We start from the raw sequence: 55662 nt of genomic DNA, 5'->3' as shown, positions 1-55662 counted from the left end.
GCGGCCGCATGGCAGCCCTGCGCCTCAACGCCTAGCCCGTCCGGCGCCCCCGCTCCAAGGTCGCGCAGCTTCTCCGACCGGTCAGGCCATGCTCTCCGTCTTCCTGCTCGTCTTGCCGATCTTCGGGCTCATCGCCGTCGGCTTCCTCGCCCGCTTCGTCGGCCTGCTCAACGACCGCACCGGCCAAGGCCTGTCGGATTTCGTCTACGCCCTCGCCATTCCCTGTCTCATCTTCCGCACCCTGGCGAAGGCCACGCTGCCGGAGGTGCAGCCCTGGGGCTACTGGCTAGCCTATTTCGGCGGCGTCGCCGTCGTGTGGGTGCTTGCCACGGTCATCGCGCGGCGCCTGTTCGGCGTCACGGAGACGGAGGGGGCCGTTGCCGGCTTCTCGGCGGCGCAGTCCAACACCGTGCTCGTCGGCATCCCGCTCATCCTCAAGGCCTATGGCGACGAGGGCGCCGTTCCGCTCTTCCTGCTGATCGCTATCCACCTGCCGATCATGATGACGGTGGCCACCATCCTCGTCGAAGGGCGCGGGACCTCGCCGCTGACCATCGCACGGCGGCTGATCACCCATCCCATCGTCATCGCGGTCATCCTCGGCTCGCTGGCGAGGCTCCTGCCGGGCGGGCTGCCCGACGTCGCCTGGGCCCTCATCAATCCCATCGCCGAGGCGGCCGTGCCCTGCGCGCTCATCGCCATGGGCGTCGCGCTGCGACGCTACGGCTTCGGCGAAGGCCTCGGTCTCGCAAGCACGATCACGGTGCTCAAGCTGCTGGTGCACCCTTTCATTGTCTATGTGCTGGCGCTGCACGTGTTCCAGATTCCGCCGACCTGGGCGGGCGTCGCCGTGCTGTTCGCGGCCTCGCCCTCCGGCATCAATGCCTACCTCCTCGCCGAACGGTACCGCTGCGGCATCGCCATCGCCTCCGGCTCCATCGCCATGTCGACGGGCTTCGCGCTGGCGAGCACGATCCTCTGGCTTACGGTGCTCGGGGCCGGCTAAGGCCGGTTTCCCGAGCTCAGAGACGGAAGCCGAGGCGTCGCCTGATCTCCTCCGCGCCGATCCCTGCCGCCCTCAGATCACGCAGGGCCGGCGAGCCGCGACTCTTGGCGAGCTTGAGACCGGCTTCGTCGGCGACGAGGTCGTGGTGGTGATAGCGCGGCACCGGCAGCTCGAGCAGCGCCTGCAGGAGGCGGTGCACGTCGGTCGCCGCCGCGAGGTCGCGTCCGCGCACCACATGAGTGACGCCCTGCAGCGCGTCGTCGACGACCACCGACAGGTGATAGCTCGTCGGCACCTCCTTGCGCGCGAGCACCACGTCGCCCCAGCGCGCCGGATCGGCGGAGACGACTCGCTCGCCATCGTCGGGATCAAAGGCGACGAAGACCAGTTCGCGACCGGATTCCGCAAGGCGGCCGAGAGCGCCCGCCATGTCGAGCCGCAAGGCATGCGGTTCGCCGGCGGCCAGGCGGCGGGCGACCTCATCGACCTGCAGCCGCCGGGCGAGCCCGGGATAGAGCGGCGCGCCGTCGGGATCGCACGGCCACGGTCTACCTTCGGCACGCTCCCATTCGGCAATGGCTGTCCGGATCTCCTGGCGGCTGGCGAAACAGGGATAGACGAGGCCCATCGCACGCAGCTTCCCCAGCGCCGCCCCGTAGTCGGCCATGTGATCCGACTGGCGGCGCACCGGCTCCTCCCATGCGAAACCCAGCCAGGCGAGATCCTCGTAGATGGCCCGTTCGAACTCCGGGCGGCAGCGCGTCGGGTCGATGTCCTCGATGCGCAGCAGCAGCCGCCCGCCGAGCCGGCGGGCGAGCGTCGCATTGAGCAGTGCCGAATAGGCGTGCCCGAGGTGGAGGAAACCATTGGGGCTCGGCGCGAAGCGCAAAACGGGTGTCGTCTTCGCCCCCACTGCCGCATGCGTCATGATGAAACGACCACGTTTCGAATCATGCCGAGGATATCCGATGCCGCGCATCATCGACGGCGAGACGGCGCTCGACCATGCCCTCTCCGGCCTCATCGCCGCCGACCCGCTGATCGGCGAGCTTGTCGAGGCCGGCGCGCGGCCGCCGCTGCGCCTGCGAGATCCGGGCTTTTCCGGGCTCGCCGGCATCATCGTCGCCCAGCAGGTGTCCGTTGCCAGCGCCAATGCGATCTGGGCGCGGGTGACGGCGCGTTTCGACCCGCTCGAGCCCCTCGCCTTCCTCGCCGCGAGCGATGCGGACCTGCGCGCCTGCGGGCTCTCGCTGCCGAAAATGCGCGGGCTGCGCGCCGTCGCCCTCGCGATCGCCGAAGGGCGTCTGCCGACCGAGGCGCTCGGCGCGATGGCGCCGGACGAGGCCATCGCCGCGCTCACCGCCGTGAAGGGCATCGGCCCGTGGACCGCGGAAATCTACCTTCTCTTCTGCCTCGGCCATCCCGACATCTTTCCGGCCGGGGACCTCGCCCTGCAGGAGGCCGCGCGCCTTGCGCTCGCACTCGACGAACGCCCGCGCGAGAAGGAGCTGCGCGCCATCGCCGAGGAACGCTGGCAGCCTTTCCGCGGCGTCGCGGCACGCGTGCTGTGGGCCTATTACCGCATCGCCCGCCACGGTCGCGAAGGTGCACCGGTACTCGGCGCCGACGCTACATGAGCCGACGCGAATCGCTCGACCGTGCCAGCACGATTCGCTAATCAGCGGGAATAGCCATCACGAGCCGCACGGGACGACGACATGGACCAGCGAACGATAGACGGGCCGCGCCTTGCCGCGCGATCGGGCACCGCTCGCCAGCTCGTCGTCTTCCTGCACGGCTACGGCGCGGACGGAAACGACCTCATCGACATTGGCCGCCAGTGGCAGCGCTGGTTGCCGGATGCGGCCTTCGTCTCGCCGCACGCGCCGGAGCCCTGCGGCATGTCGCCCATGGGTCGGCAGTGGTTCGCCCTCACCTTCCGCGATCCGGACGAGCGCTGGCGCGGCGTCAACCATGCCGGGCCCGGGCTCGATGCCTTCCTCGACGCCGAGTTGGCCCGCCATGGGCTGAGCGGGGACCGGCTCGCCCTCGTCGGCTTCAGCCAGGGCACCATGATGGCGCTGCACGTTGGCCTCAGGCGGCGCAGCGCACCAGCGGCGATCGTCGGTTATTCCGGCATGCTGGTGGGGCCGAGCGGTGCTGCACCTGATGCGATGCGGGAAGAGATCCGCGCCCGGCCACCGGTGCTGCTGGTCCATGGCGATGCCGACGAGGTCATCCCGGTCGAGGCGCTGTTCTTTTCGTCGCAGGCCCTGTCGAGCCTCGACGTGCCGACCGAATGGCACCTGTCGCCCGGCATCGGGCATGGCATCGACAGCGAGGGCCTGCGCCAGGGCGGATTGTTCCTCGCACGCGCCTTCGGCCTGCCCTACCCGGCCTGATCAGCGCCCGACAGCCGCGAGCGCCGCCTGCGCGCCCTGGCGCAGGAAGACCGTGTCGCTGCCAATGGCGGAGACGACGATGCCCTTGCGCGCGAAGGCCGCCGCGCGCTCCGGCGGGCCCGCATAGGCCCAGACCGCCTTGCCGGCCGCCTTGGCGCGGGCAAGCACGTGGTCGATCGCTTCGTCGACGGCCGCCGATTCCGGCTCGAGCTCACGTCCGCCGGACAAGGCGATGGACAGGTCGGAGGGGCCGATGAAGACCGCATCAATGCCTTCGACCGCGAGGATGTCGTCGAGCGCGTCAAGCGCCGCTCGCGTCTCGATCATCGCCACAGCGCCAGTGAGGCCGTTGGCGCGGGCGAGATAGTCCTTCGGTGCCAGACCCGACAGGGCGAGCGCCGCATGCGGCCCCCAGCTGCGCTCGCCGAGCGGCGGGAACTTGGCGAAGGCTGCGAAGGCCCGTGCATCGGCTGCTGAATTGACCATCGGCGCAATGACGGCGGCGGCCCCGGCGTCGAGCATGCGCGAGGTCGCCTCGAAATCGCCGACGGGAATGCGGACGACGGCTGGCTTGCCGGCGCCGGCCACCAACTGGATGCCGCGGATGGCGGCGTCGATGTCGACGGCCCCATGCTGCATGTCGAGCGTGACGACGTCGAAGGCCTCACGGGCGAGCACAGCGGCGACGGCCGGCTCGCGGCTGCCAACCCAGGCGGAAAACAGCGGCCCGCCTGATGCGAGCCGGCTGGCGAAATCCCCATGGATCGACATGGCGTCCCCCGACCAATCTGCGGCAGCGACCCTACTGGCCTTTGACTTCCTCGATGGCCTGGGCCATCAGCTCGGTCATGGTGCGGCGGATCTGGTGGTCGGACTGGCCGACACCAGCGGCATCGAAATCGGCCCGCACCTTGCGGAAGACGTCGTCGTCGCCCGCCTCCTCGAAATCGGCCAGAACGACACTCTTGGCATAGGCCTCGGCATCGGGCCCGGACTTGCCGAGTTGCTGCGCCGCCCAGAGCCCGAGCAGCTTGTTGCGCCGGGCCGTCGCCTTAAAGCGCAACTCCTCGTCGTGCGCAAACTTCTTCTCGAAGGCCTCTTCGCGCTTGTCGAAGGTCGTCATCGGGCTCAACTCTCCCTCATGCGGTCGCTCAGGCGGCGATATAGATGGCGGGAGGCTTAAGCGCCAGCCCAAATCGGGCTCGAATCGCGCCTCCTCCCCTTTCCCTCATCAGACACCGGACGGTGCGCGCTTGCAACGCATGCCGCGACACCCCACATCCGGGTCGATGATGGCCAGCGAGCGTCCGCCGCCCGGCGCGGTCGTTGTGCTTCAGCGCGCAATCGGCTAGGTTGCGCCTCGCGGGCGAGGGCTTTGTCCGCAAGCACAAAGAGCCTCGAACCGGTCCCCGCCCGCTTCGAGCCGCGGACCTTTTGTATGGAGCCACGGCACCCCCGATGGACTTTCTCAAAACACGGTATACGCCGATGAACCGTCGCCGTCGTATCTACGAGGGCAAGGCAAAGGTGCTCTACGAGGGCCCCGAGCCGGGCACGCTCATTCAACACTTCAAGGATGATGCGACCGCATTCAACGCCAAGAAGCACGAGATTATCGACGGCAAGGGCGTTCTGAACAACCGCATCTCGGAATACATCTTCCAGAATCTCAACGACATCGGCGTGCCGACGCACTTCATCCGTCGGCTGAACATGCGCGAGCAGCTGATCCGCGAGGTCGAGATCATCCCGCTCGAGGTCGTGGTGCGCAACGTCGCTGCCGGCTCCCTGTCGCAGCGCCTCGGCATCGAGGAAGGCACGCAGCTGCCGCGCTCGATCATCGAGTTCTACTACAAGAACGACGCGCTCAACGACCCGATGGTCTCGGAGGAGCACATCACCGCTTTCGGCTGGGCGACGCCTCAGGAGATCGATGACATCATGGCGCTCGCCATCCGTGTCAACGACTTCCTCTCTGGTCTCTTCCTGGGCGTCGGCATCCGCCTCGTCGACTTCAAGATGGAAACGGGCCGCATGTGGGAAGGCGACATGATGCGCATCGTCGTCGCCGACGAGATCTCGCCCGACTCGTGCCGCCTGTGGGACATCAAGTCGAACGACAAGATGGACAAGGACCGCTTCCGCAAGGACATGGGCGGCCTGATCGAGGCCTATTCGGAGGTCGCCCGCCGCCTCGGCATCCTCACCGAGAACGAGCGGCCCGGCCACGGCGGCCCGCGCCTGGTGCAGTGACGCGCTGGACGTTGCCGCAAGGCGCAATTTTGATTAAGCGGGGGCCGTTGGCCCCCGTTTCCATTTTCTCGTGCCGGAGAGCTGAACCATGAAAGCCCGCGTGACCGTGACCCTCAAGCAAGGCGTGCTCGACCCGCAGGGCAAGGCCATCGAAGGGGGGCTCAAGTCCCTCGGCATCGAGGGCATCGGGGCTGTTCGCCAGGGCAAGGTCTTCGACATCGAGGTGGAAAGCGCGGACAAGGCAAAGGCCGAGAGCGTGCTGCGCGACGCCTGCGAGCGCCTGCTCGCCAACACCGTCATCGAGAACTACCGCATCGAGCTCGCGGAGTAAGCGGCAATGAAAGCGGCGGTCATCACCTTCCCCGGCTCCAACCGTGACGGCGACGTCGCACGCGCCTTGAGACAGGCCGGCGCCACGGTCGTTTCCGCATGGCATGCCGACCACGACTTGCCGGCGGGCACCGATCTTGCCGTGCTGCCGGGCGGCTTCTCCTACGGCGACTATCTGCGCTGCGGCGCCATCGCCAGCCGGGCGCCGATCATGGACGCGGTGCGAGCGCACGCGGCGCGCGGCGGGCTCGTGCTCGGCATCTGCAACGGCTTTCAGATCCTGTGCGAATCCGGCCTCCTGCCGGGCGTTCTGATGCGCAACGCGGACCTGCATTTCATCTGCCGACGCCAGCACCTCAAGGTGGCGCGGGCGGATACCGCCTTCACCAACCGCTACCACGTCGGCCAGGTCATCGACGTCTGCATCGCCCATGGAGAGGGCAACTACGTCTGCGACGAGGCGACGCTCCACGAACTGGAATCGGAGGGGCGCGTCGCCTTCCGCTATTGTGATGCGGCGGGCAACGTTTCGCGCGCGGCCAACCCCAACGGCTCGCTCAACGACATCGCGGGCGTATTTTCCGAAGATCTCAATGTCCTCGGCATGATGCCGCATCCCGAAAACCTCATCGATGAGCTTGTGGGTGGCACGGACGGACGCGGCCTCTTCGAAAGCCTCGCAGCGGCATGACCGGCGGCTTGGGGGTCACTCCGTTGTCCAGGCCTACATGGCCCATGAGACGCGCGTCGCGGCCGCGACCGGCATGGTCTCGTAGCGGAATAGGCCGAGCACGCCCGTCTCGACGCGCCCCGAGGCCGCCACGGTGAGGGTACGTGTCGCCGGATCCTTCTCGACCGTGACCTGTTCCACCCAGGTCACGCCAAGACCGTAGAAATTCGCCCGGAACATCTGGCCGGCCCGACGCTCCAGCGTCAGCTGGTCCAGCTCCTCCGCCTCCCGGGCCAATTGCTGTGCCGTGGCATCGAGAACACTCTGCATGTCGAAGCGCACGTTGGCGGCGCGGGCGTATTCGGCGACGATCCCGCACGGCACGAGCAACAATACGGGCCACAGGATGCGCGCCGCGGCGACCACCGTATCGGCGCGCTTGCGCAGGCCGTCCGAAAAGCTCCGACTCCGTCCCATGGCCGTCCAATCCGCTCCCGACGCGATACTGTTGGTGAACGGATCGCGAATTCCGTGCCGCTGCCGCTGTGCCAAAATGGTGCGCCGGAGGCGACCGCGGACCTTTTCGCCGTCGCCGCGATTGCCTCGGCGAGGCTGAAAGGCTATGGCCGGGCGAGCGCTTTTCGACCGAGCCCAAGCGGAAACCGAGATGATCCCGAACGAGCCAAAGATCACGCCCGAACTCGTCGCCGAGCACGGCCTCAAGCCCGACGAATACGAGCGTTTCGTGGCCCTCATCGGCCGCGAGCCGACGATCACCGAGCTCGGCATCGTCTCGGCGATGTGGAACGAGCACTGCTCCTACAAGTCTTCGCGCCTGCACCTGAAGACGCTGCCGACGCAGGCGCCGTGGGTCATCCAGGGCCCGGGCGAGAACGCCGGCGTCATCGACATCGGCGACGGGCTCGCCTGCGTCTTCAAGATGGAGAGCCACAACCACCCGTCCTATATCGAGCCCTACCAAGGCGCGACGACGGGCGTGGGCGGCATCCTGCGCGACGTCTTCACCATGGGCGCGCGGCCTGTCGCGGCGCTCAACGCCCTGCGCTTCGGCTCGCCCGACCACCCGAAGACCCGCCATCTCGTCGCCGGCGTCGTGGCCGGCATCGGCGGCTACGGCAATTCCTTCGGCGTGCCGACCGTCGGCGGCTCGGTTGGCTTCCACCCGCGCTACGACGGCAACATCCTCGTCAATGCCATGGCGGTCGGCATCGCCAAGGCGGACGAGATCTTCTACGCCAAGGCGACCGGCGTCGGTAACCCGATCGTCTATCTCGGCTCGAAGACGGGCCGCGACGGCATCCACGGCGCCACCATGGCCTCCGCCGAGTTCGACGAGAACTCCGAGGAGAAGCGCCCGACCGTGCAGGTCGGCGATCCCTTCGCCGAGAAGCTGCTGCTCGAGGCCTGTCTCGAACTGATGGCCTCAGGCTCCGTCATCGCCATCCAGGACATGGGCGCGGCCGGCCTCACCTGCTCGGCCGTCGAGATGGGCGCCAAGGGCGACCTCGGCATTGAGCTCGACCTCGACGCCGTGCCCTGCCGCGAGGAAGGCATGAGCGCCTACGAGATGATGCTGTCGGAGAGCCAGGAGCGCATGCTCATGGTGCTCGACCCCGACAAGCACGACATCGCCGAGGCCATCTTCCGCAAATGGGGACTCGATTTCGCCGTCATCGGCAAGACGACCGACACCTTGCGCTTCGTCGTCAGGCACAAGGGCGAGGTTATGGCCGACCTGCCGATCAAGGAGCTCGGCGACGAGGCTCCCGTTTACGACCGACCGCATATCCAGAATGCCATCGAGCCCGTATTGCCGCCGGAGACGGTGGCGGCGCCGATGGCAAACGGCGAGGCGCTGGTCAGGCTCGTCGGCACGCCGGACCTCTCATCCAAGCGCTGGGTGTGGGAGCAGTACGACCATCTCATCCTCGGCAACACGGTGCAGACGCCGGGCGGCGACGCCGCCATCGTGCGCGTCGGCGACGGGCCGAAGGGCCTTGCCATGACGACGGACGTCACGCCGCGCTATTGCGAGGCGGACCCGGTCGAGGGCGGCAAGCAGGCGGTGGCGGAAGCCTGGCGCAACATCACTGCCGTCGGCGGCCTGCCGCTCGCCGTCACCGACAACCTCAACTTCGGCAATCCGGAGAAGCCGGACGTGATGGGCCAGTTCGTCGGCTGCATCCGCGGCATCGGCGAGGCCTGCCGGGCGCTCGACTTCCCGGTCGTCTCCGGCAACGTCTCGCTCTACAACGAAACGCAGGGGCGCTCCATCCTGCCCACCCCGACCATCGGCGGCGTCGGCCTCCTCGACGACGTCAGGGTGCACGCCACCATCGCCTTCAAGGGCGAGGGCGAGAGCCTCATCCTTATCGGCGAGACCAGAGGCTGGCTCGGCCAGTCGCTCTACCTGCGCGATATCTGCGGGCGTGAGGAAGGGGCGCCGCCCCCCGTCGACCTCGCCGTCGAGAAGCGGAATGGTGATTTCGTGCGCCACCTGATCCGCGCCGGGCGCGTCAGGACCGTGCACGACTGCTCGGATGGCGGCCTCGCCGTGGCGCTTGCCGAGATGGCGATGGCAAGCGGCATCGGCTGCGCGGTGGACACGGTGTCGGAGGGACTCTCCGCCCACGCCTTCCTCTTTGGAGAGGACCAGGCGCGCTATGTCCTCGCCGTGCCGGCGCACGAGGCAGAGGCAGTCCTCGCCAGCGCGGCGGAGGCCGGCGTGCCGGCCCTGCGCCTCGGCCTCACCGGCGGCGAGGCGTTGACCCTGCCGGGCGAGGCGCCCATATCTCTGGAACGCCTCAAAACGGCGCATGAATCATGGCTGCCGGACTACATGGCGGGTCAAATCGCCTGAACTGGCACGGCGGGACAAGGGAAGGGGCTGCGGCAATGGCAATGGACGCACGCGAGATCGAAGAGCTCATCAAGGCGCATCTGCCCGATGCGACAGTCGAGATTCGCGATCTCGCCGGCGATGGCGACCACTATGCTGCGACGGTGATCTCGCCGTCGTTCAAGGGCAAGACCCGCGTTCAGCAGCATCAGATGGTCTATGCCGCGCTGCAAGGCCGCATGGGCGGGGCGCTCCACGCCCTTGCATTGACGACGGCCGCGCCCGAGAATTGATGCCGAACCGCGGGTCGATGGACGAGCCCCGCGAACAGGGAAAGATCATGAGCAACGCCCACGCTTTCATCGACAACGAGGTCAAGACGAACGACGTCGTGCTCTTCATGAAGGGCACCCCCCAGTTCCCCATGTGCGGGTTCTCCGGCCAGGTCGTGCAGATTCTCGACTACCTCGGCGTGCCCTACAAGGGCGTCAACGTGCTGGAGGACGACGGCATCCGCCAGGGTATCAAGGACTATTCCAACTGGCCGACCATCCCGCAGCTCTATGTGAAGGGCGAATTCGTCGGCGGCTGCGACATCGTGCGCGAAATGTTCCAGTCGGGTGAGTTGCAGAGCCACCTCAGTAACAAGGGCATCGCGGTGCGCGTGCCCGAGAAGGGCTGACGCGCGGCAATTGCGAAACGCATCGGGGCACGCCGCGCGGGGCGGCGTGCCCTTTTTTCATGGGCCTTTTCCTGGCCGCGACGCAACGGAGGTACACGTGCCGGCAAGTGCAGTGCTTCCCGCGGCCCTTGTGCTGGCCTTGGCCGCCGCACCGGGAAGCCTTGCCCGGGACAAGGGCGAGAGCCCCTTCGCCGCGGCCGATGCGCCGCCGGCGAAGCCGGCCGCGTGCCACGAGATCCGCGGGCTCATCCGCGACGCGCCCGACCCGGACGGAGCGGCCCGCATCGACTTCGGGGCCGCCGGGCCGCTGTCGCTCGTCGAGCACGACGGGGCGCTGGCCTATCTCGGCATCTGCGCCGAGCCGGACGTGCGGGTGCTCTGCGTCACCTATTCCACCAACGGCATGCAGCCGGGTGACGTCGTGGCCGTGACGGGCGGCTACCAGCGAGTGGACGAGAACCTCGTGATCCTCGATCCCTGCCTAGCGGCACGTCCCGGCGAAGGCGGCTAGCGGCCGAGCGCGGCCCTGATGAAGGTCACCGCGTCCTCCGAATGCCACTCGGCCGGGCCGGCAAGTTCGGCGACGGCGCAGCCGTTCGGCCCGACGACGAGCGTCGTCGGCATGCCGAAGGCCTTGCCGGCGGACTTGAGCTCCTGGAAGATCTTCGCCTCCGGGTCCCGGTAGTGGGCGAGGCGCGTGATGCCGGCGTCCTTCAGCCAGACCTGTGGCTTTTCAGGATCGCGCGTATCGATGTTGACGGCGACGACCTCGAAATCGGCGCCGCCGAGGTCAGCCTGAAGGGCGTCGAGCGCCGGCATCTCTTGGCGGCACGGCGCGCACCAGGTGGCCCAGAGATTGAGCAGGACGGTGCGGCCCTCGAAATCGGCGAGCGTCAGGCGCTTTCCGTCCGGCCCGTCGAAAGCGAGCGGCGGCAGGGGCTGTGGCGTCGACGGCACCTTTACGGCCGCCAACTCGCCCTTGGCGAGCGGGCGCAGCCGGTCGAGCGTCGCCTGCGCCATCTCGCACTGGGCGGCCGCAGCATCGTTGCCGCCGACGAGCCGGCCCGCCGTGAGGGCAAGCCCCACCCCGAGGATCGCGGCCCCGAGGACGGCTACGACGAACAGCGGCCGGCGGATGAGCGGCGTGGTCTCGGCCATGGGTCTGTCACCTCTCCTCAATCACCTCATGGGCGCATTAGTGCGCGCCGGCGGCGAAATCCAGACCGTCGCCACTCACGAAGACGTGGCCGATGAGCGCAGGTGGCGGATCGCGGCTTCGGCCACGCGCCTGCACCATCGCCGGCGTTTGGGGCTCGCGCTTCGCGATCCTTCCGCTATAGTGCGCGCCGTTTTCCCGGAGAATGCCTTCGTGCCGTCACCGCTGCCCACCGCCCGTTCCCTTGCCGTCGTCCTCGCCGTCGCGCTCGCGCTCGCCGCCTGCGGCCGACGCGGCGCGCTCGAACTGCCGCCGGACCCGAACGCCCCGGCGCAGGAGGAGAAGACCTCGACCGGCGGCGCGAGCCTGACGCCGTCCCCGGTCGGCACGCCAAAGAAACAGCCGGTCGCGCAGCCGCGCCCCAACGAGCCCTTCTTCCTCGACGCCATCCTCTGAAAGGGCGGCCGCTGCGGCGGTCCATCCGGCCATGCACCACTTCTCCTATCGCGGTGACGTTCTCCATGCCGAGGACGTTGACCTCACCCGTCTCGCCGACGAAGTCGGGACACCGTTCTACTGCTATTCCACCGAGACGCTGAGCCGGCACTACCGCGTCTTCGCGGAAGCCTTCGCCGGCGAGAAGGCGCTCGTCTGCTACGCCGTCAAGGCCAATTCGAATCAGGCCGTGCTCAAGACGCTCGCCGACCTCGGCGCCGGCATGGACATCGTCTCGGCCGGCGAACTCGCCCGCGCGCTCGCGGCCGGCGTGCCCGCGCACAAGATCGTCTTCTCCGGTGTCGCGAAGACGAAGGAGGAGATGGCGACGGCGCTCGACGCCGGCATTCTGTGTTTCAACCTCGAATCGGAGCCGGAGCTCGAGGCCCTGTCCGAGGTGGCGCAGTCGCTCGGGCAGATCGCGCCCGTCTCCGTGCGCGTCAATCCGGACGTCGACGCCAAGACCCACGCCAAGATCTCGACCGGCAAGTCCGAGAACAAGTTCGGCATCCCGATCTCCCGCGCACGGGAAGTCTATGCCCATGCCGCCACCCTGCCCGGCATCGCCGTGCGCGGGGTGGACATGCATATCGGCAGCCAAATTACCGATCTTGCCCCGTTCGACAACGCAGCAGCCCTGCTCGCCGAGCTGGCGCGCGACCTGATGGCGGCCGGCCACAAGCTGCACCACATCGACTTCGGCGGCGGTCTCGGCATCCCATATCGCCACGACGATCCCCCGCCGCCGAACCCGAAGGCCTATGCCGAGGTCATTACCCGCCACACCAAGGGCCTTGGCCTCGAGCTCGTCTTCGAGATCGGCCGCATGATCGCCGGCAACGCCGGCATCCTCGTGACACGCGTGGTCTACGTGAAGCATGGCGAGGGCAAGACCTTCGTCATCGTCGATGCCGGCATGAACGATCTGATCCGGCCGACGCTCTACGAGGCGCACCACGACATCGTCCCGATCGTGCGCGCGGCGCATGCGGGACAGATCAAGGCCGATGTCGTCGGCCCCGTGTGCGAGAGCGGCGACTATCTCGCCCTTGGGCGCCGGATGCCGGAGGTGAAGGCGGGCGACCTCATCGCCGTCATGACGGCCGGGGCATATGGCGCGGTTCAGGCCAACACCTACAATACCCGCCCGCTGGTGCCCGAGGTGCTGGTGCGGGGCAGCGATGCCGCCATCGTGCGGCCGCGCCCGAGCGTCGCGGAGATGATTGCCCTCGACCGCATCCCCGATTGGCTCAACCACAAATCGGCGTGAGACGGGGTTCTCGTCGCGCCCGGGCATGTTAACCTTCGTGTCGGTGGGGGCATTGTGCCGGAGACGGCGCGTGGAGAACCCGCATGAGCGAAAGCCCGGCACGCGTGCCCGCGCGCGTACGGCCCATGATCGACGAGCGGCTCAGCGCGCTCACGGCGCGTGCCCGTCTGGTGCTGTGGTGGGAAGCGCTGTGGCCGGCCCTCTGGTGGCCGCTCGGCACCATCATCGCCTTCCTCATCCTGTCGCTTCTGGGCATCTGGGACATGGTGCCCACAGGCGCGCGGCCCTACGGCGTCGGCCTTGCCGCGCTTGTGCTGCTGGCCTCTCTCGTCCCGCTCGTGCGCGTTCCCCCGCCGACACGACAACGGGTGCTCGCCCGCATCGACCGCGATTCGCCGGCGCCGCATCGGCCCGCGACAGCGCTCGCCGACAGCTTGGCCGGCACGCCGAGTGATCCCGGCACCCTCGCTCTGTGGGAGGCGCACCGGCAGCGCGCCGCCGCGGCGATCGATTCGATGCGCGTCGCGCCGCCGCGGCCGGGCATGGCGGCACGCGACCCCTTTGCCGTGCGTGGCGGCCTCATCATCGTGCTTGCGGCGGCACTCATCGCCGCGGGCCCCGATGCCGTCCCGCGCCTGAAATCCACCTTCGACTGGCAGGCGCCGCAGAGCGCGGGGCTACCCTTCCGCATCGACGGTTGGATCGATCCGCCACACTACACGCGCCTGCCGCCGCTGTTGCTCGACCTGCGCGGCGGCGAGGTGCGCCAGGCCAAGGCGCCCGTCGGCAGCACGGTCGTGGTGCGGGCGGCCGGCAGTGCCGACCTTTCCGTCTCCGCCGGCCGCGGCCTGCCGAGCATCGAGGAACCGACCGGGAATTCCTCGGCCGGGCTCATCGAGCGCCGGTTCACCGTCCGGGCGGACGACGAACTCGTGGTCTCGTCGCAGGCAGGTGCCAGCCGCGTGGTCATCGAAGCCACGCCGGACATGGCGCCGACGATCACCTTCTCCGGCGAGCCGCAGAACAATGCGCGCGGCAGCATTACCCTCACCTATCGCATGGGCGACGACTACGGCATCGACACCGCCGAGGCGCTCGTTGCGCCGCTCGGACAGGAGGGCCGGCGCCCCTTGGTGCCGCCGCCGCGCATCACGCTCGCCCTGCCAATCGATCCGGCGGCGGACGAGGACACACGCACGACGAGCGACCTGTCTGCGAGCCCCTGGGCGGGTGCGACCGTGGCCATGACCCTGGTCGCCCGTGACCACGCGAGCCAGGAGGGACGCAGCGAGACGAAGACCGTCGTGCTGCCGCAGCGGCCCTTCACAAAGCCGCTCGCCAAGGCGCTCGTCGAGCAGCGCCGTAACCTCGTGCTCGCGCCGGACGAGCGCAACCGGGTGCAGACGGCACTCGATGCACTGCTCATCGCTCCGGAAGATTTTACGCCGGAGCTCGGGGTCTATATCGGCCTCGGCCTCGCCTCCGCGCGCCTTGCCGCAGCCAAGAGCGACGAAGAGCTCCTCGACGTCGCCGAACTACTGTGGGCGATGGCGCTGCAAATTGAGGACGGCGGCATGTCTCAGGCCGAGCGCGACCTTCGGGCGGCCCAGGAGGCGCTGCGCCAGGCGCTGGAGCGCGGGGCGGACGAGGAGGAGATCCGGCGCCTGACCGACGAACTGCGACAGGCTATGAACAACTTCCTGCGCGAATTCGCCCAGCGCATGCAGCAGAATCCTGGCCAGCCAAACCAGGCGCGGCCGGACGTCCAGGGGCGCACCATCACGCCGCAGGATCTCGACAACCTCCTGAACCGGCTCGAGGAAATGGCCCGGCAGGGCGCCACGGCAGACGCGCAGCGCCTGCTCGACGAGCTGCGCAACATTCTGGAGAACCTGCAGACCGCCCGCCCCAACCAGGGCGGCGACCAGTTCTCGCAGGAGATGAACCGCTCCCTCAACGAGCTCGACGAGATGATGCGTGACCAGCGCAACCTGCGCGACGACACCTACCGCCAGAGCGCGCCCTGGTCGCAGCAGAACCGGGGCGGACAGCGCCAGCGCGGCCAGCAGGCCCAGCCGGGGCAGGACGGCCAGCAGGATCAGGATGCTCAGGGGCTCGCCGACCGGCAGCAGGCGCTGCGCGAGCGCCTGGAGGAACTGCGCCGCCGGATGCGCGACTTCGGCCTTGAGGACGAGCCTGGCTTCGGCGAGGCCGAGGAGGCGATGCGCGAAGCCGAAGGCCAGCTCGGCCAGGGGCAGAGCGGGGATGCCGTCGACGCTCAGGGACGGGCGCTCGATGCCCTGCAGCGCGGGGCGCAGGGTCTCGCCCAGCAGATGCAGGGCAACGGCCAGCCGCAGCAGGCCGACGGCTCCGACGGGCCGCCCCAGCAGGGCGCCACGGGCCCCGGCGGGCTGCGCAACGAGGACCCTCTCGGACGGCCGACGCGCAACCGCGACTGGTCGGACGGCCGCGTGCGCATTCCAGGCGCGGACGAATCAGCGGCGGTGCGGGCACGGCGCATCCTCGACGAACTGCGCCGGCGGCTCGGCGATCCAACCCGGCCGAGCGAGGAAATCGACTATCTCGAGCGCCTCCTGCGTCGCAATTGACCGACGAAGGCCGATCCCGGACACAGCGGCGAGACGATCGGTCGCTGGACCCAGGTACGCGGCAGGGTTGGAGACGACGCAAGGGAGCTCTAAAGCACGATCATGACCGCCAATACACTTGTCTCCATGGCCGTCGGCGTCGTCGCCGTGGTCCTCGTCCTCGGGCTCTTCAACATGCTGCGCGGCGGCAGCCCCGAGCGCTCGCAACGCCTGATGCGTCTGCGGGTTCTGCTGCAGTTCCTCGCCATCATCCTCATCATGCTCGTCGTGTGGATGCGCGGCTTCTGACAGCAACCGCAGCAGAACTGCAACACTGGCGCAACACTTTGCTAACCATGTGCGGTTCAGGGTTGCCCGGCGATCAGCTCCGCTTTAAGCCTTTTCATCACGATCAGGCATGCCTCTGAGCGGGAGGAGTGCTGGTCCGTTCCTCGCTGGCAGGCCCTCTCTCCCGGATCGCCTGTCATCTCTGGCATTAGCGACGTTGGTGCCGATGAACCTGTTCCGCTCCTTCCGGGCTGCGATCTGCGTGCCGGCCGTTCTTACCTGGGGCCTTCCGGCGCAGGCCGCCGATTTTGCACCGCCTGCTCCGGCCATCTATCAGGCTCCGGCCCCATCCGGCAGCCTTTCCGACTTCGTCTCGCAGTTGCGCCTGGGCGTCCTCGCGCACGATCCCGGCGGCAAGGAGGATGGCTCCGTCGACGTCATTGGTGAGGTCGTCTTTGCCAAGCCGTGGTCGCACGGGAATCCGCTCGTCGACATGCTGCTGCCCACCTTCAATGCCGGCATCAGCGCAAATACCGACGGCAAGACGAGCTATGTCTTCGCCGGTCTCAACTGGCATGCCGACATCACGGACGCGCTGTTCATCGAGCTCGACTTCGGCGGTGCCGTGCACAACGGCAAGGTGGGCGACGTGGTGCCCGACGGGCGCGATGCCCTCGGCTGCCGTGTTCTCTTCCGCGAGGCGGCGTCCATCGGCTATCGGTTCGACGCCAACTGGAGTGTGTTGGCCACTGTGGAGCATCTTTCCAACGGCGGGCTTTGCGACGACAATCGCGGCCTCACCAATGTCGGTGCGAAGCTGAGCTACCATTTCTGAGGGGCCATGGTCCGCCTCAACCGCATCTATACCCGCACCGGCGACGACGGCACGACGGGCCTCGCCACGGGCGCGCGGCGGCCGAAGTACGACCGCAGGGTCGAGGCCTACGGCACGGTGGACGAGGCGAACGCCTGCATCGGGCTCGCCCGTCTGCACACGGGCGCGGATGCCGAGCTCGATGCCATGCTCGCGCGCATCCAGAACGACCTGTTCGATCTCGGGGCCGATCTCTCGACGCCGGACGACGGCAAGCCGCTGCCCTACGAGCCGCTGCGCATCCTCGACGCGCAGGTGGCGCGGCTCGAAGGTGAGATCGACCAGCTGAACGCGCATCTGTCGCCGCTGCGCTCCTTCGTCCTGCCCGGTGGCAGCCCGGCGGCGGCGGCGCTGCACCTGGCCCGCACCGTCTGCCGGCGGGCCGAGCGCCAGGCGACCGCGCTCGCCGCGCGCGCGGACGAGCCGGTGACGCCGGCGGTCGTCAAATATCTCAACCGCCTGTCGGATTTCCTCTTCGTCGCCGCACGCTACGCCAACGACAAGGGCGCGGCGGACGTGCTATGGATACCCGGGCAGAACCGCTGAGCGTACCGGGAGCGGCGCTGCCGCCGATCGTCCCCGGGCCGGAGCGCTCCACATGTTTGTGCCGCTGCACGATGGCGTGCCGATGCGCAATCTCAGGGCGCCTTACGCCACCTATGCGCTCCTCGTCATCTGCATCCTCGGCTACCTGCTGATTCTCGCCGATCCGGACATCCTGCCGGCGGATTGGGCGATCGCCGGGCTCGGCGTCATTCCGGGCGTGCTCTTCGGCGCCCTTTCCCTGCCGGAGGGGCTGCCGCTGGTGCCGGAGCCGGCGACGCTGCTGACGAGCCTCTTCCTGCACGTCTCCTTCCTGCACCTCGCCGGCAACATGCTGTTCCTCTGGGTCTTCGGCGACAATGTCGAGGACGCGATGGGGCACGCCCGCTTCATCCTGTTTTTCCTCCTGTGCGGCACTGCGGCCGGCCTCGCACATGCTTTCGCCGTTCCCGGTTCGGAGCGGCCGCTTGTCGGCGCTTCGGGCGCGGTGTCGGGCGTTGTCGCCGCCTATCTCATCCTCCATCCGCGCGTCCGGCTGTGGGGCCTCTTCTTCGCGCGCATCCCGCTCCGGCTGCGGGCCTACTGGGCCATCGGCCTGTGGCTCGCCTTCCAGATCTTCCAGGCCTTCACCGCCTCGGACGATTCGGTGGGCTGGTACGCGCATATCGGCGGCTTTGCCGCAGGAGCCGTGCTGGTCCTCATGTTGCGCCGCCGCGACCAGCCGCTGCTCGGCATCGCCGATGGGCCACGCGAGACCGGGGACGCCTAGCCGCTCGTCGGCGTTGACAAGCCCGAACGGCGCTCGTTACGGTCCCCCGCCACGCAAGTTGCCTGTTGATGCGGCAGGCGGTCGCTCAGCTTTGCTGCACCGCCACATGACGGCAGGGCGTCCCATGTCGGTCCTCGGTCGAAAGGACTCAAGTCGATGAAGATCCTGGTGCCCGTGAAGCGGGTCGTAGACTACAATGTCAAGATCCGCGTCAAGGCGGACGGCTCGGGTGTCGAGCTCGCCAATGTGAAGATGTCCATGAACCCCTTCGACGAGATCGCCGTCGAGGAGGCCATCCGCCTCAAGGAGGCGGGCAAGGCGAGCGAGATCGTCGTCGTGTCGATCGGCCCGCAGCAGGCGGCCGAGACCATCCGCACCGGCCTTGCCATGGGCGCCGACCGCGGCATCCTCGTGAAGACCGACGTTGCCACCGAGCCGCTCGGCGTCGCCAAGGTGCTCAAGAAGATCATCGAGCAGGAGGCGCCCGGCCTCGTCATCATGGGCAAGCAGGCCATCGACGACGACGCCAACCAGACCGGTCAGATGCTCGCCGCCCTGCTCGGCTGGTCGCAGGGCACTTTCGCCTCCAAGGTCGTGGTCGGCGATGGCTCCGTCGACGTGACGCGCGAGATCGACGGTGGCCTGCAGACGCTGACACTGAAGCTGCCGGCCATCGTGACGACGGATCTGCGCCTCAACGAGCCGCGCTATGCGTCACTGCCCAACATCATGAAGGCGAAGAAGAAGCCGATCGACGAGACAAGCCCCGAGGCGCTCGGCGTCGACGTGTCGCCGCGCCTCAAGGTGCTGAAGACGGCGGAGCCGCCCGTGCGCCAGGCCGGCGTCAAGGTGAGCTCGGTTGCCGAGTTGGTGCAGAAACTCAAGAACGAGGCAGGAGTTCTCTAAGATGACGACGCTGCTTCTCGCCAAGCACGACAACAAGACCCTCAACGAGGCTACTGCCAAGGCGCTCACGGCGGCCAAGGCGCTCGGCGCGCCGGTGCATGTCCTCGTTGCCGGTGCCGGCTGTGGCGCGGTCGCAGAAGCCGCCGCCAAGCTCGACGGCGTCCAGAAGGTGCTTCTCGCCGACGCCCCGCTTTACGAGCACCGCCTCGCCGAGCCGCTGGCCGCTCTTATCGTGTCACTGGCGGATGGCTATGACGCCCTCCTCGCGCCCGGCACGACGACGGGCAAGAACGTCATGCCCCGCGTCGCGGCTCTGCTCGATGTCATGCAGGTGTCGGAAATCACCAAGGTCGTCTCGCCGAACACCTTCGAGCGGCCGATCTACGCCGGCAACGCCATCCAAACGGTCGAGACGAACGAGGCCAAGAAGGTCATCACCGTGCGCACCGCCGCCTTCCAGGCTGCCGGTCAGGGCGGTTCGGCGCCGATCGAGCAGGTCGCCGCCGGGCAGGATCCGGGCCTTTCGTCCTTCAAGGGCGAGGAGCTGTCGAAGTCCGACCGTCCCGAACTCGCCTCCGCCAAGATCATCATCTCCGGCGGCCGTGCGCTCGGCTCTGCCGAGAACTTTACCAAGGTGATCGAGCCCGTTGCCGACAGGCTGGGTGCCGCCATGGGCGCTTCGCGCGCGGCGGTCGATGCCGGCTACGCGCCGAACGACTGGCAGGTGGGCCAGACGGGCAAGGTGGTGGCGCCGGAGCTCTACATCGCCGTCGGCATCTCGGGGGCCATCCAGCACCTCGCCGGCATGAAGGATTCCAAGGTCATCGTCGCCATCAACAAGGACGAGGAGGCTCCCATCTTCCAGGTGGCGGACTATGGCCTCGTTGCCGATCTCTTCACCGCCTTGCCCGAACTTGGCGAGGAACTGGAGAAAATCGGTCGCTGACATGCACGCCACGGCAACCGCCGCGAGCGGTTTCCGTGGCGTTCGCCCGGGAGAGTGATAAAACAGAGCGCGGAACAGCCTCAGGCTGCCGCGCTTGCCGGTTTTGGTGGGCCGCCACGCGCGCCGGCCGGCGAAAGTCGGCGGGTATCGACAGGGATGGATTGGACTTCATGTCTCAGCAGATCCGGACAGTAGGCATCATCGGCGCAGGGCAGATGGGCAACGGCATCGCCCATGTCTGCGCACTCGCCGGTTACGACGTCGCGCTCAATGACCTCAGCGAGGAGCGCATCAACGCCGGGCTTGCGACCATCAACGGCAATCTCTCCCGCCAGGAATCCAAGGGCCAGATCAGCGAAGCCGAGAAGCAGAAGGCGCTCCAGCGCATCACGCCCGCTCTCACCTACGAGGCCCTCGCCCGCTGCGACATCGTCATCGAGGCGGCGACGGAGAACGAGGAGACGAAGCGCAGGATCTTCGAGGCGCTCTGTCCTGCCCTGCCGCCGGAAACCATCATCGGTACCAACACCTCGTCCATCTCCATCACCCGGCTCGCCTCCACGACTGACCGGCCAGAGCGCTTCATCGGCATTCACTTCATGAATCCCGTGCCGGTGATGCAACTCGTCGAGATTATCCGCGGCATCGCCACCGAAGATCCCACCTTCGAGGCCACAAAGGCGTTCGTCGCCAGCCTCGGCAAGACGGCGACGCTTGCCGAGGACTTCCCGGCCTTCATTGTCAACCGCATCCTGCTGCCGATGATCAACGAGGCGATCTACACCCTCTATGAGGGCGTGGGTTCGGTGGAATCGATCGATACGGCCATGCGCCTCGGTGCCAACCATCCGATGGGGCCGCTGCAACTTGCCGACTTCATCGGCCTCGATACCTGCCTGTCGATCATGCAGGTGCTGTACGACGGCCTCGCCGACTCGAAGTATCGCCCCTGCCCGCTGCTCGTGAAATATGTCGAGGCCGGCTGGCTCGGCCGGAAAACGAAGCGTGGCTTCTACGACTATCGGGGCGAACACCCGGTTCCCACTCGCTGAGGGAACCCGCCATGGCGCGGCTGCGGCAAAGACGCAGCCCTCCGCCTCCATCTTGGCGCTTCACAAGCCCGTCACACGGTTTATAGACTATCTCTGCTGACGGATTCGCACGTCACGTGCGAGCCCCCAACCAGCGGAGGCCCCCGTGACGGTGCACGTGCCTCACACGACGGTGTCGCCGGACGCCTGTCCGGCCCTGGTGCTCAATGCCGATTACCGGCCCTTGAGCTACTACCCTCTTTCGCTCTGGGGCTGGCAGGACACGATCAAGGCGGTCTTCCTCGAGCGGGTCAACATCCTCTCGCACTATGACCGAACAGTTCGAAGTCCCAGCTTCGAGATGCGCCTGCCTTCGGTTGTTTGCCTCAAGACCTACGTCAAACCGTCACGACACCCCGCCTTCACCCGGTTCAACGTTTTCCTGCGCGATCGTTTCACCTGCCAGTATTGCGGCTCCCGCGAAGACCTCACGTTCGACCATCTGATTCCCCGGTCGAAGGGCGGGCAAACCACCTGGGACAACGTCGTCACCGCCTGCTCCCCCTGCAACCTGCGCAAGAGCGATCGCCTGCCCGAGGATGTCGGGATGTGGCCCGACCAGTTGCCTTATGCCCCGAGCGTGCAGGACCTGCACCACAACGGCCGACAGTTCCCGCCCAACTACCTGCACGACAGCTGGCTCGACTACCTCTACTGGGATACCGAACTCGAGCCCTGATCAGCCGCGCGTCAGCGCCGCTTTCGCACCGAGAGCCGCCACCGCCGCAATGGCCAGCGAGATCAGCACGTTCCAGCCTGCCAGCGACAACCCCAGGAAACGCCAGGCCGCCTCCGTGCAACTGACGACGCGTGTGCCTTGGAGGCTCTGCAGAAAGTCACCGACCGCCGCGGGGTTCGCTCCACCCGTGCCGGCGCAGTCGCTCGGCCCCAGCCACCACCCCCATTCGACGCCCGCATGATAGGCCCCGAGGCCAGCACTGACCAGGAAGACGCCAGCGAGCAGCAGCAGGCCAACGCCACTTGCCCGCTCGAGCGCCGGCCGTGGCGGCAGGACGGCGAGACCGAAGGCGACGGGCATGGCCACGTAGTAGGGGTTGCGTTGCATGAGGCAGAGCGGGCACGGCCGAAGGCCGAAGCCATGTTCGAAAACGAGGGCGCCCCCGATCGTCGCAACCGCGGCGAGAAGGATGGCCAGCGCGACGCGACGCGGGCTCGCCAAAAACTCGGCCAGAGCGTTCATTCGCCTCGTCCTCCATCGGCGCCGTCCAGGACGCCTTCATTCTTGCACGCGGCGCAGATGGCCACAGGTTCAATCGGGTTGCATCTCACGATCGGCTGAAGCAACCATCGTCAGAAGAGAAGAACCGCTGCGGCAAAGCCACCGACGATGCCCACGATGACGATGGACGCCACCAGTGTCAGGTGCTCGTCGAGCAGGCGCCGGATGGGGCCGCCGAAGCGGTGCATCACCCCGGCAACGAGATAGAAGCGGGCGCCGCGCGTCACGATGGACAGGAGCACGAACCAGAAGAGATCGTAGCCGGCGAAGCCCGAAGTGATAGTGACAAGCTTGTACGGGATTGGCGTCAGGCCCTTCAGCAGGATGACCCAGTGCCCATATTCCGCATAGGCGCTGCGGAAGCTCTCCACCTTGTCGCCATACCCGTAGAGCTGGATGAGCCACAGCCCCAGCGAATCGTAAAGCAAGGCCCCGATCGCATAACCGAGGAGCCCGCCGACCACCGAGGTGACCGTGCAGACCATGGCGTAGAACCAGGCCCGGTCCGGCCGCGCAAGCGCCATCGGTACCAGGACGACGTCCGGCGGCACAGGAAAGAACGAGCTCTCCGAAAAGGAAACCGCACCAAGGGCCCAGGTGGCACGGGGCCTGCCGGCGAGTGAGAGCGTCCAGTCATAGAGGCGTCGGAACATCGGCTTCGCTTACCGGGCGGGCGGGCGCTTGTCCATCGGCCAACGAGCCGCACCGGCACAAGCCCATGTCGAATTCTCGTGGCAATTCTCTCTGCTGCATTGACCGGCGTTGCGCCGCCGTTATGATCCGCCGCGCTCCGGCTCAAGCTGGTGGGCATGTGCGGGCGTGGCGGAATTGGTAGACGCAGCGGACTCAAAATCCGCCGTCCTTACGGATATGTCGGTTCGAGTCCGACCGCCCGCACCATCGCCTCGACGGCCATTTCTACTGGTGGGCTAGCGAAGAGCGTGCCGTTGCACGCCTGAGCTGGCGCACCTCGCCTATCGCCCGGCCCTAGCCTATCAGGCCCTCGGCTTGCGCGGCCTGCGGGCAGCCATGCCATCCGCCGGATGCTTCCGTGGTTCGCGCTTCTTCAGGGTGTCGCTCTCCGCCGGCAGCTTCGCCGCACCCTTGCTCAGCCTATCGATATCCAGCACCGCCGGCTTGACCCATGAGCGGGAAAGGCCTGTGGTGGACCAGAATCCGCCTCCCCGATCCTCTTGCAAAGCAGTCGATCCGGATTACGCGCGCAATCTCGGCGGCTTTGCCGACCTTTGCCGACGAACTCTCCGAAGATGGATTTTCCCGGCCGTCCCGCCTTGGCAGGTCGCGCTGCCACTCGATATAGTCCATCGGATATATCGAAGCGACGTATTCATGACTGCTCATGCTTGGACACGGCGGCCCCTTCTCGCGCTTGGCCTTGTGGCCGGGGCGATGATCGCAGGCCTTGCGATTCCGACGACCGGGGCCGCGGCCCAGCAGGCGCCGGCGCCCGTCATTGCCGCCGCTGCCGATCTCAAATTCGCCGTCACCGAGATTGCCGCAGCCTTCAAGGCCGACACCGGCAAGGAGGTGAAACTCTCCTTCGGCTCGACCGGCAATTTCGCCACCCAGATTCGCGAGGGCGCTCCATTCCAGCTGTTCATGGCCGCCGACGAGAAATTCATCCGCGATCTTCACAAAGATGGCTTCACTAGGGACGAGGGTGACCTCTATGCCGAAGGCCGCATCGTGCTGATGGTGCCGCACGGCTCGTTGTTGAAGCCAGACGCGGCCATGGACGATCTCGCGGCACAACTGGCGGCAGGCCGAATCACTCGCTTCGCCATTGCAAATCCGGAACATGCCCCCTATGGCCTGCGCGCCGAAGAAGCGCTTAAGCATCGCGGCCTGTGGGAGAAGGTGAGACCGCATCTCGTTCTCGGCGAAAACGTGAGCCAGGCGGCGCAATTCGCCCTCTCGGGCAATGCAGAAGGCGGCATCATCGCCTATTCGCTGGCGCTAGCCCCGGAGGTGCGTTCGCAGGGCACATTCGCGCTGATCCCGCATGACTGGCACGAGCCGCTGCTGCAGCGCATGGCGCTCCTGAAGAGCGCCGGTCCCGTCGCCGAGCAATTCTATGCCTACCTCAAGACATCCAAGGCGCGTGACATCATGAAATCCTTCGGCTTCGTGCTGCCGGACGAGGGCTGATCCTTGGACTGGACTGCCCTGTTCCTGTCGCTGCGGCTCGCCGGGTGGACCGTCGCGATCCTGTTGCCCGTGTCCATCGTGACCGGGCGCTGGCTCGCCTACCGGCAGTTCCGCGCCAAGGGACTGGTCGAGGCGGTGGTCATGCTGCCGCTTGTGCTGCCACCGACGGTCTTCGGCTTCTACCTGCTCATGGCCTTCGGACGAAACTCACCCATCGGCGCCTTCTGGCAGGCGAGCTTCGGCCATCAACTGGTGTTCACCTTCGAGGGGCTTCTGGTGGCCTCGGTGATCTTCAACCTGTCATTTGCCATCCAGCCAGCGCAACGTGGCTTCGAGGCGGTTCCCGTCGATGTGCGTGAGGCGGCCGCCTGCTGCGGCATGTCGCCGATGCGCAGCCTGTTGCGTGTCGAGCTGCCGCTGGCCTGGCCCGGTGTGCTGACGGCCATGGTCCTGACCTTCGCACATACCTTGGGCGAATTCGGCATCATCCTGATGATGGGCGGCTCAATCCCGGGCGAGACGAAGACGATCGCGATCGCGATCTACGATCGTGTGCAGGGCTTCGACATGGCCGGCGCCGGCATCATGTCGGCCACGCTGGTGGCGATCTCGCTTTTCACCATCGCAGCAACCTACATGCTCTCGGCACGGGTAGGACGGAGGCTGTCCTGATGGCGCTTGAGGTGATGGCCAAGGCGCAAGCCCCCATTCCGCTCGACGCATCCTTCCGCGCGGAACCCGGCGAGTTGCTCGCGCTGGTCGGTCACTCCGGTTCGGGCAAGACCACGCTGCTGCGGACCATCGCCGGGCTCTGGCGGCCGGAGATGGCGCGGGTCACAGTGGACGGCGAGGTATGGCTCGACACGGCCGCCGGCGTGAACCTGCCGCCGCACCGGCGGCATGTGGGCGTCGTGTTCCAGAACTATGCGCTGTTTCCGCATATGACGGCGGCGCAGAACGTGATCGCGGCGATGGACCGGAGCGCGCCGGACCCGCGGACCGAGGCCGAGCGCCTTCTGGCCCTCGTCAACCTGCCGGGTTTCGCCGACCGCAAGCCCGCCCAGCTTTCGGGAGGGCAGCAGCAGCGCGTCGCGGTGGCGCGCGCGCTTGCCCGCCGCCCCCAGGCCCTTCTGCTCGACGAGCCGTTCTCAGCGGTGGACCGCGCCACGCGCGAGCGGCTCTACGATGAGATTGTCGCTCTGCGCGCGCACCTCAGAATGCCGGTGGTGCTTGTCACCCATGACGTTAACGAGGCCCAGTTGCTGGCCGACCGCGTGGCGGTGATCGAAAAAGGGCGTGCCGTGCGCGAAGGCACCACGGCCGAGGTGATGGCCGATCCCGAAGCCTTGCGCGCCATGGGCATTCGCGAGATCGCGGCAATGTTGCCGGCGATCATTGTCGAACACGCAGACGACGGGCTGACCCGGCTCGACGCCGCCGCGGGTCCCCTGTTCCTGCCCACCATCGATGGGCCGGTTGGCACGCGGGTGCGCGTGCGGATCATGGCGCATGACGTCATTCTTGCTCGCAAGCGGCCCGACGGGCTTTCCGCGCAGAACATCCTTGCCGGAAAAGTCGCCGGCATCGTAACCGGCACCGGGCCGGGCGTGATCGTTCATGTCCAGGTGGGCGAGGATGAGATTCTCGCTCGCATCACCCGCCGGGCGGCCGACCAGCTACGCCTCCAGCCGGGTGATGCGGTCCATGCCATCGTCAAGTCAATGTCGGTCGCCCGCGATCACGTCGCCCGCGCACCCATGCGCAGCGAACCAGCGCAATGATGCGGAACGTCCGCTCTGCGAAGGCTGTCGGCTGGGGCGCGGTCATCGGAACCCTCGGCGGGCTGATCGGCCTTGGCGGGGCGGAGTTTCGACTGCCGGTGCTTATCGGGCTTTTTCGCTTTCCTGCGCTCGAGGCGGTCATCCTCAACAAGGCGATGAGCCTCGTGGTCGTGGCGTCGGCCCTGCCATTCCGCGCTGGCACGGTGCCCTTCGGCGCCATCGCCGATCACTGGTCTGTCGTCGTCAATCTCCTGTCCGGCAGTCTGCTGGGCGCCTGGTTCGGAGCAGGTTGGGCCACGCGGATGCAAGCCCGTGCGCTCTATCGCGTGATCGCGCTGCTGCTGCTCGGCATCGCGGCCGTGCTGCTCTTCGGGCACGACGCGGACGGGGCCGGCGTCCCGCTGACGAGCGGGATCGCGCAGACTATGGCCGGCGTCGCCGCGGGATTCGTTATCGGCGTGGTCGCTTCCCTCCTCGGCGTCGCCGGCGGCGAGTTGCTTATCCCTACACTGGTTCTGCTGTTCGGCTTCGACATCAAGCTTTCCGGCAGCCTGTCGCTCGCGGTCAGTCTGCCGACCATGATCGTGGGTTTTGCTCGCTACAGTCGCGACGACAGCTTCGCGGTGCTCGGCCGCAATCGCCGCTTTGTCCTCCTCATGGCGGCGGGCTCGATCGCCGGCTCCTTCATCGGCGGCCAATTGCTCGGCATCGTGCCGGGCGCGGTGCTGCTCCCGGCGCTCGCCGCGATCCTGCTGGTCTCGGCGGTCAAAGTCTGGCGGCATCGCTAGCCCAGCGCGGTCTGGCCGCACAGCCAGCGTCACTCACATTGTGACGATTGATTTGTGACGGCCGTTACATTAAATGTGGGCGATGGTATCATTCACTTGGCTCCTCCTCACGTACAAGGTCCCGCCCGAACCCGCCTCCAGGCGCGTGGCGCTCTGGCGCCGATTGAAGGGTATGGGCGCCGTCTATCTGCAGAACGGCGTCTGTCTGCTGCCGAAGACCGACGATCATGTTCGACGGCTGAAGATGCTCGAAAACGACATCGCGGAGGCCAAGGGCGAAAGCGTGATCCTGGAGACCATCGCGCTAGACAAGGCACAGGAAGGCAAGGTCATCGCACGGTTCAAGGCGGACCGGGACGAAGCCTATGCGGAATTCATCGACAAGTGCGACGACTTCGAGCGCGAGGTCGCCAAAGAGGTCGACGCGAGCCACTTCACCTATGCCGAACTGGAAGAGAACGACGTCGACCTGAAGAAGCTCAGGGGCTGGCTCGCCAGGATCAGGAAACTCGACTTCTACGGCGCCGCGCGCGCGGCCGAGGCGGAGCAGCGCCTGAAGGGCTGCGAGGCGGTGCTCGACGACTATGCCCGGCGCGTCTTCGACGCCCATGACGAGAATCGATGAGGGGTGCGGCGATGACACAGAAGGCGGAGACGATCGCCGCGACACCCGAGAACGGCCCGCGCAACTGGCTCAACCGGACCGTGGCCGGCGCGGGCCTCACCAGCGCGCTCGGCGACTTCTGCTACGAGACGACGACGGTCATCCTGCCGGGCTTTCTTGCCGTTCTCGGCGTACCGGCGGCGGCACTTGGCCTCATCGAAGGCATTGCCGATGCCGTAGCGAGCTTCACCAAAATGGTCGCGGGTTACATTGCCGACAAGTTCGGCCGTCGCAAGCTGCTTGTGCTCGTCGGCTATGGCCTGACGCCACTCGGCCAGGCGCTGATCGCGCTTGCTGTGGGCTGGCCGCTGATTCTGCTCGGGCGCATCGTGTCCTGGTTCGGCAAGGGCCTGCGCGGCCCCTTGCGCGACGCCATCGTCGCCCAGTCGATCACGCCGGATACGCGCGGACGGGCCTTCGGCTTCCATCGTGCGATGGATACGATCGGCGCGGTCGCCGGGCCGCTGCTCGGGGTCGCCTTGCTCGGCTGGGCGCAGCATCTTCCGTGGGAGACGGCCTCCGGCCCCTTCCGCCTGGTGTTCTGGCTGACGCTCATCCCCGGCGTCCTCGCGGTGCTGGCGTTTCTGATTCTCGTGCGTGACCCCGAGCAGTCGCCGAACCCGGCGCTGAAGTTCTTCTCGACGTTGCGAGGTCTGCCGGCCCGCTTCAAGCGGTACCTCGTCGCCGTTGGCATTTTCGGGATGGGTGATTTCTCACACAGTCTGCTCATTCTGGCAGCGACCCAGTTGCTGACCCCTGCGATGGGCGTTATCGACGCTGCCCAGGCCGCAGGCCTGCTCTATGTCTGGCGCAATGTGGTCCAGGTCGCCACGTCCTACCCGATCGGGATGTTGGCGGATCGCTTTGGCCAGCGCGGCGTGCTGATCGCGGGCTATGGCCTTGGTGTCCTGACCGCGGCGCTCACCGCGTTGGTCTTCGCGACGGGCGCGGGGACCGTCGTTCTGCTTGCCGGGATTTTTTTCGTCGCGGGCCTCTATGTCGCCGTCCAGGAGGCGCTCGAACCGACCGTGACGGCCGAGATGGTCAGCCAGGATACGCTCGCGACGAGCTACGGGGCGCTCGGCACGGTCAACGGTGCCGCGAAATTCGTCTCCAGCGCAGCCGTCGGCGTGTTGTGGACCGCCGTATCCCCCAGCGTCAGCTTCGCTGTTGCGGCTATCCTGATGGCCGCGGGCGCCCTCGCCCTGGTGCGTGTTCGATAGGGGGCGCGCCGCTCGCGCTCGGTGCGTGCCGAGACAATCAACGGCGCGCGAACGTCGCCGCGACGTTGCATGTACTGATCGATCACGTGCAGCGCTTGCGGTAACAGGTCATCAGCGCAGGGGCAGCACGTGGGTGTGCTTGACCTGTTCCAGCGCGAAGCTCGACTCGATGGAGGCAACCCCGTCGAGGCGCGTCAGCTTCTCCTTGAGGAAGCGCTCGTAGGCCGGCAGATCGGCGCAGACCACGCGCATCAGGTAATCGCGCTGGCCGGTCATGAGGTAGCATTCCATCACCTCGGGCCAGCGGGACACGGTGGCGGCGAAACGGTCGAGCTCCTCCTCGCGCTGGCGCTCGAGCTTGATGGAGATGAAGACGCTCACCGGCAGGTCGACCGCCGCCTGGTCGACCACCGCCACATAGCCCCGGATGACGCCGGCCTCCTCGAGCAGGCGCACGCGGCGCAGGCAGGGCGAGGTGGTGAGGCCGACCCGCTCCGCCAGCGCCTGGATGGTCGTGCGCCCGTCCGCCTGCAGGGCGGCGAGGATGCGCCGATCGATGTCATCGAGAACGACGTGGCGTTTTCTCATCGCAGGAACTGGGGCTTCTCTCTATAATTGCCATGATTTGAACGTGCGCTGGCAAATTTGGCAAGTTATGCCACGTTGCGCGCCCTAGCTTAACCCTGTCGCGGCCGCGGCCGCCCAGAACGACAGAGGGACTGCCCATGACGGACGAGCGCCTCGCCCATATCTCCGCGCTGGAGAGGAAGGTGCTGTGGCTGGCCACCTGGACCATCCACAATGCCAACCACCTGCGGAACAACGAGGACGGGCTCAAGATCGGCGGGCATCAGGCCTCCTCGGCCTCGCTCGCCACCATCATGACGGCGCTCTACTTCTCTGCGCTGCGGCCGCAGGACCGGGTCGCGGTGAAGCCGCACGCAAGCCCCATCTTCCATGCTATCCAGTATCTCCTCGGCCATCAGAGCAAGGAGAAGCTCGCGGATTTTCGCGCCTACAGGGGTGCCCAGTCCTATCCTTCGCGCACGAAGGACGTCGACGATGTCGATTTCTCCACGGGCTCGGTCGGGCTCGGCGTGGCGCAGACGTTGTTCGCCTCGCTGGTGCAGGATTACGTCAAGGCGCACGGCTGGGCGAAGGACTGGCCGGAGGGGCGCATGGTCGCCCTCATCGGCGATGCCGAGATGGACGAGGGCAACATTTTCGAGGCCTTGCTCGAGGGCTGGAAGCAGGGCCTCCGTAACTGCTGGTGGATCATCGACTACAACCGCCAGAGCCTCGATGCCGTCATCCGCGAGGGGCTGTTCTCCCGTTTCGAGGCCCTGTTCTCGGCCTTCGGCTGGGAGGTGGTGACGCTGAAATACGGCTCGCTGCTGGAGGAGGCCTTTCGCGAGCAGGGCGGCGAGGCGCTGCGGCGCTGGATCGACACCTGCCCCAACCAGCTCTATTCGGCGCTGACCTTCCAGGGCGGCGCGGCCTGGCGCAAGCGCCTCCTCGACGACATCGGCGACCAGGGGCCGGTCACCGCCCTCATTGAGCGGCGCAGCGACGAGGCGCTGGCACGGCTGATGACGAACCTCGCCGGCCATGACCTGCCCTCGCTCATCACCGCCTTCGAGGCGGCAAAGGCGCACGACAAGCCGGTCGTCTTCATCGCCTATACGATCAAGGGCTTCGGCCTGCCGCTCGCCGGCCACAAGGACAACCATTCAGGACTGATGACGCCGGCCCAGATGGAAGACTTCCGCAAGGCGATGAACATCCGCCCGGGGCACGAGTGGGACAAGTTCGAGGGCCTCGGCGTCGATGCGCGCAAGCTGCAGGCGTTCCTCGACGCCGTGCCGTTCAATGCCCGCGGGGCGCGGCGGCTCACCGCTCCGCGCGTGCCCGTGCCAGCCGAGCTGCCGGCGCCGAAGCAGGCGGAGATGTCGACGCAGCAGGGCTTCGGCCTCGTGCTCAACGAGCTCGCCCGCTCGGACACGGCGCTCGCCGAGCGCATCGTCACCACGTCCCCGGACGTGACGGTGTCGACCAATCTCGGGCCATGGGTCAACCGGCGCGGGCTCTTCGCGCGCGAGGCGATGGCCGACACCTTCCGGCAGGAGCGCATTCCCTCGACCTTCAACTGGGAGTTCTCGCCCAAGGGCCAGCACATGGAGCTTGGCATCGCCGAGATGAACCTGTTCATCATGCTCTCGGCGTTGGGTCTCTCGCACAGCCTCTTCGGCGAGCGGCTGCTGCCCATCGGCACGCTCTACGACCCCTTCATCGCCCGCGGGCTCGATGCGCTGAACTATGCCTGCTACCAGGATGCACGCTTCCTCCTCACGGCGACGCCTTCGGGAATCACGCTGGCGCCGGAGGGCGGTGCGCACCAGTCGATCGCGACACCGCTCATCGGCATGGCGCAGGACGGGCTCGCGGCCTTCGAGCCCGCCTTCGTCGACGAGCTCTCCGTCATCATGCGCTTTGCCTTCGACTACATGCAGCGCAGCGGCGAAGCCGCGGACGAGGACGGCTCTGCCGCCCGCTCATGGCTGCGCGACGAGACCGGCGGCTCGGTGTATCTGCGCCTGTCGACGCGGCCTCTCGCCCAGCCGCAGCGCACGATGAGCGCGGACCTCGCCCGCGACATCATCGACGGCGCCTACTGGCTGCGCGAGCCAGGGCCGAATTCGGAGATCGTCGTCGCCTATGCCGGCGCCATCGCGCCCGAAGCCATCGCCGCGGTGGGCCTGATGGCGGAGGACCGGCGCGACGTTGGCCTGCTCGCCGTCACCTCGGCCGACCGGCTCAATGCCGGCTGGACGGCGGCGAGCCGGGCCCGGGAGCGCGGCCTCGTGCACGCGCGGAGCCGCGTCGAGCGGCTGTTCGCAAAACTGCCGCCCCACTGCGGCATCGTCACCGTGCTCGACGGCCATCCAGCGACGCTCGCTTGGCTCGGCGCCGTCGGCGGCCATCGCACCCGCTCGCTCGGGGTGGAGCACTTCGGCCAGACGGGCAGCCTCGCCGATCTCTACCGGCACTACGGCATCGACACGCAGTCCATTGTCGCCGCGGCCGAGACACTGGCACCCGGCCGGCCGATCCGGCACCTTAGGGCACTTGGCTGAAAGGAAGGAACCCGCAGGTCGATGCGACCTCCGGGTTCTCGAACGACACAGATGGTATACCGGCCTTTCGGCCACGCGCATCAGTAGCCGCGGCCGCCACCCAGCACGTCGCCGCCGAAGCGATCATCACGCGGCAGCGGCGTTTGCATCAGCTGATCCTCGACATATTTCGGCGTGCCGGACGGGATGTCTCCATCCACGCCCGAGCGTGACGTATTGCAAGCGGCGAGCGTGAGGGCAAAGCCCGCAGCAGCGAGCGCCACAACGAAGCGCGGCATGGAACCTCCTTGAGTCTCAGGTGGCGCCATTCGACATGAGCGACCTGCTGGGCGCAAGCAAGAAGAGGCAGGCCGCACAACTTCGCCACAGCCATAAGGCTTTGCTGCAACACTTCAGAAGCCGACCTGATCGCCGCCCTTGAGATCGAGGATCTGACGCGCCTCGTCCGGTGTCGCGATCTCAAGGCCGAGGCCCTCGACGATCTGGCGGGCAAGGCGCACCTGTTCGGCGTTCGATCGAGCGAGCCTGCCGGGCCCGGCCCAGAGGGAATCCTCGAGCCCCACGCGCACGTTGCCACCCATGGCAGCGGCCATGGCGGCGATCGGCAGCTGATTGCGACCAGCGCCGAGCACTGACCACTGGTATTTGTCGCCGAACAGCCTGTCGGCCGTACGCTTCATGTGCTGCACGTCCTCCGGATGGGCGCCGATGCCACCGAGAAGACCAAAGACGGTCTGCACGAAGAGCGGCGGCTTGACGAGGCCGGCGTCGAGGAAATGCGCCAGATTATAGAGATGGGCCGTGTCGTAGCACTCGAACTCGAAGCGCGTGCCGGCGTCCGACAGCGTGCGCAGGACATATTCGATGTCCTGGAATGTGTTGCGGAAGACGATGTCCTTGTTGCCGAGGTGTTTCTCCTCCCAGTCGTGCCTGAAGTCCTTGAAGCGCTTCAGCATGCCGAAGAGGCCGAAGTTCATGGAGCCCATGTTGAGCGAGGCGACCTCGGGCTTCCACGTCGCAGCCGGCTTCACGCGCTCCTCGACGGTCATGTAGGGCGCGCCGCCGGTCGTGAGGTTCACGACACAGTCGGAGCGCTGCTTGATGATCTTGAGAAAGGGCTCGAAGGCCTCGGCCGACTGGTCGGGCTGGCCTGTTTCAGGGTTGCGGGCGTGCAGGTGAACGATAGCAGCCCCCGCCTCGGCGGCGCTGATGGCGGCGTCCGCGATCTCCTCCGGCGTCACCGGCAGGGCGGGCGACATGGAGGGCGTGTGGATGGCGCCGGTGACGGCGCAGGTGATGATGACTTTGCGGGCCATAGTGGACACTCCGACTGGTCGGGAGGAAGGGATCAGGGATCGCCGGGCTGGCTCTTCTTGTGGGCGGCAAGCGCGGCGAGGCGCCGGTTGCGCCATTCGCTGCGCGCGGCGATGCAGGACGGATCACCCGAGCCTTGCCAGGCGGCGAGGATCTTCTCGACGTTTTCCGGGTTGTAGACCTCCGGGCGGGCGGGGTCGGCTGCAAGACGCTTGTAGAAACCGGTGTAACGCGCGCAGTAATCGGCCATGCCACCGGGAGCATTCAATTCGATGGTCTCGAACGGGCCGATGAAGGACCAGCGCAGGCCGAGCCCGTCCTTGACCGTATGGTCGAGGTCCTGCGGCGAGACATAGCCCTCCTCGACGAGGCGGAACGCCTCCGCCAGCAACGCCCCCTGCAGGCGGTTGAGGATGAAGCCGTCGATCTCCTTGCGGACGGTGATCGGCACCTGGCCGACAGCCTCGTAGATGGCGCTGGCACGTGCCATCGTCTCGGGCGCCGTCCAGGGCGCGCCGCACAATTCCACCACCGGCACGAGATGCGGCGGATTGACGGGATGGGCGACGAGACAGCGCGCCCGACCTGGCAGATCCTCGGTAAAGAGCGAGGCGACGATGGCCGAGGTCGAGGAGGCGAGCATGGCATCCGGCCGTGCCAAGCGGTCGAGATCGGCATAGATGGCGCGCTTGGCTTCCACCTTCTCCGGCCCGTTCTCCTGCACGATGTCCGCTTCGCTCACCGCCTCGGCAAGAGAAGCGGCGACGCGTGCCCGGGCGGCGACGGCTGCTGCGTCATCGACGAGCCCGTGGCGGGCAAGCTCCTCACATTCACGGGCGATGAGCGCCGGCGCCTCGGCGAGGGTCGGCCGGTGCGGATCCCACAGGCGCACGTCCCAGCCGGCCCGGGCGAAAACGATGGCCCAGGCCCGGCCGATGAGACCTGCTCCGACGATGGCGGCGGTCGACATGTCTTCCCAGTCTCCTCAATCGTTACAGCCACAGCACCTTGCGGCGCAGGTCGAGGTCCTCGCGCAGCGCCTTGGACGGGCCGGCGTGGATGACCTCGCCGCGCTCCAGCGCCACCGTCTGGTCGGACAGGGCAAGCGCGAGATCGAGGTGATGGTCGACGATGATGATCGCGACTTCCCTGCGCAGACGATCGAAGCTCTCGAAGAGCTGCTCGACAACCGCCGGAGCGAGGCCCTCGAAGGGTTCGTCGAGCAGAAGCACGCGCACGTCGCCCGACAGCGCCCGCGCCACCGCCACCATCTGCTGCTCGCCGCCGGAGAGGTAGTCCGCCGGCGTGCCGAGTCGCTCGCGGATGCGCGGGAAATAGTCGTAGATGCGCTCGAGATCCCAGTGGATGCCGTTGCCGGTGCGGCGCTTGAGGCGGCCGAGCTCGAGGTTCTCAGCCACCGTCATGCCGGCGAAGAGCCCCCGCCCCTGTGGCACGTAGCCCATGCCGAGGCGCGCCACCTCCGCCGAAGGGCGGCCGACGAGTTCCTCACCCGCAAGTCTGATGGAGCCGCGCGCCGCCGGAGCGATGCCGACGAGGGACTTCAGCAGCGTCGACTTGCCGGCGCCGTTGCGGCCGAGCAGCGCCACGATCTCGTTCTGGTGCACCGTGAAACCGACGCCGTTCAGGATATGGCTCTTGCCATAATAGGTGTGGACGTCGTCGAGCGTCAGGATCGGCTCAGGGCGCGCCGCCGTCTCGCGCGGCCTCGCCGCCACATGGGCGGCGCCGGAGCCGATGTAGACCTCCTGCACCTTCGGGCTCGAACGCGCGTCCTCCACCGTGCCGTCGAGCAGCACGCGCCCGTCGTTCATCACCGTCACATGGTCGGCGAGCTTGAAGACGCGGTCGATGTCGTGCTCGACGAGCAGCACTGGCACGTCCGCCGATAGACGCTTGATGATGTTGCCGATGCGCTCGCGCTCGGCCGCGGCGAGGCCGGCGAGCGGCTCGTCGAGGAGCAGCATGCGCGGGCGCGTCGCGAGCGCCAGCCCCATGTCGAGCAGGCGCTGGCCACCGTAGGAGAGCGAGCCGGCCTCGGCACGCTCGATGCCGGCGACGCCGAGATAGCGCACGACCTCGGTCGTCTCGCCGTTGATCTCGGCGATGGCGCGCGCCTCCCGGAAGACGTCGAAGCGTTCGGGATGGCGCGCCTGAACCGCGAGGCGGATGTTCTCCTCGACGCTGAGCGCCGGGAAGAGATTGGTGATCTGGAACGAGCGGCCGATGCCGGCCCGGCAGATGGCCTCCGGCGCCATGCCGGCGATGGAGCGGCCGGCGAGCGTGATCGTGCCCTCGTCCGGCACGTACATGCCGGACAGGAGGTTGAAGGCCGTCGTCTTGCCGGCGCCGTTGGGGCCAATGAGGGCGTGCAGGGTGCGGTCCTCGACGGCGATGTCGAAGCCCTGAACGGCCTTGATGCCGCCGAAATGCTTGACGACGCCGCGTGCCTCAAGGAGCGCGCTGTTGAAATGCTCGGCCGGTTTGAGGAAATCCGGCAGCGGCAGGTTCTCCACCTTGCGTGCCGCCATGGCGGCAGCCTCCTCCGTCTTCTTGCGGAAGGGCGCGAGAAGGCGCTTGCCGATGCCGACGAGGCCGGTGGGGGAGAAGACGATGAAGGCGACGAAGAGAAGGCCGAACCAGAACAGCCAGTTCTCGGTATAGATCGACAGGAACTCGCGGAAGAGGATGAAGAACAACGCCCCGAGCGCCGGCCCGAGGAAACTGCGCATGCCGCCGATGACGACCATGGCGAGCAGTTCGCCCGAGAAGGCGACCGAAATCGGCTCTGCCGAGGTCATCCGGTTCTTGTAGAGCAGCAGCATGCCGGCAAGGCCGGTGATGACGGCCGAGGCGACGAAGGCGACGAGCTTGTAGCGGTTCGTCGCATAGCCGAGGAAGCGTGCGCGCTGCTCGTTCTCGCGGATGGCGACGAGGACGGTGCCGACGGGCGAGTTGTGGAAACGCCACAGCAGCACGACGACGAGGAAGCCGACGGCGGCGACAAACCAGTACCAGGCGGTGGAGCTCTCGAAATCGATGCCGAACCATTGCGGCCGCGTGATGCCGCCAAGGCCGTTCTCGCCGCCGGTCACCTCCGTCCAGCGGAAGGCGACGACATGGAGCATGGCGGCGAGCGCCAGGGTCATCAGCGAGAAATAGACGCCGCGCCGGCGCAGGATGAGATAGCCGAACACCGTCGAGACGACGAGGACGGCGCCGAGGCCAAGGAGGACGGGCGCCACGAACGAGCCCGGGAAGAGCTCGCGCTGGGCAATGCCGGCGACATAGGCCGCCATGCCGAACCAGGCGCCATGGCCGAAGGAGATGAGCCCGGTGTGGCCGGCGAGGATGTTGAGCGCCATGCAGGCGATGGCGAAGATGACGACCTCGGCCGCCGAGGTCATGGTGAGGCCGAGCGCGAGCAGCACGGACGGCAGGACGATGAGCCCGACGGCCGCGATGGCGAGCGAGGAATATTTCTGCATTGTGCTGCGCCTCACTCGAAGCGGGTGATGCGCTCGCCGAACAGGCCGCGCGGCCTGAACAGGAGGACGAGGAACATGAGGAGGTAGATGGCGGCCGTGGAGCCGGCCGAATAGCCGACCGCCACCATCAGCCCCTTGACGAGGCCGACGAGCACCGCCGCGACGACGACACCCCAGAAGGAGCCGAGCCCGCCGATGACGACGACGACGAAGGCCGGCGTGATGATCTCCGCGCCCATGGCGGGATGGACGGAATAGATCGGCGCGAGCAGCACGCCGGCAAGGCCCGCAAGGCCGATGCCGAGCGCGGCGACGGCCGACATGTAGGGCTGCAGCGAGATACCGAGCGCGCCGACCATGTCCGGGTTCTGCACGCCGGCCCGCACCACGCGGCCGAAGGCTGTCTTCTGCAGGAGGAACCAGAGCCCGGCGATACAGGCCACCGCGACGACGAGCAGCATCGAGCGGTAGTAGGAATAGATGAAGTCGCCGATGAACACCTGCCCGCGCAGGGCCGGCGGGATGGAATAGGATAAAGGCGGAGCGCCGAAGATCATGCGCAGCGCCTGCTCGGCAACCATGGCGAGGCCGAAGGTGAGCAACAGCGAATAGATGGGATCCGTCCGGTAGAAGCGGGTGAACAGGACGCGCTCGATGAGGACGCCGAGCAGCGCCACCGCAACCGGCGAGACGACGAAGGAACCGCCGAAGCCGATGTAAGGCGACAGGACGATCGTGAGGTAGGCACCGATGGCATAGAAGGCGCCGTGCGCCAGGTTGACGATGCCGCCGAGCGAGAAGATCAGCGACAGGCCGAGCGCGATGAGAAGGTAGTACACACCGTCGAGCAGGCCGTTGAGCACCTGCTGCAGGAAGAGCGTGAAGGTCACGAGGTCATGCTCCGGCGGTCGTTAACGGCTGGGCGGCGGGGCGTGTCATACCCTGAACTCTCTATCGGCATTGGCGTCCCGGCGGCCCTGATCCTCCCCCTCAGGGGGGTGGCGCTGCAAAGCAGCGACGGAGGGGGCCACCCGCGGACACCGCAAGCGATATCCCGGCCATAACCCCACCCGTCTCGGTCCTTCGGACCGATCCACCCTCCCCTAAAGGGAGGGATCATCGCGCCACCACGTTTAACCAGCCCACGGCGAGGCGGTTGCGCTCCTCCTCATGCCGGGAAGGTGCAGGCGTTCTCCTCGCGCGTCGCGGCGATGGCGTCGAGCGGCTCGTCGGGGCCAGGGACAGGGCCGGACGAGGTGAAGATGTCCCACTCATTCTCGATCTTGTCCGCCGGCAGGGCCGTCACGGCGTACATCTCGTGCATGAGCTGGTGGTCGAAATCGCGGAAATAGCCCTCGCGCGTCTTCAGCACGTCGAACTTGGCGCCCTTCTCCCAATGCTCGACGAGTTGCAGCGATTCCGTCGATTTCAGCTCGTTCATCGACTGGGCGATGATCTTGAGCGCGATGTAGTCGCCCCAGGCCTGGTTCTCCGGCGGCTTGCCGTATTTCTTGACGAAGGCCTCGGTGAAGGCCTTCGAGCCGGGCGTCTCGAGGAGATGGTGCCAGACCACCGGCCAGGTGCCGACGAAATTGCCCTTGCCGGCGGCCCAGGCAAGCGCCGTGTCGAAGCCGAAGCCGCCGATCGGGAAGGTGAGGCCGAACTCGGCATATTGCTTGAGGAAGTTGGTGATCTGCGCGCCGGCGAGATTCAGCACCACGAGGTCGGGGTTCGCCGAGCGGATCTTGATGAGATAGGCGGAGAAGTCGGTGGCGTCCGTCGGCACGAGGTCGTCGCCCGCGAATTCGCCGCCGTTCGCCTGCATGAAGCGCTTGGCGACCGAGAGCAGGTCGTGGCCGAAGGCATAGTCGGCGGTGAGCGAATACCACTTCTTGCCCTTGACGAGCCCCTCCTGCATGAACGAGCGGCCGACCGATTTCACATACATGGAATTCTGCGATTCCACATGGAACATGAAACGCTTGCAGTCCTTGCCGCGCAACGCGTCCGAATTGCCGCCGGTGTTGACGAAGAGCGTCTTCGTGCGCTGGGCGACCTGGGCGATGGTAAGGCAGGAGGCCGAGGAGATCTCGCCCACGATGCACGTCACCTTGTCGCGCTCCACCATACGCTCGGCCTTGGTCGAAGCCGTCTGGGGATTGACCGAATCCTCCTTCAGGATTTCGACCTTGCGGCCGAGGATGCCGCCTGCGGCGTTGATCTCCTCCACCGCCAGGTCGGCCGCCATGACGGCATATTCACCGAGCGGCCCGAGGAAGCCCGTGCGCGGGGTGAGATGGCCGAAGCGGATGACGTCGGATTGGGCACGCACAATAGCCGGCATGCCGAGCCCGGCGACGAGCGCAGTGCCGGCCGCTCCCTTCAGCAGACCGCGACGGGACAGATGATCCTTAACTGTCATGACCTCCCCCTTGGGCTTTGGCCGCTTCTGGCGGCGTGGTTTTCCATCCCCTCGACCGACGGCAGACGTCGATCGTCCTCAGTCACTTGGGCCGGAGCCCCGCAGGCGTCGCATCTCTGAGCGGACGCGTTCTGCGCTTGCCGTGATCTGTGATCACAGTTAGATTTTCCTATCTCTCGGCTGATGTCGAGTCCTTTTTTGAGGTTGCCCTTGCCGCTCGCCCCCGCCCTCAACGAGATCGCACCGCTCGCTCGCCTGACACTGGGCGACCGGACCTATGCGCAGCTGAGTGAGCTTCTCGTGTCCGGCCGCCTCGCGCCGGGCGACAAGCTCTCGCTGCGCGGTGCGGCCGAGGCGCTCGGCGTTTCGATGATGCCGGTGCGCGAGGCTGTGAGCCGCCTCGTGGCGGACGGAGCGCTGGAAGTCGCACCCAACCGAGCCGTGCGCGTGCCGATCATGACGACGGAGCAGTTCCGCGACCTGGCGCGTGTGCGCATCGAGATCGAGGGTTATGCCACTGAACAGGCGGCGCTGCTGCGCGACGCGGATGATCTCGCCGCCATCGCCCGCTGCGAGGAGGCCTTCCGGCTGGAAAGCCATGCTGAGAAGCCGGACGCGCCGCTGTCGGTCGAGCTCAACAAGAACCTGCATTTCGCGATCTACAGCGCGGCGCGCTCGCCGATCCTCGTCGAGATCATTCGCGGGCTGTGGCTCAAGGTGGGGCCCATCCTCAACCTCGACCTCAGGGCCAATCCGGACCGGCTGACGAGCGGCGGGGCTCGGGAGCGGCACGCCGCAGCGCTCGCCGCCATCATCGCGAAGGATGGCGCGGCGGCCCGCGCCGCCATCGCCGAGGACATCCGCAACGCGGCGGACTTCATTATCTCCCGCGGGCAGCTCGCGGACTGACGAACCAAAGGGACGGAACGGAGAGGGCAATGGATCTCGACATCAAGGGCCTGCGTGTACTCGTGACAGCGGGCGCGAACGGCATCGGCCTCGAAATCGCCCGCGCCTTCGTGCGCGAGGGAGCGCGTGTGCATGTGTGCGACGTCGACACGGCGGCGCTCGACGCGCTCGCCGGGAGCGATCCCGCCCTGACGCGCTCCACCTGCGACGTGGCGGACCGGGCCTCCGTCGCACGGCTGTTCGAGGAGGCCCTCGCCGCTCTCGGCGGGCTCGACGTGCTCGTCAACAACGCCGGCATCGCCGGGCCGACGGGCAAGGTCGACGAGATCAACCCGGAGGACTGGGACCGCTGCGTCGCCGTGTGCCTCACCGGCCAGTTCAACTGCGCGCGCCTCGCCGTGCCATACCTCAGGAAGAGCGGCAACGCCTCCATCGTCAACCTTGCCTCGGTGGCGGGACGCCTCGGCTTCGCGCTGCGCTCGCCCTACGCCGCTGCGAAATGGGGCGTCGTCGGCTTCACCAAGTCGCTTTCCATCGAACTCGGGGCGGACCGCATCCGCGTCAACGCCATCCTGCCCGGCCTCGTCGCCGGCGACCGGCAGCGGCGCGTGCTCGAGGCCAAGGCCCAGCAGCGCGGCCTGAGCTTCAAGGAGATGGAGGAGCGCGCCTTTTCCTTCACTTCCATCAAGGATTATGTCACCCCGCAGCAGATTGCCGACCAGATCGTCTTCCTCGCGAGCCCCCGCGGACGCACCATCTCCGGCCAGGCCATCTCAATCTGCGGCGATACCCAGATGCTGAGCTGATCGCGGCCCACTCGACTTCCGCGCTTCGTCTGCCGCCGCATTGTGCAGCCGCGAAATGAGCTGGCGCCTTCTCGGGCGCCTCCGGCATTGTGAAGCTCGGGCCGGCGCATGGAAATCCGGCTCTTTCCGGCCGCGCCGTGGTTGGCACGGTTGATGCTTCCTGCTTTCACTAAGACCCGGAGGGGGTCTGACAAGCGCCACAACGGGCGCAGCCTTCAGCCGCCGCCGGCCGGATTGGCATCCGGCCGGCGGCTTTTTGACCAAGCCATGGTGCGCTGCAAAGACGCAAGGATGACCCGCCGCGGCGCTTCCGGTAGGAATGCCATTCCGCCAAACCGGGCGGACGGATGCCACAAAGCAATCCCTTTGCGCGGACCGGCAACTAGTCTTGCCGTATGAGAACTCATCCTGCCGACGAACTTGCGTCCGCCGCTGCGGCGGACATCTGCAGCCGTGCCTGGCTCAACGAGGCGATTGCCCGCATCGAGGCGGATTTCAACCGCTCGGCCGACACGCATCTGGTGCGGCTCGACCTGCCCAGGGCGCCGGGCATCACGCTCTACCTGAAGGATGAATCGAGCCATCCCACCGGCAGCCTCAAGCACCGGCTCGCCCGCTCGCTCATCCTCTACGGCCTGTGCAACGGCCGCATCGGCCCCGCGACGACGCTGGTCGAGGCCTCGAGCGGCTCGACCGCGGTGTCGGAAGCCTATTTCGCCCGGCTGCTCGGCCTGCGCTTCATCGCCGTGATGCCGCGCTCGACCTCGCCGGAGAAGGTGGCGGCCATCGCCTTCCATGGCGGCGAGAGCCATTTCGTCGACGATCCGAAGGCCGTCTACGAGACGGCCCGCCGCCTCGCAGAGGAAACCGGCGGCCACTATCTCGACCAGTTCACCTATGCGGAGCGGGCGACGGACTGGCGCGGCAACAACAACATCGCCGAATCCATCTTCACGCAGATGCGCCTCGAGCCGGCGCCCATCCCCGCCTGGCTCGTCTGCGGCGCCGGCACCGGCGGCACCTCGGCGACGCTCGGGCGCTACATCCGCTACCAGAAGCACGCGACGCGGCTGTGCGTGGCGGATCCCGAGGGCTCCATCTTCCACCGCCATTATGCCGACCGCAGCCTCAGGGAACTCGAGCGCTGCGACTGCATCATCGAGGGCATCGGCCGGCCCCGGGCCGAACCGTCCTTCGTGCCCGAGGTGGTGGACCGGATGATCGCCGTGCCGGATGCGGCGAGCATCGCGGCCATGCAGGTGACGAGCGAACTCCTCGGCCGGCGCGTCGGCGGCTCCACCGGCACCAACATGTGGGCCGTCGCCACCATTGTCAGCGAGATGATGACGGCCGGCCGCCGGGGCTCCGTCGTCACGTTGCTGTGCGACGCGGGCGAGCGCTACAGCTCCACCTACTACGACCCGGCCTGGCTCATCGAGCGCCGGATCGACACCGCGCCCTGGCGCGAGAAGATGCTGCGCTTCCTCGACGGCTGCGGCCTCGCCCTGACGCAACCCTGCTGACGGGGCCCCCCGTACCCCTTGTGAGAGTCTTGACGCAGGCGCACCGCGGCCTGCCAGGCTGCCCCCCTTCCCCCGCAAGGGGGGAGGGAAAGGGCGGCGCACCTTCTCGGCGTCACGCCCTCCGGAAGAACGCAAGTAGCCTCAGGGCGTTGAGCGTGACGAGCACGGTCGCGCCGGTATCGGCGAGGATGGCCATCCACAGGCCCGTCGCGCCGACGACCGTGGTGACGAGGAAGAGCGCCTTGAGCCCGAGGGCGACGGCGATGTTCTGGCGCACGTTGATCATGGTCGCGCGCGAAAGGCGCAGCAGCACCGGCACGTCGCGCACCCGGTCGTGCAGCAGGGCCGCATCGGCGGCTTCGAGCGCCACATCGGTGCCGCCGCCCATGGCAATGCCGACATGGGCCCGCGCCAGCGCCGGCGCATCGTTGATGCCGTCGCCGACCATGGCGATGCGCCGCCGGGCGGCGAGCTCGCCGATGGCCGCGGCCTTGTCCGCCGGCAGCATGCCGCCCCTTGCCTCGACACCCAACGCGCCGGCGATGGCTGCCGCCGTGCGCGGATTGTCGCCGCTCAGCATCAGGCTGCCGACCCCGAGCGCACCGAGCTCCGCGACCGCATCGGCTGCATCGGCCCGCGGCTCATCGCGCAGGGCGAACAGCCCAGCCGCCTCGCCGCCGACAACGATGACGACGACCGTCTTGCCCTCGCCTTCCAGCCGCGTGATCGACGCGCGCAAGGCGTCGTCGAGCGGCGCCCTTTCGGCGGCGAAGGACGGCGCGCCGATGAAGACGGGCGTGCCGCCGACCGTCCCTTCCATGCCCTTGCCGGGCAGTGCACGCACATCCGAGGCCGCTGGCGGCTGGACGCCGTCCCTTCCGGCGCGCGCCGCGACGGCTGCGGCGAGCGGGTGGCTGGAATGGCTCTCGACCGCCGCGGCGAGGGCGAGGAGGCCGGCGGCGTCACGGCTGCCGAGGGGCACGATGTCGGTCACGACCGGACGACCGACGGTCAGCGTGCCCGTCTTGTCGAAGGCCACGGTCTCGATGCCCGCCAGCCGCTCGATGACGGCGCCGCCCTTGACGAGCAGGCCGTTGCGCGCCGCCGAGGACAAGGACGAGGCCATCGCCGCGGGTACGGAGATGACAAGCGCGCAGGGGCAGCCGATGAGGAGCAGCGTCAGGCCGCGATAGACCCACGTCATCCAGTCCCCGCCGGCGACGAGCGGCGGCGCCACAGCCACCGCGGCGGCGAGCGCCACGATGAGCGGCATGTACCAGCGGGCAAAATCGTCGATGAAGCGAGCAGTGGGCGCCTTGGCGTCCTGCGCCTCCTCGACGAGGCGCACGATGCGCGCGACGAGGTTGTCGGCAGCACCCGCCTCCACCACCACGCGCAGGGCCGCCTCGGCGTTGATGGCACCGGCGAAGACCTTGTCCCCCGGTCCCTTGGCGACGGGCACGGATTCGCCCGTGATCGGCGCCTCGTCGAGGCTCGAGCGCCCGTCGACGACGACGCCGTCGGCCGGCACCCTGTCACCGGGACGCACCACGACGATATCACCGATGGCGAGGGCCTCGGCCGGGACGTTTTCGAGCCGGTCACCGGTCTCGCGCAGGGCCGTCTGCGGGACAAGGGCGGCAAGGGCACGGATGCCGGAACGGGCCTTCTCGGCCGCCACGCCCTCCAGCAGCTCGCCGACGGCGAAGAGGAAGACGACGATGGCCGCCTCCTCCACCGCGCCGATGACGAGTGCGCCGATGACGGCGACCGTCATCAGCATGTCGATGGTCATGGGCGCGCCGGCCGCGGCCTTGCGCAGCGCGGTCCGGGCGATGGGCGCGGCGGCGACGAGGCTCGCCACGATGAACGCGGCATCGGCGAGGCGCGCATCGGCCAGGCTGACGCCGTAGGCGACGACGAGGAGAAGCCCCGCCGCAATGGCGATGCGGCCCTTGCCGGTCGTCCACCAGGACGGCGACGCGGCCCGGCGGGGCTCGGCCAGCGTCGCCGGCGACGCCGGCGACGCGAGGCGCGCAGCGCGATAACCGAGGCGGCGGAGCAGCGCTTCGATCTCGCCAGCGCTCGTTCCGTTGCCCAGGTCCAGCGAGACGGTCTCTCGGGCGAGCGAAACGGAGACGCCCGAGACGCCCGGCAGCCGCGACAGGGCCTTGTCGATGGTCGCGACGCAGCTCGCACAGTCCATCCCCTCGACACGCCAGGTGAAGGCCGCCGGCGAGGCCCCGCCAGAGGGGACGCCATGGTCGTGCGCACCATGAGCGGGGTCATGGCCGCAGCAGCCGCCTGCTTCTTGCGGAAGATGCGCGGTGGAATGGGTGCCGGTGTGCATGAACCTGCCCGTCCGTTTCTGGTCAGGCAGGCACCATAATTCCTGTAGCGACTACAGGGTCAAACGGCCTCCGGCGCTTTTCGATCGCAGGGCGCGCATGGCCGCCCTGTGGTCCGCTCAGACCACCAGCTTGCGGTAGAGGTGCCACGTGGCGTGGCCCAGCACCGGCAGGACGACGGCGAGGCCGACGAAGAGCGGCAGCGCGCCGGCGAGGAGGCTGATCGCGACCACCAGACCCCAGACGAGGATGGGGATCGGGTTGACAAGAGCCGCCTTGATCGAGGTCGCCACCGCCACGGCCGCACCCACGTCCCGGTCGACCAGCATGGGGAAAGAGACGGCGCTGAGGAGCAGCACGACGAGGGCGAAGCCGAGCCCGACGATATTGCCGATCACGATGAGGCGCAGCCCCTCGGGCGTGCCGAGGATCGTGGCGAAGAACTCGCCCATGGGCTTCGGAGCGTCGATGCCGAAGATCGACTGATAGATGGCATGGGCGGTGGTGACCCAGGCAAAGAAGATCGCCATCAGGGCCACAGCCAGCGCGCCGATGGCCCAGATCGAGGGCGAGCGCAGGACGTCGAAGGCATGTTTCCAAGACGTATCGAGGCCCTGTTCGCGCCGCTTGCTCATCTCATAGAGGCCGATGGCGGCGAAAGGACCGATCAACGCGAAGCCGGTGATGAGCGGATAGACCAGCGGCATCAGGTTGTTGTCGTAGGTTGCCCGTCCGAGCAGCAGCCCCATCACGGGGTAGATGATGATGAGAAAGGGCAGGTGGCTCGGCATCTCCCGGAAGTCCTCGAGCCCCCGCGCGAGTGCCTGCCAGAGGTCGCCGACCGTGATCTTGCGAACAGCCGGAACGTGGACGTCGTCGTTGGGCCCGGAAATGACGTGGAACACCATGGCTCTGCCTCCGCAAACCGTGGCGGTCGCGAGGCCCGAGATGGCGCTGCCCCCTCCTGCGCTGGTCACGTCGAGCTGCGACCTGCTGACGCAGCATAATCCCTTGCGGGCCTCCGTGTCATCCCGCGGCGAAACCGACGGCGAAGGGATCGCGACCACAGGCGGCGGATATGGCGTTGCGGACCAGTCCACGCAGGGCTGCCACCGCCTTCTCGGCTCGCGGCAGGGTGCGCCCGTCGAGTGCCGCCACCGCCATCACCAGACGCAGGCTGTTGGTGGCGAGAACGGCATCGGCCTCAAGAAGGTCCTCTGGCGCGAGCGGCGCTTCGCGCGCTGCAAGCCCGGCCTTTGCCGCCTGCGCGAGGAGCAATGTGCGCAACGTGCCGGGCAGCACGCCGTCGCAGACCGGCGGGGTCAGGAGCGCGGTTCCACGGACAATGAAGAGGTTGGCCATGCTCGTCGCGGCCACGCGCCCCTCCGTGTTGAGGAGAAGGGCATCGTCGGCGCTCCGAGCCACGGCCTCCTCCAGCGCCATCACATTATCGAGATAGGACAAGGTCTTCATCCGAGAAAGCGGTGAAGTCTCGTTGCGGCGGATGGCGACGGTGGCGAGCGTGATGTCGGTAAAGGCCATCGATGGCTGCCACGGCGCCATGGTGACGAGGAGGTTCGGCGCCGCATCGGCGGGAATGCGCAGCCCGCGGGCACCGGGGCCGCGCGTCACGGCAAGGCGCAGCGCACAATCGCCGGCAGCGGTTTCGGCCAGCAGCATGGCAACCGCGCGGACAAACGCTTCGCGCTCTACCGGCAGGCGAAGCTCGGCCGCGGCGGAACAGAGCCGGTCGAGGTGCGCGTCGAGCATGAAGGGGCGGCCGGAGACGACGAGGATGGTCTCGAACAGGCCGTCGCCGAGCGTCAGGCCGCGGTCGCGCAGGTCGAGCGCGGCCGCGGTGCCTTCATGGATCTCGCCGTTCAGGACGAACATATTCCCTCCCCGTTGGCGGCGAACCGCTCGGCGGCGGCGAGAAAATTGGCGAGCAGCGCCTTGCCCTGCGGCGTCAGCACGGATTCGGGATGGAACTGGATGCCGTAGGTCGGATGCGCGCGGTGCGCGAGCGCCATGATCTCCCCCTCGGGCGAGCGGGCCGTCACGCGCAGCGGCCCGGCTTCATCGTCGAGCGTGACGATCAGGGAATGGTACCGCCCGACGGCGAGCGGCTGCGGCAGGCCGGCGAAGAGCCCCTCCCCCTCGTGCAGGGCCGGCGCCGCACGCCCGTGCATCGGTACCCGGGCGCGCACTACCTGCCCCCCGAACACTTCGCCGATGCACTGGTGGCCGAGGCAGATGCCAAGGAGCGGCACCCGCCCGGAAAAGGCGCGGACGACGTCGCACGAGATGCCGGCCTCTCGGGGCGTGCACGGCCCTGGCGAGAGCACGACGGCCGAAGGGTGCATGGCAGCGAGCCCTTCGACATCCACCGCATCGTTGCGCACGACCGTCACCTCGCGACCGAGCTCGCACAGGTAGCGCGCGATGTTGAAGACGAAGGAATCGTAATTGTCGATGACGACGATCATGACTCACGCCGCCTCGCCCGTTGCCGAACCGGCGAAGGCCTCGAAGATACGACGGGCCTTCACCATCGTCTCCTCATGTTCGGCCGGCGGGTCGGAGAGCATGGTGATGCCGCCGCCGGCCTGCACCACGGCCTTGCCGCCGGCAAGCGTCACCGTACGGATGGCGATGTTAAGGTCCATGTCGCCGGAAAAGCCGATGAAGCCGATGGCGCCGCAGAAGACGCCGCGAGCGTTGCGCTCGAGCTCGGCGATGATCTCCATGGCGCGGATCTTCGGCGCGCCGGAGATGGACCCGCCCGGGAAGGTCGCGGCGATGAGATCGACGGCATCGCGCCCGGCCTCGAGCTCGCCCGTCACGGTCGAGACGAGGTGATGCACGTTGGCGTAGCTCTCCAGCGCACACAGCGCCGGCTCCAGTACGCTGCCCGGCCGGCAGACGCGCGAGAGGTCGTTGCGCAGAAGATCGACGATCATCAGGTTCTCGGCCCGGTCCTTCTCGGAAACGGCGAGAGCGGCTGCGAGGGCGGCATCCTCCTGCGGGTCGGCGCTGCGCGGTGCGGTGCCCTTGATCGGCCGCGTCTCGACGTGGCCTCGGTCGAGCCGCAGAAACCGTTCCGGCGACGAGGAGGCGACCTTGACCTCACCGTAGTCGAGCCAGGCGCCGAACGGCGCCGCATTGACCGAGCGCAGCCGCCGGTAGAAGGCCCAGCCGTCGAAGCCCGGCGGCAAAGGGGCCTCGAAGCGCTGGGCGAGGCAAGCCTGGAAGATATCGCCCGCCAGGATGTAGTCGATGGTGCGGCGCACGAGCGCAAGATAGTCGTCACGCGGGAAGTCCGCGACCCAGGCATCGGAGGCGATCGCCGGATTGCCGCGCGTCGGCGGCGCCGGCTGCCGCAGCCGGTCGAGAAACGTCTCCGCCCGCTGCCCGGCGCGCCGCTCACGCAAGGCGGGGTCGGTCTCGGGCCAGCCGGTGGAGACGAGGAAGGCGCGGGGGGCGGCGAGGTCGAAGGCAAGGACGACGTCGTAGAAGGGCAGGACCGCCTCGGGCACCGCGCCGGCCCCGGCCGCCGGCGGGGGCAGCCTCTCGAAGGCGCGCGCGAGATCGTAGGCGAGGAAGCCGGCCGCCCCGCCCTGGAAGGGTGGCAGGTCCGCCAGCCTCTCCTGCCGGAAGGCGGCGAGGCGCGCCTTCAGCGCCGGGACGAAAGGCTCGTCGAGCCGCTCTCCATCCCAGAAGCAGCGCCCGCCGCGCACCGAGAAGATGCCGAACGGATCGGCGGCCGCATAGGCGTAACGGCCGAGGCCGCCGTCGCGGGCGCTGTCGAGGAAGGTCAGATGCCCGAGAGGTGCGAGGCGCGCCGCCGCGTCCACAGGATCAAGGCCGTCGAGAACACGTATCTGCATGGGCCCTGCCCGACGTCCCCCAGCCTGGTTCCTGAGCCGGCATTTATGATCGCGCGCCGGCGGACCGCAAGCCCCGGCTGTCGGAAGAACGGGCGTGGGCGCGGATGCCTGCGACAAGCGCATGGCTGCTCGGTCGAGGTTCGACCGCTTGGCTTCAACGCGTCGATCTCGCGTGTGAAACGGATGCCGTCGCCATTCGGGGCGTGACAGGACACACGGCGCTGACATGGTCTTCCGGCCGTCTCCGCCGTCATGCCCGCGCTTGTCGCGGGCATCCATGCCACCCACGCCTGCGCGCTGCCGGAAGGCGTGGATGGCCGCGACAAGCGCGGCCATGACGGGCGGGGAGGCTGCGGCCCCTTTCCGTTTTCATCCGCGCCAGCCGGACGGCCGTGTAGGCGCGAGCATGGCGGTAAGACCTGCACTTCCCGGCAGCATCAGTCGCCGCTCCCGCAAGAAATCGTGATCTCGCCCCGGCGGCGTGCTACCAGTTTGGAATCGCATCAGAAAAGCGATCCGGCCTGCGACCCGGACGGCGGAGAGCGACAGGGAATGAGCGACGACGACGCGGTGATGGCGAGGCCACGCGGCAAGGGCCGGGCAAGTGTCGGCAAGGGCCGCCCGCTCGACGAGGCCGCGCTCGACGAGGTGCGCGCCGTCATCACGGAGACGCCGCTCAGGCGCGACCGGCTGATCGAATATCTGCATCTCCTGCAGGACCGTTTCGGCGCGCTGCGCCCGCGCCACCTCCATGCGCTCGCCGCCGCCATGGGCCTCGCCCAGGCCGAGGTCTTCGAGGTCGCGAGCTTCTACCATCATTTCGACGTCATCGCCGACGACGCGCCGGACCTGCCGCCGGTCACCGTGCGCGTCTGCGACAGCATCTCCTGCATGCTGGCCGGCGCCGAGGACCTCGTGGCGGCGCTCGCCGACGCGGTCGATCCGCGTGAAGTGCGTGTCGTGCGCGGGCCCTGTATCGGCCGCTGCGCCGCGGCGCCCGCCGCGCAGGTGGGGCAGCGGGCGGTCGATCACGCCACGGTCGAGACGATTGCCGCTCTCGCCGCCGAAGGAGCGACGGTTGCGCAGTTGCCGCAGTACGAGACGCTGAGCGCCTGTCTGGAGGCCGGCGGCTACCGCGCCTTCGTCTCCTGCCAGAGCGGGGCGAAAAGCCGCGAGGAGACGATCGCCGCGCTGTCGGACGCCGGCCTGCGCGGGCTCGGTGGCGCGGGCTTCCCGGCCGGGCGCAAGTGGGCGGCCGTGGCGGCGCAACCGGCGCCGCGGCTGATGACGGTGAATGCCGACGAGGGCGAGCCCGGCACCTTCAAGGACCGCTGGTGGCTGGAGCGCACGCCGCACCGCATGCTGGAGGGCATGCTGATCGCCGCCTGGGCGGTGGCGGTGGAGCGCATCTACATCTACCTGCGCGACGAATATCCGGCCGTGCGCGAGATCCTGAGGCGCGAGATCGCGGCGCTTGAAGGCGCGGGGCTCGTCGCCCCCGGATTCATCGAACTGAGGCGCGGCGCCGGCGCCTACATCTGCGGCGAAGAATCGGCGATGATCGAGTCGATCGAAGGCAAGCGCGGCCTGCCGCGCCACCGGCCGCCCTATATCGCCGAGGTCGGCCTCTTCGGCCGCCCGACGCTCAACCACAATGTCGAGACGCTCGCCTGGATCCCCGACATCCTGTCGCGCGGCGCCGACTGGTTCACCGCCGAGGGTCGGCGCGGGCACAAGGGCCTGCGCTCCTTCTCCGTCTCCGGCCGCGTGCGCGAGCCGGGCGTCAAGGTCGCGCCGGCGGGCATCACGGCGCGCGAATTGATCGACGAGTTCTGCGGCGGCATGGCCGAGGGACACGCTTTCGCCGCCTATCTGCCCGGCGGCGCCTCCGGCGGCATCCTGCCGGCCTCTCTCGCCGACGTGCCGCTCGACTTCGGTTCGCTCGATCCGCACGGTGCCTTCATCGGCAGCCATGCCGTCATCGTGCTTTCCGACAAGGACGACCTCAGGGCCGTCGCGCTCAATCTCATGCGTTTCTTCCGTGCCGAGAGCTGCGGCCAGTGCACGCCCTGCCGCGCCGGGACCGACAAGATGGTGCGCCTGATGGAAGCCGACGCGTGGGACCGCGACCTGATGGAGGATCTCTCCACCGCGATGCGTGACGCCTCCATCTGCGGCCTCGGCCAGGCGGCGCCCAATCCTGTGCGTTCGATCCTCGCCTTCTTCAACGGCACGGCAGCGGGAGCAGGAGGGGCACGATGAGCGAGACGGAGGACCTCATCCGCTTCACGCTCGACGGGCGCGAGATCACGGCCCTGCCCGGTGAGACCCTGTGGCAGGCGGCAAGGCGCGCCGGCACCGACATTCCCCACCTCTGCCACCTGCCCGAGCCGGGCTACCGGCCGGACGGCAACTGCCGCGCCTGCATGGTGGAGATCGAGGGGGAACGCGTGCTCGCCGCCTCCTGCATCCGCAAGCCAACGCCGGGCATGGTGGTGCACTCGGCCTCGCACCGGGCCGAGAAGGCCCGCGCCATGGTCTTCGAGCTGCTCCTTGCTGACCTGCCCGCGCGCGAGGCGGCGCCGGATCCGGATGCCCCGTTCTGGCAATGGGCGGAGCGCGTCGGCGTCACGGCGAGCCGCTTCGCGAACGGGCGCACTTCCTCTCATGACGGCACGGCCCAAGCTGGCCACGCCCTTCTCGCTCAGCCCCCGCACGATACGAGCCATGTGGCCATCGCCGTCAATCTCGATGCCTGCATCGCTTGCGGGCTGTGCGCACGCGCCTGCCGCGAGGTGCAGGTCAACGACGTCATCGGCATGGCCTTCCGCGGGCTCGACACGCGCCCGGTCTTCGACATCGCCGCGCCGATGGGCGCCTCCACCTGCGTCGCCTGCGGGGAATGCGTGCAGGCCTGCCCGACGGGCGCGCTCTTCGAAAAATCGCTGATGGACGCGGCGGCGCGGCAACGCACGGTGGTGGCGGATCGGCATGTTGACAGCGTCTGCCCGTGGTGCGGCGTCGGCTGCCTGACGCGCGTTGCCGTGAAGGACGACACCATCGTGCAAGTGGACGGGCGCAACGGCCCGGCCAACGAGAACCGCCTGTGCGTCAAGGGCCGCTTCGGCCATGACTACATCCGCCATCCGCATCGGCTCACGGTGCCCCTGGTGCGGCGCGAGGATGCGCCGAAGCGCGGCGACATCACCGTCGATCCCGCGAACCCGTGGACGGTCTTCCGCGAGGCGACCTGGGAGGAGGCGCTCGACCGCGCGGCCGGCGGATTGAAGCGCATTCTCGATGCGCACGGGCCGGGCGCTCTCGCCGGCTTCGGCTCGGCCAAGGGCTCCAACGAGGAGGCCTATCTCTTCCAGAAGCTGGTGCGGCAGGGCTTCGGCACCAACAATGTCGACCATTGCACGCGGCTGTGCCACGCCTCCTCCGTCGCGGCGCTGATGGAGGGCGTCGGTTCCGCCGCCGTCTCGGCGCCGTTCAATGCAGCGCTGGAGGCCGACTGCATCCTCGTCATCGGCGCGCGGCCGGCCCAGAACCATCCCGTCGCCGCCACCTATTTCAAGCAGGCGGCGAAGGGCGGGGCGACGCTGATCGTCGCCGACCCGCGCGGGCAGGACCTGATGCGCCATGCGACGCACGCCCTGCGCTTCAAGCCGGGCACCGACGTCGCGCTGCTCAACGCGATGCTCAACGTGATCATCGACGAAAGGCTCTACGACGAGCAATACATCCAGGGCCACGTGGACGGTTTCACGGCGCTCCGGGAGAAGGTCGCCGCCTTCACGCCCGAGGCGATAGAGCCGGTCTGCGGCATCCCGGCCGAAACCATCCGCACCGTGGCGCGAACCTATGCGCGCGCCGAGCGCTCGATCATCTTCTGGGGCATGGGCGTGTCGCAGCACGTGCACGGCACGGACAATTCGCGCTGCCTCATCGCGCTCGCCCTCATCACCGGCCAGATCGGGCGGCCGGGCACGGGCCTTCACCCCCTGCGCGGGCAGAACAACGTGCAGGGCGCCTCCGATGCCGGGCTCATCCCGATGGTCTTCCCCGACTATCAGAGCGTGGCGGACGACGATATCCGGGCCCGCTTCGAGGACCTGTGGGGCCGGCCGCTCGACCCGGTGCGCGGGCTCACCGTTGTCGAGATCATCGACGCGATCCACGAGGGCAGCATCCGGGCCATGTACATCATGGGCGAGAACCCGGCGATGTCGGACCCGGACCAGATCCACGCGCGTGAAGCGCTGGCCAGGCTCGAGCACCTCGTGGTGCAGGACATCTTCCTCACGGAGACCGCCTGGCACGCCGACGTCGTGCTGCCGGCCTCGGCCCACGCCGAAAAGCTCGGCACCTACACCAATACCAACCGGCAGGTACAGCTCGGCCGGCCCGCCGTGCCGCTGCCGGGCAAGGCGCGGCAGGACGTCGCGCTCATCATCGAGATCGCCAACCGCCTCGGCCTCGGCTGGACCTATGCCGATGTCGGCGAGGTCTACGAAGAGATGCGCTCGGTGATGCCGTCGCTCGCCCACATCTCCTGGGAGCGCGTCGAGCGCGAAGGCTCGGTGACCTATCCGGCGCCGGCCGACGATGCGCCGGGGACGGAGATCCTCTTCGCACAGGGCTATCCGACGAAGGATGGGCGGGCGCGGCTCGTACCGGCGGACCTGTCCCCGCCCGACGAACTGCCGGATGCCGAGTTCCCCCTCGTACTGACGACGGGGCGGCTCCTCGAGCACTGGCACACCGGCTCCATGTCCCGCCGCTCGAGCGTGCTCGACGCCATCGAGCCGGAGGCGATGGTCGCCATGCATCCAGGCGAGATCGGCCGACGCGGCCTCGCGGCCGGCGAGATGGTGCGCGTCGAGACCCGGCGCGGCACGATCACCCTGCGCCTGATGGCCGACCGGCAGGTCGCGGAAGGCATGATTTTCATCCCCTTCTGCTACGGCGAAGCGCCGGCGAACGTCCTCACCAACCCGCAGCTCGACCCCTTCGGCAAGATTCCCGAGTTCAAGTTCTGCGCCGCGCGCATCACGCCTGCAGGCTGACGACATGCGTCACCGGCGGCTGCGGCATGGCACCAACCGCAGGCTCGAACCTGCCGGTGGCAATCTCATCGTTATTGCAAGGACAAGGCCGCTCTATTTAATTTAGAATGATTAAAAAATTAAATGACTATGCCAAAGCGCCCGATATTCGGTGTTTGACTTGGCGAAACATGTTCTAGTATGGAGCTTTCATCGGCCGGTATCGGCGAAATTGAGTGTTTCCGGAATTGCATGGGAGGTAGCGTCATGGCGGACCAGCAGCGGATGTTCGGTGATCGCGGCACGGCCGGCGACATCAACCTGCGCGCCATGCTCGACCGTGCCCCGCGTTCGCCCATGGCGGGCTGCGCCTTCCACGACATGCGCGAGCGCCTGCGCAAGGTCGGCCTCAGGCCCACGCGCCAGCGCCTGATGCTGGGCTGGCTGCTCTTTGCCAAGGGCCACCGCCACGTCTCCGCCGAGATGCTCTACGAGGAGGCGACCCGCGCCAAGGCGGCCGTGTCGCTCGCCACGGTCTACAACACGCTGCACCAGTTCACGGAAGCGGGGCTCCTCAAGCAGCTCGCCCTCGACGGCACCAAGAGCTATTTCGACACCAACGTCACCGATCATCACCATTACTTCATCGAGGACGAGCAGGTGCTGGTCGACATCCCGCCCGGCGAGCTCGACGTGCGGGTGGTGCCGAACGTGCCCGCGCATTTCGAGCTGCGCGACGTCGAGGTGATCGTGCGGGTGCGCCGGCGGGACCGCCTGGCCCTGGCACGCGCCAGCGGCGAAGCCTGAGCGCGATTGACGCCTCCCGTGTGATGGATTGAACTGCAAGGCATCTTGCGAGGAGATGCCTTGGGTCGGCCGTCATGAACAGCAGCGATCTCGCCTTCTTCCTCGCCGCAGCCCGGCATGGCAGCATCGGGCGCGCTGCGGCGGCGCTCAACACGGTCCAGTCCAACGTCACGGCCCGCATCCGCGCCCTTGAGGCGGAGATCGGCGAGGCGCTGTTTACGCGGCACAGCCGCGGCGTACGCCTGACAGCGGCGGGCGAGCGCCTCATGCCCTATGCCCTGCGCGTCGGCCAGCTGCTCGCGGAAGCGCGCGAGGCGGTGCGCGACGACGGCGCCGACCCTTCCGGCGCGCTGCGCATCGGCTCGCTGGAGACCACGGCGGCGCTGCGCCTCCCGTCCGTCCTTGCCGCCTTCGCCCGCGCCTGCCCGCGGGTCGACCTGCATGTGGAGACCGGGACCAGCGAGGCCCTGATCGGCAAGGTGCTCGACGGCGACCTCGCCGCCGCCTTCGTCGTCGGGCCCGTGACCCATGCGGCGCTCGTGGCGGAGCCGATGGTGGAGGAGGAACTCGTCCTCGTCACCGCCCCCTGGCTGGGTCCGCCCCGCTGGCTCTCTGCCTCCCCCGGCGCCGCGCCTGCGGCCGAACAGGCAAAGCTCATCGTCTTCCGCGCCGGCTGCAGCTATCGACGGCGCTTCGAGGCGCTCATCGCCACGGCCGGCATCGTCGAGGTCCGCCATCTCGAGTTCGGCACGCTCGACGGCATCATCGGCTGCGTTGCGGCCGGGGTCGGCATCAGCCTCCTGCCGCGCGCCGTGGTGGAGTCAGCGCGCGCCGCGGGACGGATTGCGACGCACCCCGTGCCCAGCGGCAGCGCCCGCGCCATCACCGTGCTCGTGCGGCGGCGCGACGTCCATGTGCCCGCGGCGCTCGCGCGCCTCGCCGACTGTGCGCGAAGCGCCATGTC

The 55662-nt window shown here is 68.0% G+C and carries 54 protein-coding genes and 1 tRNA gene (1 of these 55 cut by a window edge); 36 read left to right on the top strand and 19 right to left on the bottom strand.

Going from position 1 to position 55662, the window contains the following annotated elements:
• The first annotated feature begins 88 nt into the window (after nt 1-88).
• Nucleotides 89-1006 (top strand): AEC family transporter, encoded by a 918-nt coding sequence (locus BOQ54_RS04445; protein ID WP_071923346.1) that lies wholly within the window; start codon nt 89-91, stop codon nt 1004-1006.
• Nucleotides 1007-1022: 16 nt separating this feature from the next.
• On the opposite strand, the gene gluQRS is transcribed toward BOQ54_RS04445, so the two are convergent.
• The gene (gluQRS, locus tag BOQ54_RS04440; RefSeq protein WP_071923345.1) at nt 1023-1934 is read right to left on the bottom strand and encodes a tRNA glutamyl-Q(34) synthetase GluQRS; all 912 of its coding nucleotides are present in this window, start codon (nt 1932-1934) and stop codon (nt 1023-1025) included.
• A 40-nt stretch (nt 1935-1974) separates the two neighbouring features.
• On the opposite strand from gluQRS, the gene BOQ54_RS04435 reads away from it, so the two are divergent.
• Nucleotides 1975-2643: a DNA-3-methyladenine glycosylase family protein gene (locus BOQ54_RS04435; RefSeq protein ID WP_186438024.1), complete on the top strand. Its 669-nt coding sequence runs from the start codon at nt 1975-1977 to the stop codon at nt 2641-2643.
• Nucleotides 2644-2724: 81 nt separating this feature from the next.
• Nucleotides 2725-3408 carry an alpha/beta hydrolase gene (locus tag BOQ54_RS04430; RefSeq protein WP_055460874.1) on the top strand — a complete coding sequence of 228 codons (684 nt, stop codon included), beginning with the start codon at nt 2725-2727 and terminating at the stop codon, nt 3406-3408.
• Here BOQ54_RS04430 and BOQ54_RS04425 read toward each other — a convergent pair whose 3' ends face one another.
• Nucleotides 3409-4179 carry an HpcH/HpaI aldolase family protein gene (locus tag BOQ54_RS04425; protein ID WP_071923344.1) on the bottom strand — a complete coding sequence of 257 codons (771 nt, stop codon included), beginning with the start codon at nt 4177-4179 and terminating at the stop codon, nt 3409-3411.
• 31 nt (nt 4180-4210) lie between these two features.
• Complete coding sequence (locus BOQ54_RS04420; RefSeq protein ID WP_019402192.1) at nt 4211-4531, bottom strand: DUF1476 domain-containing protein; 321 nt, start codon at nt 4529-4531, stop codon at nt 4211-4213.
• A 335-nt stretch (nt 4532-4866) separates the two neighbouring features.
• Here BOQ54_RS04420 and purC point away from each other — a divergent pair, with 335 nt between their 5' ends.
• The 3 genes from purC (at nt 4867) to purQ (ending at nt 6682) form a co-directional block, all read left to right on the top strand.
• Entirely contained in the window at nt 4867-5661 is a 795-nt protein-coding gene (purC, locus tag BOQ54_RS04415; protein ID WP_019402193.1) for a phosphoribosylaminoimidazolesuccinocarboxamide synthase, read from the top strand.
• 88 nt (nt 5662-5749) lie between these two features.
• Nucleotides 5750-5992 (top strand): phosphoribosylformylglycinamidine synthase subunit PurS, encoded by a 243-nt coding sequence (gene purS, locus BOQ54_RS04410; RefSeq protein ID WP_055460876.1) that lies wholly within the window; start codon nt 5750-5752, stop codon nt 5990-5992.
• 6 nt (nt 5993-5998) lie between these two features.
• Nucleotides 5999-6682, top strand: coding sequence for a phosphoribosylformylglycinamidine synthase subunit PurQ (purQ, locus tag BOQ54_RS04405; RefSeq protein ID WP_055460877.1), 684 nt, complete (start codon nt 5999-6001; stop codon nt 6680-6682).
• Nucleotides 6683-6715: 33 nt separating this feature from the next.
• Here the strand turns inward: purQ and BOQ54_RS04400 are convergent, their stop codons facing one another.
• Nucleotides 6716-7138 (bottom strand): hypothetical protein, encoded by a 423-nt coding sequence (locus tag BOQ54_RS04400; RefSeq protein ID WP_071923343.1) that lies wholly within the window; start codon nt 7136-7138, stop codon nt 6716-6718.
• Between the two features lie 190 nt (nt 7139-7328).
• Between BOQ54_RS04400 and purL the strand changes: the two genes are divergently transcribed.
• From purL to BOQ54_RS04380, 4 genes are all read left to right on the top strand, one after another.
• Nucleotides 7329-9542, top strand: coding sequence for a phosphoribosylformylglycinamidine synthase subunit PurL (gene purL, locus BOQ54_RS04395; RefSeq protein ID WP_071924392.1), 2214 nt, complete (start codon nt 7329-7331; stop codon nt 9540-9542).
• Nucleotides 9543-9577: 35 nt separating this feature from the next.
• Complete coding sequence (locus BOQ54_RS04390) at nt 9578-9814, top strand: BolA family protein (RefSeq protein WP_055460879.1); 237 nt, start codon at nt 9578-9580, stop codon at nt 9812-9814.
• 47 nt (nt 9815-9861) lie between these two features.
• Complete coding sequence (gene grxD / locus BOQ54_RS04385; RefSeq protein WP_071924391.1) at nt 9862-10203, top strand: Grx4 family monothiol glutaredoxin; 342 nt, start codon at nt 9862-9864, stop codon at nt 10201-10203.
• A gap of 97 nt (nt 10204-10300) precedes the next feature.
• Complete coding sequence (locus tag BOQ54_RS04380) at nt 10301-10714, top strand: hypothetical protein (RefSeq protein ID WP_055460880.1); 414 nt, start codon at nt 10301-10303, stop codon at nt 10712-10714.
• Here the strand turns inward: BOQ54_RS04380 and tlpA are convergent.
• Entirely contained in the window at nt 10711-11361 is a 651-nt protein-coding gene (gene tlpA / locus BOQ54_RS04375; RefSeq protein ID WP_071923342.1) for a thiol:disulfide interchange protein TlpA, read from the bottom strand. The genes BOQ54_RS04380 and tlpA overlap by 4 nt on opposite strands.
• On the opposite strand from tlpA, the gene lptM reads away from it, so the two are divergent.
• The 11 genes from lptM (at nt 11360) to BOQ54_RS04320 (ending at nt 21808) form a co-directional block, all read left to right on the top strand.
• Nucleotides 11360-11815, top strand: coding sequence for an LPS translocon maturation chaperone LptM (lptM, locus tag BOQ54_RS19655; protein ID WP_245280631.1), 456 nt, complete (start codon nt 11360-11362; stop codon nt 11813-11815). The genes tlpA and lptM overlap by 2 nt on opposite strands.
• A gap of 31 nt (nt 11816-11846) precedes the next feature.
• The gene (gene lysA / locus BOQ54_RS04365) at nt 11847-13124 is read left to right on the top strand and encodes a diaminopimelate decarboxylase (protein WP_055460883.1); all 1278 of its coding nucleotides are present in this window, start codon (nt 11847-11849) and stop codon (nt 13122-13124) included.
• Between the two features lie 83 nt (nt 13125-13207).
• Nucleotides 13208-15733, top strand: a complete 2526-nt coding sequence (locus tag BOQ54_RS04360; protein WP_071923341.1) for a TIGR02302 family protein — start codon at nt 13208-13210, stop codon at nt 15731-15733.
• A 102-nt stretch (nt 15734-15835) separates the two neighbouring features.
• A complete protein-coding gene (locus tag BOQ54_RS04355; RefSeq protein WP_055460885.1) occupies nt 15836-16021 on the top strand; it encodes a twin transmembrane helix small protein in 186 nt (61 codons plus the stop codon).
• A gap of 205 nt (nt 16022-16226) precedes the next feature.
• On the top strand, nt 16227-16835 hold the full coding sequence (locus tag BOQ54_RS04350) for an acyloxyacyl hydrolase (protein WP_055460886.1): 609 nt from the start codon (nt 16227-16229) through the stop codon (nt 16833-16835).
• A gap of 6 nt (nt 16836-16841) precedes the next feature.
• Complete coding sequence (locus tag BOQ54_RS04345) at nt 16842-17420, top strand: cob(I)yrinic acid a,c-diamide adenosyltransferase (RefSeq protein WP_071923340.1); 579 nt, start codon at nt 16842-16844, stop codon at nt 17418-17420.
• Between the two features lie 52 nt (nt 17421-17472).
• A complete protein-coding gene (locus BOQ54_RS04340; protein ID WP_055460887.1) occupies nt 17473-18186 on the top strand; it encodes a rhomboid family intramembrane serine protease in 714 nt (237 codons plus the stop codon).
• A 156-nt stretch (nt 18187-18342) separates the two neighbouring features.
• Nucleotides 18343-19092, top strand: coding sequence for an electron transfer flavoprotein subunit beta/FixA family protein (locus BOQ54_RS04335; RefSeq protein WP_063187699.1), 750 nt, complete (start codon nt 18343-18345; stop codon nt 19090-19092).
• Between the two features lies 1 nt (nt 19093).
• Nucleotides 19094-20038: an electron transfer flavoprotein subunit alpha/FixB family protein gene (locus BOQ54_RS04330; RefSeq protein ID WP_071923339.1), complete on the top strand. Its 945-nt coding sequence runs from the start codon at nt 19094-19096 to the stop codon at nt 20036-20038.
• Between the two features lie 170 nt (nt 20039-20208).
• Complete coding sequence (locus BOQ54_RS04325; protein ID WP_055460925.1) at nt 20209-21090, top strand: 3-hydroxybutyryl-CoA dehydrogenase; 882 nt, start codon at nt 20209-20211, stop codon at nt 21088-21090.
• 145 nt (nt 21091-21235) lie between these two features.
• Nucleotides 21236-21808, top strand: coding sequence for an HNH endonuclease (locus tag BOQ54_RS04320; protein ID WP_082464910.1), 573 nt, complete (start codon nt 21236-21238; stop codon nt 21806-21808).
• Here BOQ54_RS04320 and BOQ54_RS04315 read toward each other — a convergent pair whose 3' ends face one another.
• Both BOQ54_RS04315 and BOQ54_RS04310 read right to left on the bottom strand, forming a co-directional pair.
• Nucleotides 21809-22330 carry a disulfide bond formation protein B gene (locus BOQ54_RS04315; protein WP_055460890.1) on the bottom strand — a complete coding sequence of 174 codons (522 nt, stop codon included), beginning with the start codon at nt 22328-22330 and terminating at the stop codon, nt 21809-21811. It lies immediately after the preceding gene.
• 110 nt (nt 22331-22440) lie between these two features.
• Complete coding sequence (locus tag BOQ54_RS04310) at nt 22441-23022, bottom strand: YqaA family protein (RefSeq protein WP_055460891.1); 582 nt, start codon at nt 23020-23022, stop codon at nt 22441-22443.
• Nucleotides 23023-23182: 160 nt separating this feature from the next.
• Here BOQ54_RS04310 and BOQ54_RS04305 point away from each other — a divergent pair.
• The 7 genes from BOQ54_RS04305 to BOQ54_RS04275 all read left to right on the top strand — a co-directional run bounded on the left by BOQ54_RS04305 (nt 23183) and on the right by BOQ54_RS04275 (nt 28994).
• Nucleotides 23183-23269: transfer RNA gene (locus tag BOQ54_RS04305), tRNA-Leu, on the top strand.
• 108 nt (nt 23270-23377) lie between these two features.
• On the top strand, nt 23378-24538 hold the full coding sequence (modA, locus tag BOQ54_RS04300) for a molybdate ABC transporter substrate-binding protein (protein ID WP_245316291.1): 1161 nt from the start codon (nt 23378-23380) through the stop codon (nt 24536-24538).
• Nucleotides 24539-24541: 3 nt separating this feature from the next.
• A complete protein-coding gene (gene modB, locus BOQ54_RS04295) occupies nt 24542-25210 on the top strand; it encodes a molybdate ABC transporter permease subunit (RefSeq protein ID WP_055460893.1) in 669 nt (222 codons plus the stop codon).
• Nucleotides 25210-26319 carry a molybdenum ABC transporter ATP-binding protein gene (gene modC / locus BOQ54_RS04290; protein WP_071923337.1) on the top strand — a complete coding sequence of 370 codons (1110 nt, stop codon included), beginning with the start codon at nt 25210-25212 and terminating at the stop codon, nt 26317-26319. Before modB ends, modC begins: the two co-directional genes overlap by 1 nt.
• Nucleotides 26316-27107 (top strand): sulfite exporter TauE/SafE family protein, encoded by a 792-nt coding sequence (locus BOQ54_RS04285; RefSeq protein ID WP_063187711.1) that lies wholly within the window; start codon nt 26316-26318, stop codon nt 27105-27107. The genes modC and BOQ54_RS04285 overlap by 4 nt, the downstream gene beginning before the upstream one ends.
• Before the next feature lie 73 nt (nt 27108-27180).
• Complete coding sequence (locus tag BOQ54_RS04280; protein WP_346348322.1) at nt 27181-27732, top strand: Chromate resistance protein ChrB; 552 nt, start codon at nt 27181-27183, stop codon at nt 27730-27732.
• 80 nt (nt 27733-27812) lie between these two features.
• The gene (locus BOQ54_RS04275) at nt 27813-28994 is read left to right on the top strand and encodes an MFS transporter (RefSeq protein WP_198300604.1); all 1182 of its coding nucleotides are present in this window, start codon (nt 27813-27815) and stop codon (nt 28992-28994) included.
• 111 nt (nt 28995-29105) lie between these two features.
• On the opposite strand, the gene BOQ54_RS04270 is transcribed toward BOQ54_RS04275, so the two are convergent.
• Entirely contained in the window at nt 29106-29582 is a 477-nt protein-coding gene (locus BOQ54_RS04270; protein ID WP_063187719.1) for an Lrp/AsnC family transcriptional regulator, read from the bottom strand.
• A 137-nt stretch (nt 29583-29719) separates the two neighbouring features.
• Between BOQ54_RS04270 and BOQ54_RS04265 the strand changes: the two genes are divergently transcribed.
• A complete protein-coding gene (locus BOQ54_RS04265; protein WP_071923336.1) occupies nt 29720-32128 on the top strand; it encodes a transketolase in 2409 nt (802 codons plus the stop codon).
• Nucleotides 32129-32208: 80 nt separating this feature from the next.
• Here BOQ54_RS04265 and BOQ54_RS04260 read toward each other — a convergent pair whose 3' ends face one another.
• The 6 genes from BOQ54_RS04260 to BOQ54_RS04235 form a co-directional block, all read right to left on the bottom strand.
• Nucleotides 32209-32406 (bottom strand): hypothetical protein, encoded by a 198-nt coding sequence (locus BOQ54_RS04260; RefSeq protein WP_055460898.1) that lies wholly within the window; start codon nt 32404-32406, stop codon nt 32209-32211.
• Nucleotides 32407-32520: 114 nt separating this feature from the next.
• Nucleotides 32521-33444: a 3-keto-5-aminohexanoate cleavage protein gene (locus BOQ54_RS04255; protein WP_063187724.1), complete on the bottom strand. Its 924-nt coding sequence runs from the start codon at nt 33442-33444 to the stop codon at nt 32521-32523.
• Nucleotides 33445-33476: 32 nt separating this feature from the next.
• Nucleotides 33477-34412 carry a 3-hydroxyacyl-CoA dehydrogenase gene (locus tag BOQ54_RS04250; protein WP_071923335.1) on the bottom strand — a complete coding sequence of 312 codons (936 nt, stop codon included), beginning with the start codon at nt 34410-34412 and terminating at the stop codon, nt 33477-33479.
• A gap of 22 nt (nt 34413-34434) precedes the next feature.
• A complete protein-coding gene (locus BOQ54_RS04245) occupies nt 34435-36948 on the bottom strand; it encodes a branched-chain amino acid ABC transporter ATP-binding protein/permease (RefSeq protein WP_071923334.1) in 2514 nt (837 codons plus the stop codon).
• Between the two features lie 11 nt (nt 36949-36959).
• Complete coding sequence (locus BOQ54_RS04240; RefSeq protein ID WP_019402226.1) at nt 36960-37838, bottom strand: branched-chain amino acid ABC transporter permease; 879 nt, start codon at nt 37836-37838, stop codon at nt 36960-36962.
• 278 nt (nt 37839-38116) lie between these two features.
• On the bottom strand, nt 38117-39370 hold the full coding sequence (locus BOQ54_RS04235) for an ABC transporter substrate-binding protein (protein WP_071923333.1): 1254 nt from the start codon (nt 39368-39370) through the stop codon (nt 38117-38119).
• A 210-nt stretch (nt 39371-39580) separates the two neighbouring features.
• Here BOQ54_RS04235 and BOQ54_RS04230 point away from each other — a divergent pair, with 210 nt between their 5' ends.
• The 3 genes from BOQ54_RS04230 (at nt 39581) to BOQ54_RS04220 (ending at nt 42608) form a co-directional block, all read left to right on the top strand.
• Nucleotides 39581-40279 (top strand): GntR family transcriptional regulator, encoded by a 699-nt coding sequence (locus tag BOQ54_RS04230; RefSeq protein ID WP_186438023.1) that lies wholly within the window; start codon nt 39581-39583, stop codon nt 40277-40279.
• 29 nt (nt 40280-40308) lie between these two features.
• A complete protein-coding gene (locus BOQ54_RS04225; RefSeq protein ID WP_055460905.1) occupies nt 40309-41085 on the top strand; it encodes an SDR family oxidoreductase in 777 nt (258 codons plus the stop codon).
• A 395-nt stretch (nt 41086-41480) separates the two neighbouring features.
• Nucleotides 41481-42608 (top strand): PLP-dependent cysteine synthase family protein, encoded by a 1128-nt coding sequence (locus tag BOQ54_RS04220; protein WP_071923331.1) that lies wholly within the window; start codon nt 41481-41483, stop codon nt 42606-42608.
• 112 nt (nt 42609-42720) lie between these two features.
• On the opposite strand, the gene BOQ54_RS04215 is transcribed toward BOQ54_RS04220, so the two are convergent.
• The 5 genes from BOQ54_RS04215 to pabB form a co-directional block, all read right to left on the bottom strand.
• The gene (locus BOQ54_RS04215) at nt 42721-44958 is read right to left on the bottom strand and encodes a heavy metal translocating P-type ATPase (RefSeq protein WP_083585900.1); all 2238 of its coding nucleotides are present in this window, start codon (nt 44956-44958) and stop codon (nt 42721-42723) included.
• 117 nt (nt 44959-45075) lie between these two features.
• Nucleotides 45076-45864, bottom strand: a complete 789-nt coding sequence (locus tag BOQ54_RS04210) for a DUF2189 domain-containing protein (protein WP_055460908.1) — start codon at nt 45862-45864, stop codon at nt 45076-45078.
• Between the two features lie 118 nt (nt 45865-45982).
• Nucleotides 45983-46849, bottom strand: coding sequence for an aminotransferase class IV (locus tag BOQ54_RS04205; protein WP_071923329.1), 867 nt, complete (start codon nt 46847-46849; stop codon nt 45983-45985).
• Entirely contained in the window at nt 46837-47442 is a 606-nt protein-coding gene (locus BOQ54_RS04200) for an anthranilate synthase component II (RefSeq protein ID WP_055460909.1), read from the bottom strand. Before BOQ54_RS04200 ends, BOQ54_RS04205 begins: the two co-directional genes overlap by 13 nt.
• A 3-nt stretch (nt 47443-47445) precedes the next feature.
• Complete coding sequence (gene pabB / locus BOQ54_RS04195) at nt 47446-48843, bottom strand: aminodeoxychorismate synthase component I (RefSeq protein ID WP_071923328.1); 1398 nt, start codon at nt 48841-48843, stop codon at nt 47446-47448.
• 552 nt (nt 48844-49395) lie between these two features.
• Here pabB and BOQ54_RS04190 point away from each other — a divergent pair.
• From BOQ54_RS04190 to BOQ54_RS04175, 4 genes are all read left to right on the top strand, one after another.
• Entirely contained in the window at nt 49396-51105 is a 1710-nt protein-coding gene (locus BOQ54_RS04190) for an NAD(P)H-dependent oxidoreductase subunit E (protein ID WP_071923327.1), read from the top strand.
• On the top strand, nt 51102-53912 hold the full coding sequence (gene fdhF / locus BOQ54_RS04185; protein WP_071923326.1) for a formate dehydrogenase subunit alpha: 2811 nt from the start codon (nt 51102-51104) through the stop codon (nt 53910-53912). The genes BOQ54_RS04190 and fdhF overlap by 4 nt, the downstream gene beginning before the upstream one ends.
• A gap of 309 nt (nt 53913-54221) precedes the next feature.
• Nucleotides 54222-54698 (top strand): iron response transcriptional regulator IrrA, encoded by a 477-nt coding sequence (gene irrA / locus BOQ54_RS04180; RefSeq protein ID WP_276200535.1) that lies wholly within the window; start codon nt 54222-54224, stop codon nt 54696-54698.
• Nucleotides 54699-54772: 74 nt separating this feature from the next.
• Nucleotides 54773-55662 carry the 5' portion of a LysR family transcriptional regulator gene (locus tag BOQ54_RS04175; protein ID WP_063187747.1) on the top strand. Its footprint extends 25 nt past the window's final position, so the window shows 890 of its 915 coding nt (coding positions 1-890); its start codon is at nt 54773-54775; the stop codon falls past the right edge of the window.

Origin of the sequence: Chelatococcus daeguensis, from assembly GCF_001887265.1 — a bacterium.
Lineage (GTDB): Bacteria > Pseudomonadota > Alphaproteobacteria > Rhizobiales > Beijerinckiaceae > Chelatococcus_A > Chelatococcus_A sambhunathii.
Note: the sequence above shows the minus strand (reverse complement) of the source record. Positions and strands in the feature narration are given on the sequence as shown.

What these genes read in the sequence shown, in the direction of transcription:
- BOQ54_RS04445 (WP_071923346.1), top strand. Translation starts at nt 89, where the DNA reads ATGCTCTCCGTCTTCCTGCTCGTCTTGCCGATCTTCGGGCTCATCGCC.
- gluQRS (WP_071923345.1), bottom strand. Translation starts at nt 1,934, where the DNA reads ATGACGCATGCGGCAGTGGGGGCGAAGACGACACCCGTTTTGCGCTTC.
- BOQ54_RS04435 (WP_186438024.1), top strand. Translation starts at nt 1,975, where the DNA reads ATGCCGCGCATCATCGACGGCGAGACGGCGCTCGACCATGCCCTCTCC.
- BOQ54_RS04430 (WP_055460874.1), top strand. Translation starts at nt 2,725, where the DNA reads ATGGACCAGCGAACGATAGACGGGCCGCGCCTTGCCGCGCGATCGGGC.
- BOQ54_RS04425 (WP_071923344.1), bottom strand. Translation starts at nt 4,179, where the DNA reads ATGTCGATCCATGGGGATTTCGCCAGCCGGCTCGCATCAGGCGGGCCG.
- BOQ54_RS04420 (WP_019402192.1), bottom strand. Translation starts at nt 4,531, where the DNA reads ATGACGACCTTCGACAAGCGCGAAGAGGCCTTCGAGAAGAAGTTTGCG.
- purC (WP_019402193.1), top strand. Translation starts at nt 4,867, where the DNA reads ATGGACTTTCTCAAAACACGGTATACGCCGATGAACCGTCGCCGTCGT.
- purS (WP_055460876.1), top strand. Translation starts at nt 5,750, where the DNA reads ATGAAAGCCCGCGTGACCGTGACCCTCAAGCAAGGCGTGCTCGACCCG.
- purQ (WP_055460877.1), top strand. Translation starts at nt 5,999, where the DNA reads ATGAAAGCGGCGGTCATCACCTTCCCCGGCTCCAACCGTGACGGCGAC.
- BOQ54_RS04400 (WP_071923343.1), bottom strand. Translation starts at nt 7,138, where the DNA reads ATGGGACGGAGTCGGAGCTTTTCGGACGGCCTGCGCAAGCGCGCCGAT.
- purL (WP_071924392.1), top strand. Translation starts at nt 7,329, where the DNA reads ATGATCCCGAACGAGCCAAAGATCACGCCCGAACTCGTCGCCGAGCAC.
- BOQ54_RS04390 (WP_055460879.1), top strand. Translation starts at nt 9,578, where the DNA reads ATGGCAATGGACGCACGCGAGATCGAAGAGCTCATCAAGGCGCATCTG.
- grxD (WP_071924391.1), top strand. Translation starts at nt 9,862, where the DNA reads ATGAGCAACGCCCACGCTTTCATCGACAACGAGGTCAAGACGAACGAC.
- lptM (WP_245280631.1), top strand. Translation starts at nt 11,360, where the DNA reads ATGGGTCTGTCACCTCTCCTCAATCACCTCATGGGCGCATTAGTGCGC.
- tlpA (WP_071923342.1), bottom strand. Translation starts at nt 11,361, where the DNA reads ATGGCCGAGACCACGCCGCTCATCCGCCGGCCGCTGTTCGTCGTAGCC.
- lysA (WP_055460883.1), top strand. Translation starts at nt 11,847, where the DNA reads ATGCACCACTTCTCCTATCGCGGTGACGTTCTCCATGCCGAGGACGTT.
- BOQ54_RS04360 (WP_071923341.1), top strand. Translation starts at nt 13,208, where the DNA reads ATGAGCGAAAGCCCGGCACGCGTGCCCGCGCGCGTACGGCCCATGATC.
- BOQ54_RS04355 (WP_055460885.1), top strand. Translation starts at nt 15,836, where the DNA reads ATGACCGCCAATACACTTGTCTCCATGGCCGTCGGCGTCGTCGCCGTG.
- BOQ54_RS04350 (WP_055460886.1), top strand. Translation starts at nt 16,227, where the DNA reads ATGAACCTGTTCCGCTCCTTCCGGGCTGCGATCTGCGTGCCGGCCGTT.
- BOQ54_RS04345 (WP_071923340.1), top strand. Translation starts at nt 16,842, where the DNA reads ATGGTCCGCCTCAACCGCATCTATACCCGCACCGGCGACGACGGCACG.
- BOQ54_RS04340 (WP_055460887.1), top strand. Translation starts at nt 17,473, where the DNA reads ATGTTTGTGCCGCTGCACGATGGCGTGCCGATGCGCAATCTCAGGGCG.
- BOQ54_RS04335 (WP_063187699.1), top strand. Translation starts at nt 18,343, where the DNA reads ATGAAGATCCTGGTGCCCGTGAAGCGGGTCGTAGACTACAATGTCAAG.
- BOQ54_RS04330 (WP_071923339.1), top strand. Translation starts at nt 19,094, where the DNA reads ATGACGACGCTGCTTCTCGCCAAGCACGACAACAAGACCCTCAACGAG.
- BOQ54_RS04325 (WP_055460925.1), top strand. Translation starts at nt 20,209, where the DNA reads ATGTCTCAGCAGATCCGGACAGTAGGCATCATCGGCGCAGGGCAGATG.
- BOQ54_RS04315 (WP_055460890.1), bottom strand. Translation starts at nt 22,330, where the DNA reads ATGAACGCTCTGGCCGAGTTTTTGGCGAGCCCGCGTCGCGTCGCGCTG.
- BOQ54_RS04310 (WP_055460891.1), bottom strand. Translation starts at nt 23,022, where the DNA reads ATGTTCCGACGCCTCTATGACTGGACGCTCTCACTCGCCGGCAGGCCC.
- modC (WP_071923337.1), top strand. Translation starts at nt 25,210, where the DNA reads ATGGCGCTTGAGGTGATGGCCAAGGCGCAAGCCCCCATTCCGCTCGAC.
- BOQ54_RS04285 (WP_063187711.1), top strand. Translation starts at nt 26,316, where the DNA reads ATGATGCGGAACGTCCGCTCTGCGAAGGCTGTCGGCTGGGGCGCGGTC.
- BOQ54_RS04280 (WP_346348322.1), top strand. Translation starts at nt 27,181, where the DNA reads ATGTGGGCGATGGTATCATTCACTTGGCTCCTCCTCACGTACAAGGTC.
- BOQ54_RS04270 (WP_063187719.1), bottom strand. Translation starts at nt 29,582, where the DNA reads ATGAGAAAACGCCACGTCGTTCTCGATGACATCGATCGGCGCATCCTC.
- BOQ54_RS04265 (WP_071923336.1), top strand. Translation starts at nt 29,720, where the DNA reads ATGACGGACGAGCGCCTCGCCCATATCTCCGCGCTGGAGAGGAAGGTG.
- BOQ54_RS04260 (WP_055460898.1), bottom strand. Translation starts at nt 32,406, where the DNA reads ATGCCGCGCTTCGTTGTGGCGCTCGCTGCTGCGGGCTTTGCCCTCACG.
- BOQ54_RS04255 (WP_063187724.1), bottom strand. Translation starts at nt 33,444, where the DNA reads ATGGCCCGCAAAGTCATCATCACCTGCGCCGTCACCGGCGCCATCCAC.
- BOQ54_RS04250 (WP_071923335.1), bottom strand. Translation starts at nt 34,412, where the DNA reads ATGTCGACCGCCGCCATCGTCGGAGCAGGTCTCATCGGCCGGGCCTGG.
- BOQ54_RS04245 (WP_071923334.1), bottom strand. Translation starts at nt 36,948, where the DNA reads ATGCAGAAATATTCCTCGCTCGCCATCGCGGCCGTCGGGCTCATCGTC.
- BOQ54_RS04235 (WP_071923333.1), bottom strand. Translation starts at nt 39,370, where the DNA reads ATGACAGTTAAGGATCATCTGTCCCGTCGCGGTCTGCTGAAGGGAGCG.
- BOQ54_RS04225 (WP_055460905.1), top strand. Translation starts at nt 40,309, where the DNA reads ATGGATCTCGACATCAAGGGCCTGCGTGTACTCGTGACAGCGGGCGCG.
- BOQ54_RS04220 (WP_071923331.1), top strand. Translation starts at nt 41,481, where the DNA reads ATGAGAACTCATCCTGCCGACGAACTTGCGTCCGCCGCTGCGGCGGAC.
- BOQ54_RS04215 (WP_083585900.1), bottom strand. Translation starts at nt 44,958, where the DNA reads ATGCACACCGGCACCCATTCCACCGCGCATCTTCCGCAAGAAGCAGGC.
- BOQ54_RS04210 (WP_055460908.1), bottom strand. Translation starts at nt 45,864, where the DNA reads ATGGTGTTCCACGTCATTTCCGGGCCCAACGACGACGTCCACGTTCCG.
- BOQ54_RS04205 (WP_071923329.1), bottom strand. Translation starts at nt 46,849, where the DNA reads ATGTTCGTCCTGAACGGCGAGATCCATGAAGGCACCGCGGCCGCGCTC.
- BOQ54_RS04200 (WP_055460909.1), bottom strand. Translation starts at nt 47,442, where the DNA reads ATGATCGTCGTCATCGACAATTACGATTCCTTCGTCTTCAACATCGCG.
- pabB (WP_071923328.1), bottom strand. Translation starts at nt 48,843, where the DNA reads ATGCAGATACGTGTTCTCGACGGCCTTGATCCTGTGGACGCGGCGGCG.
- BOQ54_RS04190 (WP_071923327.1), top strand. Translation starts at nt 49,396, where the DNA reads ATGAGCGACGACGACGCGGTGATGGCGAGGCCACGCGGCAAGGGCCGG.
- fdhF (WP_071923326.1), top strand. Translation starts at nt 51,102, where the DNA reads ATGAGCGAGACGGAGGACCTCATCCGCTTCACGCTCGACGGGCGCGAG.
- irrA (WP_276200535.1), top strand. Translation starts at nt 54,222, where the DNA reads ATGCTCGACCGTGCCCCGCGTTCGCCCATGGCGGGCTGCGCCTTCCAC.